Origin of the sequence: Rhodoblastus acidophilus (assembly GCF_009720655.1) — a bacterium.
GTDB classification, from domain to species: domain Bacteria; phylum Pseudomonadota; class Alphaproteobacteria; order Rhizobiales; family Beijerinckiaceae; genus Rhodoblastus; species Rhodoblastus acidophilus_A.
The window spans coordinates 1-56,824 of record NZ_WNKS01000020.1; the positions used below are offsets into that span (position 1 = coordinate 1).

Sequence of the window (56,824 nt, forward strand, 5' to 3'; positions counted from 1 at the left end):
TGAAATACGCCAATTCCGGCGGCGTGCGCCTGGGCGGCCTGGTCTGCAACGAGCGCAAGACCGACAAGGAATACGAGCTGGCGGAATCGCTGGCGGGCAAGTTGGGCAGCCGGCTCATCCACTTCGTGCCGCGCGACAATATCGTCCAGCACGCCGAGCTGCGCCGCATGACGGTGGTGGAATACGCCCCCGACTCCAAGCAGGCCGGCGAATATCGCACGCTGGCCAACAAGGTGCACAACAACGCCGGCAACGGCACCATCCCGACCCCGATCACCATGGACGAGCTCGAAGACCTGTTGATGGAACACGGCATCATGCCGACCATCGACGAGACCATCGTCGGCAAGAAGGCCGTCGAAGCTTGATGCATGACGGCCCGGACTCCTGGAGTTCGGGCCGCAGGTTTGGGAGCGCCGCCATGTCAGTTGAATCCGCAGTCGCCTATATCCAGCGCATGCGCTCGGACGAGGATTTTCGCAAGAAAATGAACGACCTCTCCGAGGACGAGGCCGCCAGCTGGGCCGCCATCAACGAGTCCGGCTACGAATTTTCGATGTCGGAATTCAAGAAGGCTCAGGAAAAGATCTACGAGGAGCACGGCATTACGCCGATGTGAAACGTGGTTCGCTGAAATGCAAAGAGGGCGCGCTTTGTCGCGCCCTTTTTTCGCGCCATGACGCTACAGCAGGCTCTTTCTCTGGAGCGGCGAGCCAGCTAAGCTCCCGCCGCGCCAGCGCACTACCGCGACGCGCTGCCCTCCAGGAGGCGTCGATGTCCCTCATCAAAATGCTCGTTTCGTTCGCGCCCTGGATCGCCTTTCTGATTCTCGCCAGAGGGGATCTTTTGCAGATCAAGATCGCCTTGCTGGTCGCCTTCGTCGTCAATGTGGGCATGGCGGTGACCAAGCTGCATCGCGGCGCGCTGATGTGGGCGGGCAACGTGTTTTTCCTGGTCGCTCTGGTCGCGGTCGGCTGGTTCGAGAATCTCTGGGTGCTTCGAAATCTCGGCGTTCTCGCCAATGGCGCGCTGGCGGCCGGCGTTCTCGGCGGTCTGCTGGCGGGCAAGCCTTTCACGCTCGAATACGCCAAGCAGAGCGTCGATCCAGGCCGATGGAGCGACCCGGTTTTCGTGCGGACCAACACGATCCTGACGGGCGTTTGGGGGGCGACCTTCGTCGTCAACGCCGCGCTCGCCTGGGCGAAGACGAGGCATGAGCTGCTGCCCGATGACGCCTTCGAGGTCCTGAATTATGCGGGACTGATCGGCGCGGCGCTGTTCACCCGCTGGTACGCCGCCTTCATGCACCGCAAGGCCGACGCCGCGCGGCGTCCGAGTTGAGCGGACGCGCCGCGGCAAACAAGGCCGCGCTTGCCGCCCGTTCGCCAGCCGCAAATGGGTCTCTTCAGCTCCGGTAGCGCAGCACGGCCTGGCGTTTGTCGGAAAAGAACTGCGCGATCCGGCCGCCAAGTTCGCTGTCGATCGGCACACCGTATTTCGCCGCCGCTCGCGTCAATTGCTCGGCGTCCACGCCCTGCAGCGAAGCCAGGCCGGCATTGGCGAGCGCGAACACCCGACGTTGCAGCGCCGGGTCGCTGTGCGCCGCGATCCACGTGGTGCGGATTTTTCCGGGCGCATAATTGTCCGGCGCCGAAAAATTGCCCTGCATGGCCTGAATCGCGCCAGCCATGGCGATGTCCGCCAGCAGGAGATTGAAAAACTGTTGGTCGGTCAGATCCATGTCAATCTCCTGCGGCGCCGCGCCGATAGGTCTTGTAATTGATGTTGTACTTTTCCATGCGCAGGCCGAGGATGCGGCGGGTCAGGCCCAGATCCTTGGCGGCCTCCGTGGTATTGCCATTGTGGCTCTTCAGAGCCTCCACGATCATCTCGTATTCGACCGCCTGGATCTTCGCCTCCAGCCCGCAGCCGAAACTGGTTCCGGTTTCGGCGGAGGTTTGCAGCGAGGGCGGCAGGTTGTAGCCATGGATCACGCCGTCGTCGGCGAGGATCACCGCGCGCTCGATCACATTTTCCAGTTCGCGCACATTTCCTGGCCAGTGATAGGCCATCAGCATGTTGAGCGCGGGCGTGGAAATGCGCTTGACCTCCTTGCCCATCTCCTGCGCGCTTTTCGTCACGAAATGATCCGCGAGCAGGATCACGTCGCTGGCGCGCTCGCGCAGCGGCGGAATGGTGATGGGGAAGACATTCAGGCGATAATAAAGGTCCTCGCGGAACAGATTTTTCGAGATCATGTCCGGCAGGTCGCGATTGGTGGCGGCGATGATGCGCAGATCGACCCGCACGGGCTTGGACCCGCCGACGCGCTCAAAAGTTCGTTGCTGGAGGACTCGCAAAAGCTTGGCTTGCAGCGGCAGGCTCAATTCGCCGACTTCGTCGAGAAAGATCGTGCCGCCGTCGGCCATTTCGAAGCGGCCTTTGCGCTGGGCGACGGCGCCGGTGAACGAACCCTTTTCGTGGCCGAACAGCTCGCTTTCGACGATGCTTTCCGGCAGCGCCGCGCAGTTGAAGACTATGAAGGGGCCGTCGGCGCTCGGGCTGTTGTAGTGGATCGCGCTCGCCACCAATTCCTTGCCAACGCCGCTTTCGCCCAGCACCAGCACGGTCGCCTTGGTCGCGGAAACCTTTTCGATGAGCTGATAGATGTCTTGCATCGGCTTGGAATTGCCGATGATGTTTTCCGGCTTGTATTTTGTCTTCAGCGCGTTTTGCAGGCGGCGGTTTTCGTTTTCGAGCCGCACCTTTTCCACGTTTTCGAGCATGTAGAGTTCGACGGCGGGCGCGATCATCGATCCGAGCGTCGCCACCAACTCCATGTCCTGCTTCATCAGCGTTCGATTGTGATAGACCCGCTCCGCCGATATGGCGCCCAGCACCTTTTTCGCATGGGTGATCGGCACGCAGAAGAACGAGGCGTTCAATCCCGCGCCGTCGCTGTGCGCCCTGGTGCGGTCGAGGAAACGCTGGTCGTCGCAGATGTGCGGGACCATGATGGCCTCGCCGGATTCCACGACCTCGCCGGTGATGCCTTCGCCGGGCGCATAGACGCCGCGCGACCTCTCGATGTCGCTGAGACCAAAACTGCGGTGAATGGAAATGGTCTCGGACTTGCGGTCATAGAGCGTGACCGCGCCGCGAGTGATCTTCAGCCGCTTGCGCATGATCCCGAGAATGATGTCGAGCGAATGCTCGAGATCTTCGCTCTCAGCAATAACCTGACTGACTTTGTAGAGCGTCGGCAAGACGTTGATGCGGCACTCACCTGTAAAACAATGCGAGAAATCTTCCAAATCCTCATCCATGGCGGTGGATACGGACTCTCTCTTTCCCATGCAATGTCCAATCTCGTGAAGGCGTTGCGCCGCGCGGGCCTGAGCCCGCGCATCATCGCTTGGCCCGTCGTCGGCTGGTGTCGTTCGGTTGACTTGGCAGCAAGTTTGGCGCCACAGCGGAATCGACGCAACATATTGTGGGATCACATTTACGTTGCGAAGTGCTCACGGAATGCGGATAAAGCGCGCGGAAAAAGTTGTCAATGTAATCTTGTTACATAGCGGTACAAATGGCGAGCGGGGCGCCAATTTTTGTACCGGCGCGTTGACCGCAGGGGGCTTCCGCCCCCCCGCCTTCGGGCGCAACAAGCTGAAATGACGACTGTTTTCCCGAGGGCGCCGAACTGGCCCGGCCCTTGCTGAACCCTTGGCGACCACATTTACCGGAGGATCGCATGAAGCCCGAGGATATCGCGGCATTGCTGAACGAGCCGGCCTGCGCCCACAACAAGGAGAGCAAGTCCGGCTGCGCCAAGCCGGCGCCCGGCGCGACGCAAGGCGGCTGCTGCTTCGACGGCGCCCGCAACGCGCTGCTTCCGATCGCCGATGTCGCCCACATCGTGCACGGCCCGATCGGCTGCGCCGGCTCCTCCTGGGACAATCGCGGCACGCGCTCCTCCGGCCCCGACATTTTTCGAACTGGCATGACCACTGATCTCACCGACATGGATGTGATCATGGGGCATGGCGAGAAGCGTCTGTACCAGTCGATCAAGCAAGCGGTGGAGACGTACAAGCCGGCCGCCGTCTTCGTCTACAACACCTGCGTTCCCGCCTTGCAAGGCGATGACATCGAAGCAGTCGCGAAACGCGCGCAGCAAAAGTTTGGCGTCGCCGTGATTCCGGTCGATTGCGCCGGCTTTTATGGCAACAAGAATCTCGGCAACCGCGTCGCCGGCGACGCCGCCACCAGATACATCATCGGAACGCGCGAACCCGAGGCGCCCGCGTATGAAATTCCGGGCGTCACCCGCCATGACGTCAATCTCGTTGGCGAGTGGAACGTCGGCGGCGAGTTCTGGAACGTGTCTCCGCTGTTCGACGAACTCGGCCTGCGCGTGCTGTGCAGCTTTTCCGGCGACAGCCGCTTCGCCGAAGTCCAGACCATGCATCGCGCGCAAGCCAATATGGTGGTCTGCTCCAAGGCGATGCTGGCGGTCGCGCGCAAGCTGGAACAGGATTATCAAATCCCATGGTTCGAGGGCTCTTTCTATGGCATGCGCGACACCTCCGAAGCGTTTCGCAATTTCGCCCGCCTTCTGAATGATCCCGACCTGACCGAACGCGTCGAAAAGCTCATCGCGAGAGAAGAGGCGCGGGTCGAGGCGGCGCTGGCCCCCTTGCGCGATAAGCTGCGCGGCAAGCGTGTGCTGATCTTTACCGGCGGCTACAAGAGCTGGTCGGTGGTCTCGGCCATGCAGGACCTCGGCATGATCGTGGTCGCCACCGGCACGGAAAAATCCACCGAGGAAGACAAGGCGCGCATAAGGGAGCTGATGGGCGACGACGCCCGGATGATCTCCGACAACGACCAGCTCGCCCTGATTGACGTTTTTCACGACACCAAAGCCGAAATTCTCATCGCGGGCGATCGCTACATCTATCCGACGCTGAAATCGCGCATTCCCTTCCTCGACATCGACCACGTCAGGCGCATCGGCTACGCCGGCTATGACGGTCTGATCGAACTCGCCAGGAATCTCGACCACGCCGCCCACTCGCCTGTTTGGGCGCAGGTGCGCTCCGAGCCGGCCTGGGCGACAGCCGGCGCTCGTCCCCGTCCGCGCGCGGTGGCTTGAGAAATGGCGGAAATCCTCACCCCCACCAAGGCGCTCAGCGTCAATCCGCTGAAAGCGAGCCAGCCCATCGGGGCGTCGCTGGCCTTTCTCGGCATCGCCGAATGCATGCCGCTCGAACATGGCGCGCGCGGCTGCACGTCGTTCAACAAACTCTACTTCATGCGCCACTTCAACGAGCCCATCGCCTTGCAGACCACGGCGATGGACCAGACGACGACGGTGCTCGGCGCCGACGACAATGTGGTCGAGGCGCTCGCCACCATTTGCGCGAAAAACGCGCCAAAAGTGATCGGCCTCGTCACCACCGGCCTGTCGGAAATGCAAGGCGCGGACGTGCCGCGCACCGTGCAAGAGTTCCGGAAAAAGCATCCGGAGTTCGCCCATGTGGCGGTCGTGCCGGTCAGCGCCAGCGACACGCTCGGCTGCCTTGAAACAGGCTTTGCCGCGGCCGTCGAAGCCATTGTCCGCGCCATGGTTCCGCACCGTCCCACAAGTCGGAAACATCCGCGCCAGGTCAATGTGCTGGCGTCCTCCGCCTTGAGCCCCGGCGATCTGGAGGAACTGCGCGCCTGGATCGAGGCTTTTGGCCTCACGCCGATCCTGCTGCCCGATCTCGGCGGTTCGCTCGACGGCCATCTCATCGAACAGGGTTTTTCCACTCTCACCTATGGCGGCGTCAGCCGCGAGGAAATCGAGGGCATGGCGGACTCAGCCGCCACGCTGGTCATCGGCCGCTCGATGGCCCGCGCCGCCGATGCGCTTCAGGCGCAGACCGGAACGCCCGATTTTCGCTTCGACCAGTTGATCGGCTTGCCGGCGTGCGACGCTTTTACGCAAATCCTGTCGGACATTTCCGGCCGTCCCGTCCCAGAAATTTTTGGGCGCAAGCGGGCGCAACTCACCGACGCCATGGTCGATTGCCAGTTCCAGTTTGGCGGCGCCAAAGTCGGGATCGCCGCCGACAGCGATCTATTGGCCGCGCTGGTCGATTTTTTCCACGGGATGGGCGCGCATGTCGTCGCCGCCGTCGCCTCGGCGCGCGCGGCGCGGCTCGCCGAACTGCCGATCGAGGACGTGGTGGTCGGCGACCTCGAAGATTTCGAGATTTTGACCCGCGCGCGCGAGGCCGATCTGATCGTCACCAATTCCCACGGCGCCGAAGTCGCGCGTCGCACCGGCGCCGTGCTCTTGCGCGCGGGATTCCCGATCTACGACAGCTACGGCGCCCATGCGGACCCGTGGATCGGCTATGGCGGAACCCGCAGGCTGATCTTCGCCGCCGCAAACCTTTTGGCCTCGCATTACCAGGAACTGCGGCCCTACGTTTCCAAATACAAGCAGGCGGCGCAAACATGCTGAAGATCGCTTTCGCCTCCACCGACCAGGAAAAGGTCGACATGCATTTCGGCGGCGCCGAGCGCCTGGTGATCTACGATGTGTCGCCCGGCCGCGCGGACCTGTTCGGCGTCATGGAATTCGTCAAGGCCGAGCAGGTCGGCGAGGCCGGCCGCGCCGGCATGACCGAGACGGTGCAGGACAAGGTGATCCCGAAGCTGGAATTCGTCGATGGCTGCGCCGCCGTCTATGCGGCGTCCATCGGCTCGAATTCCGTGCGTCGGCTGATGAAGGCCGGCATTCAGCCGATCGTTGTCGATGAGGGTCATGACATCGTCGATCTGCTCAACGAGGTGAGTCTCGCTTTGGTCTATGGCGGCCTGCCCTGGGTGGACAAGGCCAAGAAGAAAGCCGAGGCGCAGCAGGCGGACACGCCAAAAGCTCCCGTCGGGGAGAGCCGCAGACTCATCGCCTCCGTGGAAGAATTGGACTGACGCCATGCGCCTCGCCTTTTCCAATCTCACCTTGCCGGCCTTCGATCATCTGACCTACCTGCCGGATATCCGCGCCTTCGGCGTCGAGGGCGTCGAAATCGCGCCCGACCACACGTTTCGGCGTCCGCATTTCGGCAAGGATTTTTGCGCCCGTGAGGTCGCCACCTATGGGCAGGCGGCGCGTCTCGCCGGCCTTGAAATCGTCGGCCTGCACGCGCTTCTTGGCGGGCGGCCGGAACTCGACATGTTCGGCGACGCCGACATCCGCCATCACACCATCAGACATCTGGTCCACCTGTCGGAAATCTGCCGCGACCTCGGCGGGCGCACGCTGATCCTGGACTCCCGCTGGGCGCGCGGGATGCCGCGCAAGGAAGCCTTTTTGCAGGGCCGCGCCTTCCTGGAAAAACTGCTGCCGCAGATCGAGGGCCACGGCACGGTGCTGTGCTTCGCGCCGCTCGCCCCGGATGAAGGCGACTTCTGCCGGCTGGCGCCCGAACTGTTCATGCTGGCCAGCGCCATCGACCACCCTTCCCTCGGCCTGCACGTTTCGACCGCCGCCCTCGCCGCCAACAACGAGACCGGCCACAAGAATTTCGCCGCGCGGCGCGGGCGGCTCGACCATGTGCATATCGATGAACCCGGCCTTGTGGCGCTTGGGGCCTCCGGCACTGTCGATCACGCCGACGTGCGCCGTCACCTCAGCGCGATCTCCTACACCGGCTGGTGCTCGGTGGTGCAGCGCCTGCGGCCGGGCCTGTCGCCGACCGATCTCGTGTTCCGTTCGGTGCGCGGGTTCAAGGCCATGTACCGCCAGGATTTCCGCAACAGGAGGACATTCCATGTCTGACGACGAAATTCTCAACGTCATCGCGCAATGCATCGACGAGGCGCGTCCAGGAATCCAGTCCGACGGCGGCGACATCGAGCTTCTGGGGGTGAAGGGCCAGCGCGTCGAGATCAAGCTCACGGGCAAATGCCTCACCTGCGGGTTGGCGGGTCAAACCCTTGGCGCGATCCGAAAGACGATCATGCAGCGGACCGACCGTCCGCTCATGGTCGTTCCGGTGATGGCGTAATCCCGATGAACGCGCACGCCCGCCTCGCCGCCTGCGACACGTTCGATCCCGCTTTGGCGGTCATCGAAAAGATCGCCGCGACACTCGCGGGATCGGGTGGGGCGCTGGAATCGCTGCGGCGGGTGATGGCCTTGCTTGCCGAGATCGGCCTGACCGACGCCGGCGTGGCCTGGATCGGGGGAGCATGTCTGCACGGAGTCGCCGGGCGCGCGGCCGACGCGCCGCCCCAGGCGATGACCTCCAGGCTGAAGACATTTTTGGCGAAAGGCGAGGCCGGCGTGCTGCGCAAGGAGAAATCGCCGACCCTCGGCGCGCCCGTCCGCATGGGCGACGCGACGGTCGGACTGCTGGTGGCGCGCGTCGCCGGCCGCGCGGCCGGTGAAGCCGACCTCAGGCGCCTGGCGCTGGTCGCCAATCTGCTTGGCCCGACCCTGGCGGTGGCGCGCGAAGGCGACGGCGTCGTCACCGCCCCTGACGCCAAGACGATCATTGGCGAGAGTCCCGCGCTGCGCGCCGCGCTCGACGAGGCGCGCCGTGTGGCGCCCACCGACCTGCCTGTCTTGCTGCGTGGCGAGAGCGGCGTGGGCAAGGAGGTTTTCGCCCAGTTCATCCACGATCACTCGCCACGCGTGCAAAACCCCTTCGTCAAGGTGAATTGCGCGGCGCTTCCGGAGCCTCTGCTGGAAAGCGAGCTGTTCGGTCATGAGCGCGGCGCCTTCACCGGCGCCGACAGCCGACGCGAGGGGCGGTTCGCGCTCGCCGACGGCGGGACCATCCTGCTTGACGAGATCGGCGACATTTCCCCAGCCTTCCAGGGCAAGCTGCTGCGCGTGATTCAGGAGGGCGAGTTCGAGCGCGTTGGGGGCGCCCGCACATTGCGCGTCAATGTGCGCGTGATCACCGCCACCCATCGCGACCTCGAATTTTTGGTGCGCGCGAAAAAATTCCGGGCCGATCTCTACTACCGGCTCTGCGCCGCGCCGGTGCGTCTGCCGGCGCTGCGCGAGCGCCGCGAGGACATTCCCGCGCTGGCCAGGCATATTCTGGCGCGCTTCAACGCCGAGAACGGCCGCGCGCTTGCGCTCAATCCCCGCGCGGAAGCCATGATCGGCACATGCGCCTATCCCGGCAACATCCGCGAACTCGACAATTGCCTGCGCGGCGCCGCCGCGCTCACCATCGGCGCGGAGATTTGCGAAAGCGATTTCGCCTGCCGCCAGGGCCGTTGTTTTTCCGCCCGCCTGCGCCGCGCGCGCATCGCGCAGGGTCAGCCAATCGCGTCGTGAGGAGAAGACCATGATTTCGCCAAACCCGATTCCCTCCGGCGGCTGCTCGGCCTCCGCCTGCGGCTCCTCCGCCGCGCCGGAAGACATGGCGCCCGAAGTTTGGGCCAAGGTGAAGAACCATCCCTGCTATTCCGAAGAGGCGCATCATTATTTCGCCCGCATGCATGTGGCGGTGGCGCCGGCCTGCAACATCCAGTGCAACTACTGCAACCGCAAATATGACTGCGCCAACGAGAGCCGGCCGGGCGTCGTCTCCGAGCGCCTGACCCCGGAACAGGGCGCGCGAAAGGTTTTGGCGGTGGCGGCGAGCGTGCCGCAGCTTTCGGTGCTGGGCATCGCCGGGCCGGGCGACGCGCTCTACGACTGGAAGAAGACCAAGGCGACGTTTGACGCGGTGGTGAAAGATCTGCCGGACATCAAACTGTGCATCTCCACCAACGGGCTCGCGCTGCCCGACCATGTCGACGAGATCGTCGCCATGAACATCGACCATGTCACCATCACCATCAACATGATCGATCCCGAAATCGGCGCGAAAATCTATCCGTGGATTTTCTTCCGGCACAAGCGCCTCACGGGTTTGGAGGCGGCGCGCGTTCTGCATGAGCGCCAGATGCTCGGCCTCGACATGCTGGTGGCCCGTGGCGTTCTGGTGAAGGTCAATTCGGTCCTCATTCCCGGCGTCAACGACGCGCACCTGATCGAGGTGAACCGCGAGGTAAAGAAGCGCGGCGCTTTCCTTCACAATGTCATGCCGCTGATTTCCGATCCGGCGCATGGCACGCATTTCGGCCTGACGGGCCAGCGCGGCCCGACCGCCGAAGAGCTCAAAAAAGTCCAGGACGCCTGCGAAGGCGGCGCCAAGCTGATGCGCCACTGCCGCCAGTGTCGCGCCGACGCAGTGGGCATGCTGGGCGAGGATCGCGGCCAGGAGTTCACGCTGGACAAACTGCCGGAGACGATTGAAGTCGATTTCTCCAGGCGCGAGGCCTATCGCCGTCAGATCGAGGCCAAGCGCGAACTGGCCGCCTTCGCCCGCATGGAGGTCAAGCCGGCGGCGGACGCCAAACCCGGCCGCGTCTTGACGGTGGCCGTCGCCACCAAGGGCGACAACGTCATCAACCAGCATTTTGGCCACGCCAAAGAGTTCCTGATCTACCGGGCCGATGGCGCCGGCGTGAAATTCCTGGGCGCGCGAAAAATCGAGGACCAGTACTGCCAGGGCGGGCTCGGCGAAGAGTCTTCGCTGTCGCGCATCATCGCGCTGATCAAGGATTGCGACGTGATGCTGTGCGCCAAGATCGGCGGCTGCCCGAAGGCTGAGTTGACGGCGGCGGGCATCGAGCCCAGCGACGACTGCGCCCATGAATTCATCGCGCCGTCCATTGCCGCGCTCTACGCCAAGCGCAGCGCCGACACGCCGGCCGATGCGTAACCCCAAAACCGAAGGAGAGAAAAATGGCTTATAAAATCGTCGCATCCCAGTGCTCCGCCTGCGGCGCCTGCGAATTCGAATGCCCCAACGCCGCCATCGCCATGAAGGGCGACAGTTTTGTCATCGCCGCCGCCAAATGCACGGAATGCGAGGGCGAGGAACCGCGCTGCATCGGCGTCTGCCCGGTCGAGAAGACCATCATCAAGGCGTGAGAGGACCCATATGCTGATCCTGACCCGTCCCGCCATCGCGGCCATCGAAGCCTCGCTGATCGAGAACGACAAGCGCGGCCAGGGCGTGCGCATCACGGCGGAAGCCGGCTGCTCCGGCCCGAAATATTCCATGTGCATTGAACCGGAGTCCGCCGCGAACGACACGGTGGTGGAAATCCGCGACGTGCGCGTGTTCATGGACCAGGATTCGGCGACGATCCTCGCCGGCGCCACCGTGGACTATTCCGAAGACCCGGACAATTTCGGCTTCAATTTCGCGCTGGCGCTGCCGACCGAGGAACAGGCCTCCAACTGCACCTCCAAGCCGGCGGGCTCCTGCTCCTGCGCCAAACCGTCCTGATCAGACGAAACGGGCGCGCTGTCTCGGAACGCGCGCCCGGCTCGTACCTGAACATCGCATGCATTGGCGCGACACTTCGGCTCGCGCGGCAATCCGCCCTTCGCCTTCAGGATTTCCGCGCGATTTCGTTTTCGCGGATCGCGAAGCGATTTTGCGGAAACCATATGCCAGGCGCTGATTGGTCAGCCTTCCATTGGTCCCTTTGCGCAACAGGCCAAAGCTAACAACCATCCGGTGGCGGCATGGTTTTCGGCCGCCGGCGGTCGCGCCCGATCAGCGGCGCCGAAATCAATCCCGAGATTTGTCTTGTTTTGATCTCAATCAAGGCGCATAGATTGTCTCGTTGATTTGGCCGATATGGCTTCGCGGTGTCAGAGACCCGCCATCTTCCTTCAAATTCACGAGAGTCGGCGCTTGCGCCCTCACAGGCTGCGCTTGGCTCCTCAAGAGTTGGAATGATCTCCGACGCCGACCACGGATGTACTGGCGGCTCGGAGGCTTTCCGGCTCGGGTGCGGCGACTGGGCGAAGCACCCCGATTCATCTTCTCGCCGGCCAGGATCACGGCCTGCCACAAGCCACAAACGCGTCGCCGTCTCCTGATCGCCTTCTTTGACCGGGCGTCGTCAAATCGCGCCCTTGGCTGGCCCGCGTCACATCCATGGCTCGCAATCGGTCTGCAAGGACCGATCCATCGCACGCGCCGATCAATCCGGCCACGAACTCAATTCCGAACACGAAAACAAAAGGACAAACCATCATGATCACGCCACACATTTATCGGCGCAACACCCCCGTGGCCAGCCATCTCGGCGCGCCGCATCGCTTCACGGTGGGGCAAGCCGTCCGGCTGAAGGGCGGTTTCGCGCAGCGGGCGCAGGCGCCTGGCGTCTATCACATCACCCGCACGCTCCCGCCGCTGGGAGAATCGCCGCAATATCGCATCCGCAGCGATGGCGAGAGCCATGAGCGGCTGGCGTCGCAGAACGAGCTCGAAGCGGTGACCGGCACAGGCGGGGATCTCATGGAAAGAACATTCCGTCATGGCTGAGGAACAGAAACGCGGCAATTGCGAGATCAAGAAACCGACCCAGCCCTTCGGCAACCACATCGGGCTCTGGGCGTTCAAGGACGTGACCCGCGCCAGCGGAAAAGCGCCAACCCGCGCGAATGCGCCAGCGCCGCAAATCGGGCGAACGCCGTCATGCCTTCGACCATCACGGGCCTTTGGAAAGGACATCGCCATGAACGCCGTCAACGAAGAAAGCGCACTCAGACAAGACGCATACGCGATCAGCGGATGGGAGCGCGAGGGCGGCGCGGATGCGCACGACGGCATCGACTGCGATTATGGCCGCAGGATCGAGAGCGACCGATCCTGGACGGTCTATCATGTGTTCTCCGGCGCGCCGGCGCGCATTGACGACCGTTTCATGCTAGAGCATTTTCAAGCGAAGTGGATGCCGGTTCGCGTGAAGAAAATTCATCAAAACAAGAATCTAGAGCTTTTTCATGTTTCCATGAAACGTGAAAAAGCTCTAGGCCTTTCCTGTCAGGAAGCGACGCACAGCATGGTGTCGACCAACCGGTCCAATGTCGTGCGCCGGAAACAGCGCGGCAAGCGGCTGGCGTCGACGGCCAGGCAGGAGCAACAGTCATGACTCTGGCTTTTCTCAATCCCAGCCGCAATTTCGACGAGGCCCGAAACGCCGTGAGTTTCATCGGCCACGATGGCATGTTCGAGATACGCTTTTTCGTCGAGGTCGCGGCGCTCGCAAGCCGCCAGCCGCGAGGGACGGAGATGTCGGAAGCGGAATGCCTTTCGGCCTTCGACTCGATGCGCTCCTCCATCCAGAACGCCGCGCGCGCGGCCTATTCCAGGCGTCGCAGCAACCTGAACACCCTGAGCGTCACGGATTTTCGGTAAGGCGGCGACGATGCTGATACGCTACGGCTACGAAATCACCCTGACGTGCGCGCAACCGACGCCGCTGGTGTGCCTGCTGTCGGTGCATGAGGATCGCAGGGGCGATATTCGCGATCCCGAAAAGACCTTCACGACGCCGATCACGCCGGTGTCGACGTATCGAGACCTCTACGGCAATCGCTGCCTGCGCTTGGTCGCGCCGCCGGGCGACCTGATGATCTGGGGCGACGCCACGCTCGAGGATGACGGCCGGCCGGACCCGATCTTCCCGGACGCCCGTGAAACGCCCGTGCAGGACCTGCCGGTCGAGTGTCTCATCTTTCTCATGGGCAGCCGTTATTGCGAGACGGATCGCCTCAGCCAGATCGCCTGGGACACATTCGGGAAGATCGCGCCCGGCTGGGGCCGCGTGCAGGCGGTCTGCGACTTCGTCAACGCTCACATCCATTTCGACTACATGCAGGCGCGCGCGACCCGCTCCGCGTGGGAGGTCTTTCACGAGCGTGTCGGGGTGTGCCGCGACTTCGCGCATCTGGCGGTGACGTTCTGCCGCTGCCTGAATATCCCAGCGCGCTATGTGAACGGCCATCTGGGCGACATCGGCGTTCCCGACGGGGGCCCCATGGATTTCAGCGCATGGATGGAGGTTTATCTCGACGGCGCCTGGCACACGTTCGATCCGCGCCTCAATGTCCCGAGGATCGGCAGGATCGTCGTCGCGCGCGGGCGCGACGCCGCCGATGTCCCGCTCATCAACTCGTTCGGGCCTCATGTGCTGAAATCCTTCCGGGTCTGGACATACGAACTGCCCTTGGCGGCGGCGGAGTGCTTTCCCCCGCAGCAGTCCCTGCAAGATAAAGGAGTTTTTTGACCGAGCGCCTTTCCCGACTGCCCAGGGCGCCCATGGATCGGCTGACCCGTCCTTTCATGCGTTTCCTTCGTATCGAGGCCATGGCGGGCGCCGTCCTGTTGCTCAGCACCCTGATGGCGTTGGCGCTTGCGAACTCTCCCTGGTCGGCGTCCTTCCTCGCCCTGTGGGATGTTGACGCCGGCGTCAATCTTGGCGACATCGCGATTTCCCGGTCGGTGAAACACTGGATCAACGACGGGCTGATGACGGTGTTCTTTTTCGTCATCGCTCTTGAACTGAAGCGCGAACTCGCGCTGGGCGAACTGCGCGATCCCAGAGCAGCCGCATTGCCGATCGCCGCGGCGATCGGCGGCATGGTCGCGCCCATCGGCCTGTTCCTGCTGATTGCGGGCGGCGGCCCCGGCGCCAGCGGCTGGGGCGTCGTGATGTCAACGGACACGGCCTTTGTTGTCGGCTGTCTGGCCGTGCTCGGTTCGCGCATTCCGCAGACCCTGCGGTTGTTCCTGCTCTCGCTCGCAATCTTCGACGATGTCGGCGCCATACTGGTCGTGGCCGTCAGCTACGGCGACGCCTTTGACTGGATCGCGCTTGGCGCGGCGGGGCTGGGCTTGGCTTGCGTGGTCGGGATATCGCGACTGGGCGTACGCAGCATGCCGGTCTATTTCGCTTTGGGCGGCGGCGTCTGGCTCGCGCTCGACGTGTCGGGACTCCATCCGACCCTGACCGGCGTGCTCCTCGGACTGATGACCCCGACGCGAAGCTGGGTGAGCGACAACCGTTTGCACGCCATTCTGGACAAGATTGTCGCTTATCCGCCCGGCGATCACTGGAGCGGAGACACAGCCGCGCGCGAAGACCTGCATCGGGCGGGCGTGGCGACGCGCGAGGCGCTGTCCCCCGTCGAGCGCCTTGAAATGGCGCTCCACCCATGGGTCGCCTTCGCAATTCTGCCTCTCTTCGCCTTTGCCAACGCCGGCGTCCCCATTGCCGGCGCAAAATTCGATCCGGCGCTGACGACGGCGATCTTCGCGGCCTTCGTGGTCGGCAAGCCTGCCGGCGTGGTTTTGTTCAGCGTCCTTGCCGTGAAATCGCGGCTCGCCATCCAGCCGGGCGAGTTGTCGTGGGGCCTGCTGGCGGCGGGAGGATTGCTCACCGGCATCGGCTTTACGATGGCCCTGTTCATTTCCGATCTTGCGTTCGACGCCGAGCTTCTCAATTCGGTCAAGCTCGGGGTGCTCTGCGCTTCGGCGGTCTCGGCCGTCCTGGGCCTCCTGATGCTGGCCCGGCTCTAGAGCTTTTTCACGTTTCATGGAAACATGAAAAAGCTCTAGATTTTTGTTTTGACGCATTTTCTTCACGCGAACCGGCATCCACTTCGCTTGAAAATGCTCTCATCCGCGCGCCCGGAAGATCCGGGCAAGGTTGCCCAGCTATAGCCGAAACAAATCGAACGCGGTCGACGCCCGCTCCCATCGAGCAAGCACACGGGAATAAGTAATGGAAAACGTCAAACTTGAACCGCAGGACGCGGAATCACACTGGATCGGTCGCGTTTCAAAGCGGGCGTTCCTGCGTATCGAGGTTTCGACCTATCTGATCCTGGGATTGCTGCTCGCGAGCGTCGCGATCCTCGGGACGGTCGGAGCCGTTTTCTCGCTCGCGAAAGCCGCGCACGAATTCGGCTCCCCGGCGTGGCTGGTCGTGACGATCGACCGGATCTTGCTGGTCCTGATGGTCATCGAAATTCTTCACACCGTGCGTGTTTCCTTCAACGAAGGCGCGCTGGTTTGCGAGCCATTCCTGATCGTCGGGCTGATCGCATCCATCCGACGCGTTCTCGTCATCACGCTGGAATCATCGCAAGCGCAGGAGGCCGGAAAAACGACGCCGGACTTACATGATCTATTCAATTCATCGATGATCGAGCTGTGCGTGCTGGGCGGATTGATTCTCGTGATGGTCTTTTCGATCTACCTCTTGCGCGGCAGCAAGCGACCGATGGCTGATCGGCCGAGCCCCTGACGCTTTTGCGCGCCAGCGTTGACAAGGCGGCATCGCGGCTGACAGGCCGTTCGCGGCGGCGACGGGTCGGATGATACTCAGCCCCCCGCCTCGCCATCCATGCTAAGCAAACATTCGTTGGTCGCCCAACGAATGTTTGCTTAGGCTCCTTTGTTTTCGCCGGATTTTCATCCGAAAACCGGTGGCCACTTTTCGGAAATCCTGCTTAGGATGCAAAAGTCCCGAAATCGCGGGCGAACGTCGCGGAAGTCCTCGCATGCAAAAACGCGCTCCGCTGCTCGGCGAAAACCCCGCTTCCGCCATCGCGCGCCGACCGGGAGCGGAAGCGTTTCTCGTCGTCGCGATCGGCGCGTCGGCGGGAGGGCTCGACGCATGCCGGAAATTTCTGGGTGGGCTGCCGGCCCATTCCGGCATGGCTTTCATTCTGGTCCAGCATCTCGATCCGACACACGCCAGCATGCTGGTGGAGCTTCTGGCCGGACACACCTCGCTCGAAGTTTGCGAGGCGACGGATGGCGCGCCCGTCGAGCCTGAGCATCTTTATGTCATTCCCCCCGGCGTTTCCCTTTCGGTCTCGGGCGGCGCGCTGCATGTGTCGCAGCCCGAGGCGCGGCATGGGGCGCGGCTGCCGTTTGATGTCCTGCTGCAATCGCTGGCGGAGGATTTTTGTGAAAACGCGGTTTGCGTCGTGCTTTCGGGCACTGGCGCGGACGGCAGTCGCGGCGTGAAGGCCATCAAGGAGAAGGGCGGGCTGGTGCTCGCTCAAGATCCCGACGAAGCCGAATTTGACGGCATGCCGCGCAACGCCATCGCCACCGGCGCCGTGGATCATGTGGCGCCGGCGGCGAAATTGCCCGAGGCCATTCTCGGATTCTTCCGGGGCATGCGCAGCCATGCCGCCCGGACAGAGCGCGATGCCGAGGACTGGCTGGCGCCCATCGTCGATCTGCTCCGCGTGAAGGCGGAGCATGATTTCCACCTTTACAAGCCCGGCACGCTGCGCCGCCGAATCGCGCGCCGCATGGCGCTCGCCGATTGCGATGCGCCGCATTATCTGCAAAGGCTGCAAGACGATCCCAAGGAAGTCGCTCTACTCGCCAAAGATCTTCTCATCAACGTCACCTGTTTTTTTCGCGATCCGAAAGTGTTCGGCTTTCTCGGCGAAGACGTTCTGCCCGGCCTGATCCGCGATCATCCGGCGGAGACGCCCTTGCGCATCTGGGTCGCGGGATGCAGCACCGGCGAGGAAGCCTATTCGCTGGCGATCCTGTTTCGTGAGGCGATGGAAGCCGCGGGCAAAACGATCAAGCTGAAGGTTCTCGCCTCCGACATCGATGCCGACGCCGTGGCGCAGGCGCGCGAAGGCCTGTACCCCGCGTCCATCGACGCCGAGGTCTCGCCGGACAGGCTCGCGCGTTTTTTCGTCAAGGAGGAGCACGGATACAGGGTGGTTCCCGATCTGCGCGACAATGTCATCTTTACCGTGCAGGATCTGCTGACCGACCCGCCGTTTTCCAGACTGGATTTCGTCTCCTGCCGCAATCTCTTGATCTATCTCGGGCAAGAAGCGCAGGCGAAGGTCCTGGACCTGTTCCATTTCGCCCTGCGCGAAGGAGGAATCCTGCTGCTCGGCGGCGCCGAGACGGTAGGGGAAACCCATGGCCGATTCAGCGCGATTTCCAGGACCGACCGCGTTTTCAAGCATATGATGCGCGGCCGTCCCGGCGATTTCGCCTTTCCCGGCGGCGCCGGCGCCCGCATTCCGGCGCGCCAGGAGCAGGGATCGACCTCGCGGCGGAAAAGTCTCGCCGATCTCTGCCAGCGCCTGTTGCTGGAAACGCTTGCGCCCGCCGCGGTGTTGATCAACCGCAACAATGAATGCCTGTATTCGACAGGGCCCACGGACCTTTACCTGACGATCGCGCCGGGACAGGCGACGCATGATTTGCTGTCCATGGCGCGCAAGGGCCTGGGCGGCCGGTTGCGCTCGGTGATCCAGCGCGCCTTCGAGACGAATGCGCCGGCCTCGGTCAGCGTCAGTTGGCTTGACCATAAGGAGCGGCCGCCCTGCCGCATTTCCGTGCGGCCGGTGGTCAGCGACGGCGAGCCATTGGCTCTGGTCTGCTTTGCCGAGGACGCGCGGGCGGAGCGGCGACACAGTCGAGCAGCCGGCCAAGCCGACGATTCGCTGGCCGCTGAACTTGAAGCGACGCGGGCCGAATTGCAGCAAGCCCTTCGCGATCTGGAGGTTGCGGGCGAGGAGCACAAGGCGATCCACGAAGAGGCCTTGTCGGTGAACGAGGAGTTCCAGTCCGCCAACGAGGAATTGCTCACCTCGAAGGAGGAGTTGCAGTCTCTCAACGAAGAATTGACCGCGCTCAACAACCAGCTTCAAGAGACGCTCGACCGGCAGCGCACCACCTCCGACGATTTGCAGAACGTGCTCTACAGCACCGATGTCGCGACGCTCTTCCTCGACGACAGCCTCAACATCCGCTTTTTCACCCCGGCGACCCGCGCCTTGTTCAACGTCATCGCCAGCGATGTCGGCCGTCCCCTGGCGGATCTCGCCTCGCGCGGCGCGGATGAAGCGCTTCTGTCGGACGCGCGCCTCGTGCTGGCCAGGCATCTGCCGGTCCAGCGCGAGATCGAGACGCCCGACGGCCACGGGTTCATGCGGCGCATTCTGCCTTACCGGACGCAAGCCGGCGGCGTCGAAGGCGTGGTCATCACTTTCGTCGACGTGACCGAGCGCAACAGCATAAGAGACGCGCTGGAGGCCGCCAAGCTTAGGGCCGAAGCCGCCGACAAGGCCAAGTCGCGTTTCCTGGCCGCCGCCAGCCACGATCTGCGCCAGCCCTTGCAAACGCTGGCGCTGCTCAATGGCCTGCTGGATCGCGCCGTCGTCGGCGAACGGGAACGCGCCTTCGTCGCGCGTATCGGACAAACCCTGACGGCAATGACCGGAATGCTCAATGCGCTGCTCGACATCAACCAGATCGAAGCTGGCGCGGTGCGCGCGGAAATGGCGGCGTTTCCGGTCCAGGTCCTGCTGACGAAATTGCGCGATGAATTCGTCTATCCAGCACGGGAGAAGCATCTCGACCTGCGCATGGTCGAATGCAGCCTGTCGATCGCGAGCGATCCGCGCCTGCTCGAACAGATGCTGCGCAACCTGCTGGCCAATGCGCTGAAATACACCCGGGAAGGCAAGGTCCTGCTCGGGTGTCGCCGTCGGGGGCAGAGCTTGAGCCTGGAGGTCTGGGACACCGGCATCGGCATCCCCGAGGCCGAGATCAATGCGATTTTCGAGGAATATCATCAGATCGGCAATGAGGCCCGCGAGCGCGCGCGGGGGCTCGGCCTCGGCCTGTCGATCGTCCGGCGCCTCGGGACCCTGCTCGGCCATCGCGTGCGCGCGCGCTCGCGTCATGGCAATGGTTCGGTGTTTTCAATTGAGGTGGCGCTGGCGCCGAACGCGCCGCCAGCCAAGGCGACGGTCGCGCGGCGCGGGGACATGGCGGAACCCGATGAAAAAGCGCCGCGCAAGGGCGACATCCTGATCGTCGACGACGACCCGGAGGTGCGGGAGCTTCTGGCGCTGTTCCTGAAACAGGACGGCCATCGCACGGCCTGCGCCTTCGACGGCGGCGCGGCGATGCAGATCATCGAACGCGAGGCTTTCCGGCCCAATCTCATTCTCGCGGATTTCAACCTGCCGAATGGAATGAACGGCGTCGAAGTCGTCGCCGCCATAAGGGGGAAGCTGCATCGCTATGTCGCGGCGGTGATCCTGACCGGCGACATTACGACTGAAACCTTGCGGGCTGTCAAAAAAGCCGACTGCACGCTGCTCAACAAACCCGTGAAACTGGACGAACTGGCGCTCGCGGTGCGGCGGGCGCTTGCGCGGGCCGCGCTGGGCGGCGGCGCGGATCAGCCGCATACACCTTAGCCGCCGGCGGTTTTCGTGGTCGAAGACGCTCCCTCGCGGCTCCTCTTTAAGAATTTCCCTTTATTTCAGTATAGAGTTTCACGTTTCATGGAAACATGAAAAAGCCATAGAGTCTTGTTTTAACGCATTTTCTTCACGCGAACCGGCATCCACTTCGCTTGAAAATGCTCTAATGAACAGGCCAGCCCCGTCGCGAGACGGCGCTGGCGGGCATTGGCCTCGGTGGCGCTTAGTCGAGCAGGCCGTGGAGGGCGATGGCCACAAGCCGAAGTCTTGTACAATCGCTCGTTCGGCTCGGATATTCAGGGACAAAGCATCGCGTGTCTCTGGATGGAGAACGTCCCGGGCGGCTTTTCCCCCTCGCTTCACGCCGGGCCATCCCGAACAAGCGCGGCCAGCGGCGAAACGGAAGAAGCGCGTCGCCGTGGCGATGCTTCCGCCGGCCCGGTCATACGATTTCCGAACGATCAGTTCGGAAATCGTATTCCACTCGCGCGGCAATCCGCCCTTTGCCTGGAGGATTTCCGCGCGATTTCGTTTTCGCGGATCGCGAAGCGATCTTGCGGAAACCGTATCATGAGTATTTTCCGATCCTGTCGGCGCGGAGCAAGATCCGCCACCCTTGCGCGTTCCAGATGCGCGGCTCGACTGGCGCATCCATCTCGCCCAAGCGACGACGCAGAGCGCCGCGCGCGCGCCTGTTTGCCTACCCCACTCGGCGGTTTGGCCGCGCCTCTGGAGCATCGGGTATGTCAAAAGCGACGCCCACGGACATCGCTGCGACGCCGCTCATGTGACCGAGGCCCTCTGCGCCTGGTTGACGATCAGCGCGCGAAAGGCGTCGCGTCCGTGGGAAGAGGTTTTAGAGCGTTTTCAAGCGAAGTGGATGCCGGTTCGCGTGAAGAAAACGCGTGAAAACAGAAACCTGGAGCGCTTTCACGTTTCCATGAAACGTGAAAGCGCTCCAGGTTTTCGCCAGCGGCCTTTCGGCTGCGCAGAGAATAGGACGATCAAATGGAACAGGCCATCATTCATGGAGGCGTTGTTCGCAGACTGTGGCCGGCAGACCTCCCGGCGCTGCGTGACCATCTGTTGCGCCTGGACGCGCAGAGCCGTTACGACCGCTTCGCCACGGCGGTCAATGACGACTTTCTGATCCGCTACGCCGAGCGCTGTTTCGGCATCGACGATTTGATATACGGCTATTACGTGGATGGCGTCTTGCGTGGCGCGGGTGAATTGCGCTCCGTCAGCGACAAAATCTTCGGCGGCTTGGTGGAGGCGGCCTTCTCCGTCGAGAAGGAGTGGCGTCGTCGCGGCGTGGGCGCCGAGTTGATGTCGCGCATCGTGCGAGCGGCGCGCAACCGCCGCGCCGAGACGATCTACATGACCTGTCTCGCCCAGAACGTGGCGATGCAGGGGCTGGCGCGCAAGTTCTCCGCCGATCTGTGTTTCGAAGCCGACGAGCAAACCGGCAGACTGGTGGCGCGCTCCCCAAACGCCGCCTCGGTCTGGGGCGAGTTCGCCGACAACGCCACCAGCTTTGCAACGGCCATGCTGGACTTGCAGACCCGCGTGTTCTCAATGCAGCCGCGTGGCATGTATGAAGCGCAGCGCAATCGGTGAGCTTGAAGCAAAGGTGATGGCGTGCGCGGAAGAGGCATGCAAGCGCTTGCGTTCACACGGATGTGCCGACGACGGCGCCAATGCCTGCGGTCATGGCCATGGCCAGCGCGCCCCAGAACGTGACGCGCGCCGCGCCCACAAGCACATTCGCGCCGCCGGCGCGCGCCGCCAGCGCGCCCATCCCCACGAGCGAAAGCAGGGATGCGCCGGCCACGAAGGCGACCATTTGGTCGCCGGGCGCCAGAGTGGCGACGACAAGCGGAATCGCCGCCCCGGCGGCAAAGGCCGCGGCGGACGCGAAGGCCGCCTGAAGCGGCCGCGCCATGAGCGTTTCTGAAATGCCGAGCTCATCGCGCGCATGTGCGCCAAGGGCGTCATGCGCCATGAGCTGCGCGGCCACCGTCTCGGCGAGCGCGGGATCGAGACCACGGCCGACATAAATTGCGGCGAGCTCCGCGTGTTCGCCCTTGCCATTTGTGCTGAGCTCCTCCCGTTCGCGCGCGAGGCTGGCCTGCTCCGCGTCGGCCTGCGAATGCACGGATACATATTCCCCCGCGGCCATCGACATGGCCCCGGCGACCAGCCCGGCGACTCCCGCGACCAGGATCGCGCTGCGCGTCCCATGCGCGGCGGCCACGCCCAGAACCAGGCTTGCGGTCGAGAGCAGCCCATCGTTCGCGCCCAGAACCGAAGCGCGCAGCCAGCTGATGTTTCCCGACAGATGGTGTTCTCTGTGCAGTGCGCGCATTGTCTGGATCCCGTTGTTGGTCAAGGATTGAAACCAATCATGCAGGACACGGGACCAGCCGATCAAGCTTGGAGATCATCGACCGTGATTTACGGTGTCGCCGCCGCGGCCAGCGCCGATGCGTCGGGGGCCGCCGTCGCCACGCGCGCCCCAAGTTAAGCGATTGGCATGCCTATCCGCAAAAGGCTCCTCGCCGGCCCGAGCGAACGGAGCCACTCTCGAAAAAGAAAGAGGGCGGCGCTTGCAACGCGTGGCAAATCCTCCGGAGGTTTTCGGCTGAAATCCGACTGTCGCCCCGCTCATAATTGCGCATCTCGAAAATCGTCACGCCAATCGTCTCGGCGAGCGCCTCCAGCCTTACGCGCGACACCAGGCGAAGCCTTCGCACCCTGGCGCCGACATGAGCGTCGATGGGATTTGGAGCGGGCGTTGATGTTTGAATGCCAAACAGCCCCGTCACTATCTGAGCCATGTCTCAATCCTCGATTGAACCGGCGCTGATGCGCCCAGGCCAAGGTGCCTCCTTCTCAAGCGCTGAAGCAGGATCGGAATCTACCTATGATACGATTTCCGAACGATCAGTTCGGAAATCGTATTCCACTCGCGCGGCAATCCGCCCTTTGACTTTAGGATTTCCGCGCGATTTCGTTTTCGCGGATCGCGAAGCGATCTTGCGGAAACCATATGGTACGGTTTCCGAACTGATCGTTCGCAAATCGTTTGACCCGCCGGTGCGCCGCATATGCTCAACCGAACGCGCGCTGGCCGGCGCGCGGGCGTGAACGCGCGGCCATTCTGCGATAGAACAACACCTTCACCATTTCGACGAGCGCCAGATAGGCGAGCGTCGCGCCGGCGAGATAGACGAAGAACAGCGGCGGCGGCGCCACGAAGCCGAACCATGCGCCGATGGGCGAGAGTGGCAGCGCGATCGCGACAGCGACGACCCCGAGCGCCATGGCGACAAGAAAACCGTTCGGCCGGCTCCTGAAAAACAGGCGTCGCGTGCGGATGGCGAAGACGACCAGAACCTGGGTCGCCATGGATTCGATGAACCAGCCGGTCTGAAACAGCGCCGCGCCTGCGCCAAAAAACGCCACCAGAGCGTAAAAAGTGAGAAAATCGAAGACAGAGCTGACTGGCCCGAACACCAGCATGAAGCGCTCTATGAAAGCGACGTCCCATTTGACCGGCAGGGCGACGGATTCCGGGTCGACTCCGTCGAAGGGGATCGCAGTTTCCGAGACGTCGTAGAGCAGATTGTTGAGGAGAACCTGGATCGGCAGCATCGGCAGGAAGGGCAGGAACAAGGCGGCGCCCGCCATGCTGAACATGTTGCCAAAGTTCGAGCTTGACCCCATCAGCACATATTTGGAGACGTTTTGCACCGTCTCGCGTCCGCCGAAAACCGCTTCGCGCACCACCGAAAGATCGTGTTCGAGCAGGATCAGATCGGCGGAGGCGCGCGCGACATCGGCGGCCCCATCGACGGATATGCCGACATCGGCCGCATGCAGCGCCGGCGCGTCGTTGATGCCGTCGCCCATGTAGCCGACGACATGACCCAACCGCTTCAGCGCCATCAGAATGCGCAATTTCTGCTGCGGGTTGACCCGGCAAAACAGATTGATCCGCGCCAATTGGCCGATCAGCGCCTCTTCCGAAAGGTGAGTCAGGGCGTCGCCGGTCAGCACGCCCGTCACGGGAACGCCGATTTCCTGGAAGACGTGACGCGCCACCCTTTCATTGTCGCCGGTCAGAACTTTGACCGCGACGCCGGCGGCGGCGAGCGCCTGGATCGTGGCCCCGGCGCTGGCCTTGGGCGGATCGAGGAAGACGGCGAAACCGACAAAGACCAGATTGCTCTCGTCCGCGACCGCGATGCTTTGGTCGTCGCTGGCGATCGCATGGCCGGCGACGCCAAGCGCCCGCAAACCCTGCGCGCCCAAATCGTCGAGCGTGGCCTGGAAGACGCGGCGCGTCTCCGGGTCGAGCGGCAATTCCGCGCCGTTTTCCGCCTCGTATTTCGCTGAAAGCCCCAGCAGATCCTCGGGCGCCCCCTTGACGATGAGACGCCGCTTGCCCTCGCGCTCGACCAGAACCGAGACGCGCCGCCGCTCGAAATCGAATGGAACTTCATCGATCTTGGTCCATCCCGCCAAATCGAACGGATGGGCGGCGAGAATGGCCTCATCCAGCGGGCTCTTCATGCCGGTTTCGAAAGCGCTGTTGATGTAAGCATGGGCGAAGGCGGAAGCGCTCTCGGCGCCGCGACCGTCAATGGCGCGCACCAGCTTGATCGAGGCTTCGGTCAGCGTGCCCGTTTTGTCGGTGCACAGCACGTCCATGGCGCCGAGATCGTGAATGGCGGAGAGGCGCTTGACGATCACTTTCCGCTTGGACAAGCCCATCGCCGAGCGCGCCATCGTGACGGTGACGATCATCGGCAGCAATTCGGGCGTCAGGCCGACGGCGAGCGCCAGGGCGAACATCAGCGATTCCAGCACGGGCCGATGGAACGAGATGTTCACGACCAGCACGAAGAACACCATCAGGATGGTCAGGCGCATGATCAGCATGCCGAAGCGGGCGACGCCGACAGCGAAGGCGGTGGCCGGCGGCTTTTCGGCGAGGCTGGTCGCGAGATGGCCGAGCGCGGTGCGCGATCCCGTGCGGCAGACGAGGATCGTGGCCGTGCCGCTGATGACGGAGGTTCCGGCGAAAACCGCGTTCGACGCCCCGGCGGGATTTTCCGCGCCGGTGGCTGAATCGGCAGCGTGCTTTTCCGCCGGATAGGGCTCGCCGGTCAGCAGCGCCTGGTTGATGAACAGATCGCGGCTTTCGAGCAGCCGCGCATCCGCCGGAACGAGATCGCCGGCGATCAGTTCGACGATGTCGCCGGGGACCAGTTTGTCGATTGCGATGGAAACGGTTTTGCCATCGCGCCGAACGCTCGCCTGAACCGCCACCGAGCGGCGCAGCGCCTCCACCGCATTCTGAGCGCGGGCCTCCTGAACGAAATCAAGCGTCATGCTCGCCATGACGATGGACGCGACGATGACGAAGCTGGCGATATCCCCTGTCGCCGCTGACAAGCCGCTCGCCACCAGCAGGATGATCACCAATGGATTGCGGAAACGGGACAGGAATTGCAGCCAAAGCGGCGTGCGCTTGACCGTGGCGGCGTCGTTGGGTCCGTGGATCGCCAGCCGGGCCTTGGCCTCCGCCCCGGCAAGGCCGGAGGGTGTCGTCGCCAAATGCGCGAGCAGGCGGGCGGCCGGCTCCCGCCATACCTGCTCAGCGCTGATTTCGCCTGTTTCGGAAGCCTGGTCGCCGTCGCGAGCTTTGCGCATGATGTTCACCGCGTCCCTCCCACAGGGCGGATTGACGATGAGCCGTCCGCCGCCGGCCGCAATTCTCATCCTGCTCAATCGACGATGAGCACGATGCGGCGGCTCTGCGGATCGACAATCACGGTCCGGTCGTTGACGATCGCATATTTGTAACCCCGCGCATCAAAATCCGGGGGAATTTCGTAAAAGGTCACGCCTTGATCCGGGAGGACCGCGCCAATGTCGACCTGCCGGTCATAAACGTAGGAGTCATGGCGTTGTTTGGCGACATAGTCATGAAATCGCTGGCGCCGGTCACCGCCGAAACGGCCGGCGAGGCCTCCGACGATTGCGCCGCCGACGATCGCGCCGATCGGTCCGGCCACTTGATACATCTGGCGAAACCCTCCATCGGCGCCGCGCACAGCCCCCTGTGCGACCGCAGCGCCTGAGAGAATGAAAAAGACGATCGTGGCGACGGCGGCCGTGTTGATGCGCATGAGAATGTTCCTGATGGAACCTCGCGCACAATGGCTTCGAACCTGGTTGCGCCCATCGACGCAAGGCGTCAGCGCATTGCGACGCCTCCCGCCGGACTTTCTTTTCGGGGACATCCGAAGCCTCAAATGTTTCAGGGGCAGGGTCGACACACCGCATGTCGGCCAATGACCTCCGCGCACGGGTGACGCGGCTCTTGATCGCGCCGATCGCGCACAGCCTCGGATTTCCGCGACCTGGGGGTCTGCGTGTCCGGCCGCAACGACCAGCAGCAGCGCCTCGCGTCGAATAAATCGCCTTGCGCCAAGATATTGGGCGTGCGGACGGCGATCGGCGCCGAACACCCTGAAGCCCGTCTTGGAGGGAAAGACTAGGAGGTTTTCCAGGCCCTTTACAGGATCGGACTCTACTCATGCGGGCGCATCCCCGCGAATGCCAACCGGCCCGGCGCAGACGACCCAAAAAGGCCTCCGGCGCGACCGGCGCGCGTGCACAAGGACCAGTGGACCGTCACCCCTCCCACGCCGGCGCCATCGTCTTCGGGCGCGAAAGCGGCTTGGGCTCGATGCTGCTTGCCGCCTTGCCGCGATCAGCTCGCCCGTTCAACATGCGACGGGGTTGCGCCAAACGTGGGAGATTGCGTCCGATCCAGCCGATCAGGCTGAGATTCCCACCGCCAACGCGATGGCCCGAATCAGATCGCTGTCGAAATAGGGCTTCTGCAAGATGATCGCCTCCGGCTTCAGCATCCGCAACGACCGCGCATCTCCGGTGATGAAAAAATGAGGAACAGGACCGGCGCGCGTGATGGCGTCGACGGCATTGACGCCGCTGCCCTCGACCAGTTGCGCGTCGACGATCATCAAATCGGGTTTCGCAAACGCCGCCGACGCAATGGCTGCGCTCTCGCTGGCCTCGACGGCGACGATCTCGTGGCCAAGGACTTCGATCAGTTCAGCCAGGGCGGACGCAAGGACGTTGTCGTCTTCCATGATCATCACGCGAAGCTTTTTCATTCTGGTTCATCCATCGCGTGACGCGCTCTGGCGGCGCTGTTTCCATATTTATAACGCATTTTCGCGCCTGCCGGAGGCTCGGAATTCAGAGGGCTTTCAATCAGTCATTTGTCGGTTTTGGAGCAAAGATGATAGTAACAGAGACGTCCTGATTGCGCAGGCGAAATCCGGATATCATTTCGCATGCGGAAAACCGTCTCCAAGCCGGCCAGAACCTCTCGTCCGAACGCCAGCAGCGCATCCCCGACGGCTGCGCCGCCTTTTCCCGTCGTGGCGATCGGCGCTTCCGCCGGAGGGCTCGACGCCTGCAAGGCGCTGGCGGACGCCTTGCCCGGGAACAGCGGACTGGCCGTGATTCTGGTCCAGCACCTCGATCCGACCCATGACAGCATGCTCGTCGATCTGCTCGCCGGACACACAGCGATGAAGGTCTGCGAGGCGACGGAGGGCATGACCCTCGCTCCGGACCATTTTTATGTGATTCCGCCGGGCGTTTCGCTCGCGGTCGAGGATGGCGCGCTAAAACTGTCGCAACCGCGCGAGCGGCATGGCGCCCGCCTGCCTTTCGATTTCCTGCTGCAATCGCTCGCCGACGACATGGGCGCGCGCGCCATTTGCGTGGTGCTCTCGGGCGCGGGCGGCGACGGCAGCGCCGGGCTCAAGGCGATCAAGGCCGCCGGCGGCCTGGTCATCGCGCAAGATCCGGATGAGGCCGGCGTCGATGGCATGCCGCGCAGCGCCATCGAGACCGGAATGGTCGATCTGGTGCTTCCAGCGGCTGAAATTCCCCGGGCGATCCTGAACTTCGACCCGCGGACGCCGCCGCCCGCCCAACCCTGGCTGGCGCAAATTCTCGAATTGCTGCGCAGCAAGACCGCCCACGACTTCACGCTCTACAAGCGGGGCACGTTGCAGCGCCGCATCGGGCGGCGGATGGCGCTGCACGGCGACGACATGAGCGCCTATCTGGAAAGGCTGCGCGACGATCCGCGGGAGCTGGATCTGCTCGCCAAGGACCTGATGATCAATGTCACCGGTTTCTTCCGCGATGCCAAAGTGTTCGATTTTCTTGGCGCGGAAGTGATTCCCGAACTTGTCAGCCGGCATCCGGCGGACCAGCCCCTGCGCATCTGGGTCGCCGGATGCAGCACCGGCGAAGAAGCCTATGCCCTCGCCATTCTGTTCCACGAGGCCATCGCGGCGACGGGCCGTCCCATCAAGCTTCAGGTCTTCGCCTCCGACATCGACGCCGACGCCGTGGCTCAGGCCCGCGAGGGCCTGTATCCGCTCGCCATCGCGGCCGATGTCACGGCCGAGCGGCTGGCGCGCCATTTCCTCAAGGAACAAGGCGGGTTCAGGGTCGCCGCCGATCTGCGCGCCAGCGTGCTGTTCACCGTGCAGGACCTTCTGGCGGATCCGCCCTTTTCGCGACTGGATTTCATCTCCTGCCGCAATGTTCTGATCTATATGGGCGCTGAGGCGCAGGCCAAGGTCATGGACATCGTCCATTTCGCCCTGCGCGAAGGCGGCGTGCTGCTGCTGGGCGGCTCCGAATCCGTCGGCGAGAAGCGGGAACGCTTCACCGCCATCTCCCGAACGGATCGCATCTTTCGCCATGTGATGCGCGGCGGACCCGGTGATTTCGGCTTTTGGGGCGGCGACGGCTTGCGCGCGCCGGCGCGCCCGGCGCCGCTAAGCTCGCCCGCGCGCGAAACGGTTCTGGCCGATCTGAGCCGGCGGCTTGTGCTTGACCATGAGGCGCCGGCTTCGGTCTTGATCAATCGCAAGCACGAACAGCTGTTTTCGCTGGGGCCGACCGATCGCTATCTGGCGGTCCCATCCGGCGCGCCAACCCAAGATCTCCTGGCCATGGCGCGGCCGGGCCTGAGCGCCAAGCTCCGGTCGATCATCATGCAGGTATTCCATGACAAGGCGCCGGTCCGGGTCGGCGGCTGCCGCATCGCGCGCGATGGCGCGCGGCTCGCTTTCGCCATTTCGGCGCGATACGTCGTTTGCGATGGCGAGGAGCTGGCGCTGATCAGTTTCATCGAAGAAACGCCGGCTCCGGCGCGCAATGCCCCCGGCGCGGCGGGAGACGCCTCGCGGGTCGCGGAACTGGAACAGGAGCTGGAGTCAACCCGGAGCGAGTTGAAGGACGCCATTCGAGAGCTGGCGATCGCCGGCGAGGAGCAAAACGCGATCAATGAGGAGGCGCTTTCGGTCAATGAGGAGCTCCAGTCCGCCAATGAGGAACTGCTGACCTCCAAGGAAGAGCTGCAATCGCTGAACGAGGAGCTGACCGCGCTCAACAGCCAGCTTCAGGAAACGCTCGACCGCCAGCGCACGACAGCCGACGATTTGCAGAATGTGCTCTACAGCACCGATGTCGCCACCATCTTTCTTGACGTCGCGCTTCGGATTCGCTTTTTCACGCCATCGACACGATTGCTGTTCAGCATCATTCCCGGCGACGTCGGGCGCCCCCTGGCCAATCTCGCGCCCCTGGTGGCGGACGCCGCGCTGCTGTCGGATGCGCGGACCGTGCTCGCCGAACACCTGCCCATCGAACACGAAATCGAAGCGGACAGCGGCGCCTGTTACATGCGCCGCATCCTGCCCTATCGCACCCAGCAGAATGGCGTGGAGGGCGTGGTCATCACCTATGTCGACATCACCGATCGGAAAAAAGTCAGCGACGCGCTCGAGTCGGCGCGCCGCAAGGCTGAAGCCGCCGATTTGGCGAAATCGCGTTTTCTCGCCGCCGCCAGCCACGACTTGCGCCAGCCGTTGCAGGCGCTGGCCCTGCTTCACGGTTTGCTGGCGCGCGTCGCGGAAGGGGAACGCGCGCAAAACCTGGTGGCGAGGATTGGCGATACGCTCGGCGCCATGAGCGGGATTCTCAATGCGCTCCTGGACATCAACCAGATCGAGGCCGGCGTTGTGCATCCGCAACGCGTCGGTTTCGCGGTCAACGATCTGCTGGTCAAGTTGCGCGACGAGTTCGTCTATCAGGCTCAGGCGAAAAAGCTGGCCCTGCGCATGGTTCCCTGCGGTCTGAGGATCCAGAGCGATCCACGCCTGCTGGAACAGATGGTCCGCAATCTGCTGGCCAATGCGCTGAAATACACGCCAAGGGGCGAGATCTTGCTCGGCTGCCGCCGTCGCGAGGGGCTTTTGCGCATCGAGGTCTGGGACACCGGCCTGGGCATTCCCGATGCCGAAATCCAGGCGATTTTCGACGAATATCATCAGGTCGGCAATGAGGCGCGCGAACGCAGCCGCGGGCTTGGACTGGGGCTGTCGATCGTGCGGCGGATCGGCGCCCTGCTCGGCCATCGCGTGATGGTGCGCTCGCGCGAGGGCGCCGGCTCGGTTTTCTCCATCGAGGTCCCGCTCGTCGCCGGCGCCGTCGGCGGGGCGGCTCCAACGCCCGCCCGCGCCAGCGGCGTCGAGGACGGCGCGAAAACGCCCCGCAAGGGCGCCGTGCTGATCGTCGAGGACGATCCCGATTTGCTCGAATTGCTGGTGGCTTCGCTGCGGGAGGAGGGCCATGGCGTGGCGTTCGCCGCTGACGGCCCCGAGGCCTTGAAACTGGTCCAGCTTGGCGATTTCCGTCCTGACTTGATCCTCGCGGATTTCAATCTGCCAAACGGCGCGAACGGTCTTGCGCTCGTCACCGCGCTGCGAGACGGATTGCATCGCTTCGTTCCCGCGATCATCCTCACCGGCGACATCTCGGCAAAAACGCTGGGCGCCGTGCGCGAAGCCGGCTGCGCGCTGCTCAACAAGCCGGTCAAGCTGGCGGAGGTTTCGCAGGCCATTGAGCGCGGGCTGGCTGGGGAGCCCCCGTAATTTTCATCGTCGACGACGACGCGCATCCGCGCGCCGTCTTTCGCGGCATCGCGCTGAAATCATGAAACGCACGGGCGCCAAATCGCTTCCGGCGCTGGCGCGGCCCGTGGCGGGAAAGTCCCTGTCGCGGGATCGTGAGTAGATTCCGAGTCTGCCGCCAGACGCTTTTCCGTTCACTCTGCAAGGTGAAATAAGGAACGGCGACGCCGCGCGCCCCTGACTCTCAGGACTTCCGGCGCAAGGAGCATTCATCATGGGCGAACTTATCCCGTTCAGGCGCCGCGCGCCGCTGCCTTCAACCGTCTCCATCATTCACGAGCTTCGCCTCGGACAGCGCAAGGAGGAAGCCAAGCGCGGCGGCAAGCCGATGAACGGCGCCGCCAAGCCTGAAGTTCAGTCCGTGGATTGCGAAACGCTCGTTCCGCCCAAGGCGGCGCCGGTTCCCCCGACATGAAGTTCATAAAATATCCGCCCGGTCCACGCCGCCTTTGGTGATCCCGGCGGCGCTTGCCGTGTTGGCCGTGCTGGATTGGATGTTCCGAACGCATCCGCGCGGGAAGCGCAGAAATCACGCACGGTCGAAAATATAAAAGAGAACTCAGCTTGTAAATATACAAACAAATCCTATCTTAAATAAGTCGGATGCTGGTTTCTTGGCGTATTTCTGCGGAAAAACGCCAAGCGCGCCTCATAAATATCATGCCAAAACGTGCAATTTCGACTGCCGGCGACGTCGGCAAGCCTTTTGGCTTGTGCAGAAAGGGAGTTTCCATGTCTCAGGGAACCGTGAAATGGTTTAATCCGCAAAAAGGCTTCGGTTTCATTGCGCTGGATGGCGGCGGTCAGGACGCCTTTGTCCATGCCAGCGCGGTCGAACGGGCTGGCATCGGCGAGTTGCGCGAGGGCGACAAGGTCACCTTCGAACTCGTCGCGGATCGCGGCGGCAAGATGTCGGCCGAAAAGCTCGCAATCGTGAACTGACCTTCGCGCCGGAAGGGGTCCCGCGCCTCAAGGTTTCGGGGTTTTTCTTTTCCATCAGGCGCGCCGCGCAAGGCGCGCGACAGGAGTGACGCATGGCCCAGGAACGCAAACGCGGCAATCGCGAAGCCAAGAAGCCGAAGGCGGCCAAGCCGGCGGCCGCTCCCAACCCGCCGAAAATGCCGCTGGGCCAGCTGGCCCCGATCAAAATGCCGAAGCCGGCGCGGTGACGACCAGGAAGAACGAGCAAGACCATGGCTTTCAAGACAAAGGCGTTGCGCTATCTCGGACGGCTGTCCGGACGCGGCGACATCATTCACAACGGCAAGAAACTGGCGCCGGCGACCTTCGATTTCGACGGCTATCACCGCGCGGCGGCGGGCGTTTCGGGGTGCGGCGAGATCCGCCTGCGCGCCGATGCGCTGAAAGGTCTGTTCGGCCGCCGCGACCTGCAAATGCTGACCGAGCAGGGGCAGGTCTTCGACATCGTCTTTTCGGACAAAGTGTTGGCCGACGAAAGTTGCGTCGCCCACATCGATTTGACCGGCATGCTCGATCCGGCCGATTGGCATGGTCGTGGCTGAACGTGAGCCAACCCGGAAACGGAACAGAGCGCGACAAGCCTTTCCGCCACTGGGACGCGAGTTCGAGCCGTTTCTCTATGCCGTGCTCTACGAGGACGGCCATGGCATGCCGCTGACCATGGTGTCGGTGATCGCGCGCTCCGGCGCCGATCCGTGGAAAGAAGCGGCGCGCATCGCAAAAATGCCGAAATCCCTGGCGCTCGACGTCCTGGTGGGTCTCATGCCGGACCGCAGCGACGCAACCGCCATCGCCGACCGCATGCTCGCGCTGCTTCAGCCCGCGCGGCAGTATTCGGTCGCCGCCATGGTCGGCGGCGCTCAGGCGAAGCCGCACTGGAGCCCGCTCGTTCCAGCCATCCTCATCTTGCTGCTCGTTTTGACTCTGGTTTCCGTTTTCCGGAAGGCGCCGCATACCGATGCGGGCGCATTTGAACGGCCGGCGGCGCCTGTCGCTGAACGGCCGGCGGCGCCTGTCGCTGAGAAGGCCGATCCGTAATCGCCATCGCCCCTCCTCAAGGCGCGTCCCGGCGCCAGAAGGATGCGGGTCACCCCACCCCAACGAACATGCCCCTTGCCGCCGCGCCTCAAGACGCCACGGCGTCGCGCGCGCGTGAGGGCGCACCTTTCCACCGACTTCGGATTCGAGGCTCTTCTTGACGTTTTTCAACCTTTTCGCGCGCGCGCCGTCGGCCTGGGACAATCCCGAACCCGTTCGCGAAGAACTGTTCAGCGCCGAGCGCCTCGAAGACCATGCGCGCAGTCTCGCCGCCGCGCAGAAGGTGACGCCCAAGCCGGTCAAGGCGCCTCCGCTCGCCGCCCGTCTGGCGCAAAACGGCGCCGTCCTGCTCGCCGCCTACAAGACGCTGCTGCAAGGGACCGACGAGGGCCGCGCGATCACGCCGGCGGCCGAGTGGCTGATCGACAATTATCATCTCATCGAAAAGCAGATCCGCGCGATCCAGTCGGACCTGCCCGCCGGCTATTATCGGCAGTTGCCAAAACTCAGCTCCGGTCCCTTCGCCGGCTATCCGCGCGTGTTCGGCATGGCCTGGGCCTTTGTCGCGCACACCGACAGCCGTTTCGACTCAAGCATGCTGGTCGGCTATGTGCGCGCCTATCAGCAGGCGCAGCCGCTGACGATCGGCGAGCTCTGGGCGGTGTCGATCACGCTTCGCCTGGTGATGATCGAAAACCTGCGCCGCCTCGCCGAGGAGATCGTCAACGGCCGCGCGGCGCGGCATCTGGCGGACGATCTCGCCGATCGCCTGCTGGGCGCCTCGGGCCGGAAGGCGGAGCCGGCGAAAATCGTGCTCGCCGACCATGAAAACGATGCGCGCTCGCCAAGCTTCGCCGTCCAGCTCATCCATCGGCTGCGCGACCAGGACCCGAAGGTCACGCCGGCGCTCGATTGGCTATACCAGCGCCTCGCCGCGCAACAGACCGGCGCCGACGATCTGGTGCGCGAGGCGCATCGGCGCCAGGGCGCGACCAGCGTCACCGTGCGCAACATCATCACCAGCCTGCGCCTGATCTCGGATGTCGACTGGCAGGACCTGTTCGAGGAGGTCAGCCTGGTCGATACGGCGCTTGGCGCCGACCCCGCTTACAAGGCCATGGATTTCCCGACGCGCAATCTCTACCGCGCCGCCATCGAGGATTTGGCGCGCGGCTCGGAGGGCGACGAACTCGACATCGCCCACAAGGCCGTCGCGGCGGCCAGGCGCTGTCACGATTTCACGCCCGCGCAAGCGGACGCGCGGAAAAGCGACGCCGGCTATCATCTCATCGGCGGGGGCCGCCCGGCGTTCGAGGCCGCCATCGGCTATCACCCGCGCAAGCAGAAGTGGCGGGTGCGGCTGCATCGGGCGAACGGCATCGGCTTTTACGCGGGCGCCATCGCCACCGTCGCCCTCATCCTGCTCGCCGCGCCGCTTTTCGCCCTCGCCGCCATGGGCTTTGGCGGCGGCGCCCTCTGGATTCTCGGTGGTCTCGGCGTCATCCCCGCCATTGACGCCGGCGTCGCGCTGGTCAATCGCGCGGTCGGATTCGGCTTTCACGCCAACCTGTTGCCGGCGCTGGAGCTGGCCGATGGCGTCCCACCCCATTTGCGCACCCTCGTCGCCGTGCCGACGTTGCTGACCAGCGCGCGATCCATCGAAGAGCAGATCGAGAGGCTGGAAATCCACCATCTCGCCAGCCCCGAGGGCGACCTGCATTTCGCGCTGCTGTCCGACTGGCTCGACGCGGGCGCCAAACACGTCGAGGGCGACGACGCCCTGCTGGCTGTCGCCATCGCGGGCATTGCCCGGCTGAACGCGCGCTACGGCCCCGCGCCCGGCGGCCCGCGCTTCCTGCTGCTGCATCGCCACCGCGTCTGGAACGAAAGCCAGTCGCGCTGGATCGGCTGGGAGCGCAAGCGCGGCAAGCTGCACGAACTCAACCGCTTCTTGCGCGGCGCCGATGACACCGGCTTTGTCGTTCTCGACGGCGTCCCGCTCGCGCCGCCGTTGAACACCAGCTATGTGGTGACGCTCGACGGCGACACCCGCCTGCCCCGAGAAACCGTGCGCCGCCTGATCGGCAAAATGGCGCATCCGCTCAACCGGCCGCGTTTCGACGCCGCCGCCGGTCGCATCGTCGAAGGCTATGGCGTGCTGCAACCGCGCGTGACCCCGTCGCTGCCGGTCGGCCTCGAAGGCTCGCTGTTCCAGCGCATCTTTTCCAGCCTGAGCGGCATCGACCCCTACGCCTCCGCCGTTTCCGACGTCTATCAGGACATGTTCGGCGAAGGCTCCTACGCCGGCAAGGGGATTTACGACATCGACGCCTTCGAGGCGGCGCTGGCCGGACGCGCGCCCGACTCGATGCTGCTGAGCCACGATCTGTTCGAGGGCGTGTTCGCCCGCGCCGGTCTCGCCTCCGATGTCGAGGTCGTCGAGGAATATCCGTCGCGCTATGATGTCGGGGCCTTGCGCCACCATCGCTGGGCGCGCGGCGACTGGCAATTGCTGCCATGGATTTTTGGGCGCGGACCGCGCGCGCCCGGCGCGCCGAAATCCGCGTCCCGCGTGCCGGCGGTCGGGCGCTGGAAAATGCTCGACAACTTGCGCCGCACGCTCTCGGCGCCGCTGGCGGTCGTCGCCTTGCTCGCGGGCTTCCTGCTGCCGTTTCCGGCTTGCGTGGTCTGGACGCTGTTCGTCGTCGCGACCATCGCCCTGCCCTCGATGATTCCGGTGATCGCCGCCGTCCCGCCGCTGCGGCCGGGCGTCACGCTCTCAAGCCATTTTCGCGCGCTCGGCGGCGATTTGAAGCTCGCGCTGATTCTGTCCGCGCTCACCATCATCTTCCTGGCCGATCAGGCGTGGCTAATGGGCGACGCCATCTTCCGCACGCTGTATCGCCTGCTCGTCAGCCGCAAGAACCTGCTTGAGTGGACTCCCGCCGCGCAGGCGTCGCAGGCGCGCCGGCTCGACCTCGCCGGCTTCTACCGGCGCATGTTCGGCGCATCGATTTTCGGCGCGCTCGCCCTGATCGCCGGGCTGGTCGCAGGCGGCTTCAATGCGCTGCTGGCGGGCGGTTTCGCGGCGCTCTGGCTGGCCTCGCCGGCCATAGCGCTCTGGGTCAGCCTGCCGCCGCGCCTCGCCGCCCGCGAAAACCCCCTGGCGGACGACGACGCCCGCGCCTTGCGCCTCACGGCGCGCCGCACCTGGCGCTTTTTCGAAACCTTCGTCACCGCCGCCGATCACCATCTGCCGCCCGACAATTTTCAGGAGGACCCGACCGCGCTGGCGCGCCGGACCTCGCCGACCAATATGGGGCTCTATCTGCTGGCGGCGGCCAGCGCGCACGATTTCGGCTGGATCGGCCTCGACGAGACCGTCGAGCGTCTTGAGGCGACGCTTTCGACCATGAGCGGCATGGAGCGGTTTCGCGGCCATTTCTACAATTGGTTCGACACCGGCGACCTGCGTCCGCTCGATCCCAAATATGTCTCATCCGTCGATAGCGGCAATCTCGCCGGGCACCTGATCGCGCTGGCCAACGCTTGCCGCGAATGGCGCGCGGCCCAGGCGGACGGGGCGCGCATGCTCGCCGGCGTCGGCGACGCGCTCGCCCTGACGCGCCAGGAGGCGGCGCGCCTGCGCGATGGCCCCAAGACCCAGACGGTCACATGGCGCCAGCTCGACACCGCTTTGGCGGAACTCGCCGGCGCCGTGCAGGAAAACCTTGGCCAGCAGGACGATTTCGCCACGCGCCTGCTGAACCTCGCCCTGCAAGCCGCGACCATGGCCGACATGGCCAAGGCGCTGGCCAGCGAGCGCGGCGACGCTGACGGCGCGGACATGCTGTTCTGGGCGCAGGCCAGCGTCAACGCCATCGCCGCCCATCGCGCCGATTTGTCGCGCGGCGCCGAGGCGCTGGCGGCGCTGTGCGCGCGGCTGGACAAGCTGGAGCATGTTTCGCGCGCGATGGCGCTCGACATGGACTTCGGCTTCCTGATCGACAAGCAGCGCAACCTGCTGTCGATCGGCTGTGTCGCGCCGGAAGGCGCGCTCGACGCCAATTGCTACGACCTCCTGGCCTCGGAAGCGCGGCTGGCGAGCTTTTTCGCCATCGCCAAGGGCGATGTTCCCGCCCGCCACTGGTTCCACCTGGGACGCGTCGCCACCCCGGTCGCCCATGGCGCCGCGCTGATCTCCTGGTCGGGATCGATGTTCGAATATCTGATGCCCTCGCTGGTGATGCGGGCGCCGGCGGGAAGCCTGCTGGACAACACCAACCGTCTGGTCGTGGGCCGGCAGATCGCCTTCGCCCAAAAACTTGGCCTGCCCTGGGGCGTTTCGGAATCCGCCTATAACGCGCGCGATCTGGAACTGACCTATCAATATTCCAATTTCGGCATTCCCGGCCTCGGGCTGAAGCGCGGCCTCGCTTACAATTCCGTGGTGGCGCCCTATGCGACGGGGCTGGCGGCCATGGTCGATCCGCACGCGGCGCGCGCCAATCTGGATCGCCTCGCCCAAATCGGCGCGCGCGGCCGCTACGGCTTTTACGAGGCGCTGGATTACACGCCCACGCGCGTGCCGAAGGGGCAGGATTGCGCGATCGTCCGCGCCTTCATGGCCCATCATCAGGGCATGACGATTGTGGCGATCGCCAATGCCGTGCTCGACGCGAAAATGCGGACCCGCTTTCACAGCGAGCCGATGGTGCAGGCGACCGAACTTCTGTTGCAGGAGCGCATGCCGCGCGATGTCGCCGTCACCCATCCCTGGGCCTCGGAAATGAAATCGCCCCTCAGGAAAGGGCGCGATGTCGAGCCGCTGGGCGGCCGGCGATTCGTCTCGCCGCATCAGGACAATCCGGCGACGCATCTCCTGTCCAACGGATGTTTCTCGACCATGCTGACCGCCGCCGGCTCGGGCTACAGCCGCTGGGGCAAACTCGCCTTGACCCGCTGGCGCGAGGACCCGACCAGCGACGATTTCGGCTCCTACATCTTCCTACGCGACGTGCGCACCGAGGCGGTGTGGTCGGCGGCGTTCCAGCCGATCGGCGAGGAGCCCGACTCCTATCATGTCGCCTTCAACGAGGATCGCGCCGAATTCACCCGCCGCGACGGCGCGCTGACCACCACGCTCGATGTGGTCGTGTCCTCCGAGGGCGATTCCGAAGTGCGGCGCGTCAGCGTCACCAATAGCGGCCCCCGCATGCGCGAGATCGAAATCACCTCCTATGCCGAGCTGGCCCTGGCGCCGCAGGCCGCCGATATCGCCCATCCCGCTTTTTCAAAACTGTTCGTCGAGACCGAGTTCTTGGCCGATGTCGGCGCGCTCGTCGCCACCCGGCGCCGGCGCGCGCCCGACGAGCCCGAAGTCTGGGTCGGCCAGCTCGCCGTCGTCGATGGCGAAAGCTTTGGCGAGACGGAATTCGAAACCGACCGCGCCCGCTTTCTCGGACGCGGGCAAGGAATCCGAACGCCCATCGCCATGATCGACGGGCGCAGGCTGTCAAACAGCGTCGGCGCCGTGCTCGACCCGATCTTCGCGCTGCGCCGTCGCGTCCGCATCGCGCCCGGCGGGGTGGCGCGCATTTCGTTCTGGACCATGGCGGCCTCGACCCGCGAAACGCTGCTCGACATCGTCGACAAACACCGCGACGCCGCCGCCTTTTCACGCGCGACGACGCTGGCCTGGACGCAGGCGCAGGTGCAATTGCACCATCTCGGCGTCACCGCTGGCGAAGCCAGCCTGTTCCAGCGCCTCGCCAGTCCGGTGATCTACGCCAATGCGACCCTGCGACCGCCCTCCCCCACGATCCTCGCCGGCTCCGGCGCGCAATCCGGCCTGTGGGCGCAAGGGATTTCCGGCGACCTGCCCATCGTGCTGCTGCGCATCAACGATTCCGACGATCTCGATGTCGCCCGCGAATTGCTGCAAGCGCATGAATATTGGCGGATGAAGCGGCTCGCCGTCGATCTGGTCATCCTCAACGAGCGCCAGTCCTCCTATGTACAGGACCTTCAGATCGCGCTGGAAACCCTGATCCGCGCCCGCCATATGCGGCCCCGTCTGCCCGGCGAGGACTCCGGCGGCGCCGCCTTCGTGCTGCGCAGCGATCTCATTCCGACGGAAACGTCCGCCCTGCTGGCGTCCATCGCGCGCGTTGTGATCGTGGCGCAGCGCGGCGGTCTGCTGGAACAGCTCGAACGGATCATCGAGACCGCCAGGCCGTCCAGCGTGAGAGCGAAACGCCGGATCGAACGCGCCCCGCGGCCAGCCTCGCCGCTCGCCGAAACACTCGAATTCTTCAACGGACTCGGCGGTTTCGCCCGAGATGGCCAAGACTATGTCACCGTCCTGGGACCGGGACAGGCGACGCCCGCGCCCTGGATCAACGTCGTCGCCAACGAGAGTTTCGGGTTCCAGGCGGCTACCGAGGGCGGCGGCTACACCTGGTCGGTGAACAGCCGGGAGAACCAGCTCACGCCCTGGTCGAACGATCCGGTGTCCGACCGCTCCGGCGAAGCGTTTTTCCTGCGCGACGACGATTCCGGCGATTTCTGGAGCCCGACAGCGCTGCCCATCCGCCTGGAGGAGGCGACTTATGTCGCCCGCTTCGGTCGCGGCTTCTGCCGGTTCGAACACACCAGTCACGACATTGAGTCCGACCTGCTGCAATTCGCGCCCGTCGAAGGCGCGATCAAGATTTCGCGCCTGAAACTGCGCAACCTCAGCGGTCGTGCGCGTCATCTCAGCGTCACCGCCTTTGTCGAATGGGCGCTCGGCCCGTCGCGCTCGGCTGGCCTGCCGTTCGTGACGACTTCGCTCGATTCCACCGGCGCGATTTTTGCCCGGAACCGCTGGGTCGCGGGTTTCGGCGCGCGCGTCGCCTTCGCCGATCTTGGCGGGCGCCAGACTGACTGGACCGGCGACCGTCGCGAATTCATCGGCCGCAACGGGACGCTGCGCCAACCGGCGGCGGTGGCCAGCGGCGCCAGCCTGTCCAAAACTCTGGGCGCCGGCCTCGATCCCTGCGCGGCGCTGCGCTCCAGCGTCACGCTCGCGCCCGGCGCCAGCGTCGAAATCATCTTCCTGCTCGGCCAGGGCGAGGATTCGCAGGAGGCGCGTCACCTCGTCGAATCTTTCCGCGCCGCCGATCTCGATGCGGTTTTCGCGGAGGTGAGCCAGCATTGGGACGCGCTTCTTGGCGCCGTCACCGTCAAGACGCCGGACCGCGCCATGGACATCATGCTCAACGGCTGGCTGCTCTACCAAACCGTCGCCTGCCGCCTTTGGGCGCGCGCGGCCTTCTATCAGGCCAGCGGCGCCTATGGTTTTCGCGACCAGTTGCAGGACGTGCTGGCGCTGGCGGCCTCGCATCCGGCCATGACCCGCGCCCAGATTCTTCGCGCGGCCTCGCGGCAGTTTGCCGAGGGCGACGTGCAGCATTGGTGGCTGCCGCATTCGGGCCAGGGGGTGCGCACCCGCATTTCCGACGACCGGGCGTGGCTGGCGTTCGCCATCGGCCACTATGTCCAGGTCAGCGGCGACGCCGCCATTCTCGACGAAAATCTCCCCTTTCTGGAAGGACGGCGGCTGGAGCCCTCCGAGCATGACAGCTTTTTCACGCCGTCAACCAGCGACGAGACCGCCAGCCTTTATGAACACGGCGCCCGCGCGCTGGAAAACAGTCTTGATCTCGGCGTTCACGGCCTGCCGCTGATCGGCGGCGGCGACTGGAACGACGGCATGAACCGCGTCGGCGCCGGCGGCGCCGGAGAGAGCATCTGGCTGGGCTGGCTGCTTTTCGCCGCCTTGAACCGTTTCGCCCCGCTCGCCGAAGCCCGCGGCGAATTTTTGCGCGCGGAGACCTGGCGCGCGCATGCGGGGGTGCTGAAAACCGCGCTCGAACGCGAAGGCTGGGACGGCGACTGGTACCGGCGCGGCTTCTTCGACGACGGAACGCCGCTCGGCTCAAGCCAAAGCGAGGAATGCCGCATCGATTGCATCGCGCAATCCTGGGCCGTTCTGTCCGGCGCCGCGTCGCCCGAGCGGGCGGCGCAGGCGATGGCTTCGGTCGAGCGCGAACTGATCCGCCCGCAGGACGGACTGGCGCCGCTGTTCGCCCCGCCGTTCGACAAGACCGCGCTCGATCCCGGCTACATCAAAGGCTACCCGCCGGGCATCCGCGAGAATGGCGGCCAGTACACCCACGCCGCGCTGTGGTCGGTGATGGCCTTCGCCGAACTTGGCCAGGGCGACAAGGCGGCAAACCTGTTCGCCATGCTCAACCCGATCAATCACGCCCGCACCCGCGCGGACGCGCATCGCTACAAGGTCGAGCCCTATGTCGTCGCCGCCGACATCTACGCCAACGCGCCGCATGTCGGACGCGGCGGCTGGACCTGGTACACCGGCTCCGCCGCCTGGATGCAGCGCGCCGGCCTGGAAAGCATTTTGGGGATCAGGCTGGAGGGCGACACGCTCCGCGTAAATCCCTGCATACCGAAAGGCTGGACGGGCTTCGATGTGTCGCTGCGGCGCGGCGCTTCGCGCTACGACATCCGCGTCGAGAATCCCTCCGGAGTCGAACGGGGCGTCATTTCAGTGTCTGTCGATGGCGACGATAGTCAGTTGACGCCGCTCATCTTGCCGCTTGTCGACGACGGACGCGCACGGCAGGTGATCGTTCGCATGGGTTTGGTGGAGACCAAAGCCATAGATATGGATGTCGATCTGCTTCTAAGGCCCTGATCTTGAGGGGACGGCGCGCACGGAAACCACTGGGATCATCAAGCTCAGCGTAGAACAGGGGCCTTCGAGGCCCAACACCACGTGTTCATGCGCGGCTTTGTCGCATTTTGGAAAAAAACGCCGCGCTGTTTCAAGGCGCGGCGTCGATTCCATTCAGTGCGCTGATTTCAGAGCCCGTTCGGTGAACTCCCGTTCACCGAACGGGCTCTAGTTTTTTATTTCTACGCGTTTTCTTCACGCGAACCGGCATCCACTTCGCTCGAAAACGCACTAGTGCGCGGTTTTCATCCACACGTTCAGGAACGAATCGTCCTTGTGCTTCTCGCAATATTTGACGGCGACTTCCGTGTTGCGCTTGGCGTAAATGGATTGGAAGATGTTGAGGTTCTTGGAGGCGCTGTAATAGCCGCCCACCCAGGAGCCGATCAGGATCTGTCTCTCAGGGTCAGCGTCCAGGAACTGCCGGCAGGTGATCTGGTCCATCTGGAGCACGACCTGCGCCGAGGCGGGCCTTCCGGCGAAAGCCGCGAGAAGCGCGACGGCGACAAAAAGGTTGCGGTTCATTCGATATCTCCGAATCCGTTGAATGAATCAGTTGGCGCCGCCGGTTGCGGCTTGCAGGCCGCCCATGACCGAATCCTTCAGGTTCGCTGCGCACCATTTCTTCACACTGGCGACATTGCGGGCGTAGGCTTCGAGATCGACCGTCGTGTAGCCCTTCTTCTGGTTGAACCAACCGCTCATCCACGCGGAGAAGACCTTTTCACCCTCCGGCGACATCGCCAGATAATCGGCGCAGGTGAGCCTGCCCATGTCGATATCGACCTGCGCGTGGCTCAACGTCGGCGCAATCATCGTCGCCAACGCCAGTGACATTGCGAGTTTCTTCATAAAAAAGCTCCCTTGGTTCAAAGTTTCTGAGCGGACACAATCGCTCATTACATGAGGATGGAAATCGTCGAACGAACCCACCGCTCAATAGGTCATCTGCATTAGATCCTGGACAAAACCATTCAGGCGCGCCGGCTTTTCCGCATCGCTCATTCCGGTCATATGGCTCACGACCGGGCAGAACGCGGTAACAATATAATTCACCAGCTCGGCATTTTCGACACCTGGATAACGCGCGCGCAAATCCGCCTCGACCAGCGGAACCGTCCTGCTCGCATCGCCGCGCGCCAGCAATGCGCCAACGATGGCCATCTGGGTTGGCGTTTCCTTGAGAACGCCGTTGCGGGAGAGCTTCTGCGGCAGGGGGCATTCCAAAGCGTTGGCCTGGGGGGCAATTCCTATGCATGCCGCAATCACGCATGGCGCCGCTGATAATGCGAGCCGGCGGAAGCGACCGTTGAATTGAGAGATGATCATATTCCTCTCCTTTTGCCCATCGTCTTTTTCACGTCAACCACAGTTCGCAGATGCGCATCAAAAGGTGAACGGATAAAGCCAGTTCAACCATGAACGCGCTCGGAGCGATATTTTCCGCAAGGCTTCGTCCATTTCGAGGGCCGTTTCACGCCGCCTGCGTTTTTTGTGGGCTCCGTGAGCTCGCCATTGCCCCGCGCCCGGCATGCGCGCCAGTCCGGCGTCCCGCTCACGGACTTGGCGCGGCGGTCCGAACAAGCGATGCGTCGGCGAGCCGTCGCGATAAAGCTCGCAGCTTGACCTTGGGCGGGCATGGAAACATGAAAAAGCTCTAAATTCTTGTTTTGATGAATTTTTTCACGCGAACCGGCATCGACTTCGCTTGAAAATACCCCAGTCGACAAAACGAATAGATCAACGGGCGGACGCAGTGTAAATCATGCAGGCGTCGGGCGAAGCTTCCGCAGGTCAAGAACCTAACCCGCGCAACCAAGACACCATTAATCATTCGCTTGAATTCAAAACAATAGCGATACAGTTCTTAGGAAATTTTAGCGCGGCCAATCTATTCTTTGTCAGTTTCCTCCTGACGGGAATGCAACTCCACCCGCTTCATCATCCCCCGATGAAGCGGTTTTTTTTCGTGCCCGGCCAGCAGCGCGACAAGAAACAAAAAAGCCCGATCGACCAAAGAAAGACGAACGGGCTCAAGATAGAATTATTTGTTGGCTGTGCCGCCAACGTTTGTGAAGAATACATGACGCGCAAATCCTGTCTTTGCGTTGCGTCAATGTGGCGGATCAGCGCGCTTCAGTCTCATGCGCGCGCCGACTGCCTCAGTTCGTCCGTTTTGCTTGCGATCGAGTCATCGCGGGCGATGCCTGAAAACGTCACCACGAGGAAGCGGCGCGCCGGCATCGGTTCCAGCTTCACCCGTGGATCGGCCGGCGCGGGCAAGGTCTGCATTGTCCAGGACTTCGGCATGATGAAGCACACAATCCCCGAGTCGTTCCAAACTCGGGTCGTTGTGTTCTAAAATCCCGTGTCTGCGGCGCAGACACGGGATGACGCTGCGTTTGCGCCCCAATTTCGGGCATGCGCGCCCAGCGGTGGAATCGCCGGGCGCTACCACGCTCAGGCTCGCGAGCCGAAGGCCTCCAGCGCGGCGTGAAGCTCGGCATGTGCAAGCGCATGTTGCGCGAGCGGGATTCCCTGCGAGATGGCGTCCCATGCCTGCCGTATGCTTGCCGCGCCGCCACGTGGTCCCATCGGATGTCCGAAAACGCCGCGTCCCGGCACAAAGCCGAAGTCCACGCCGCCAACCTTCCGGTAGACGCCTTCCAGGGTGCCCGCCCAATCGCTGCCGCCGGGCACGGGCAGGCAGGGTTTTATGTGCCCCATGGGCTCCAGGCACGCGCGGACGCAGTCCAGAACCTCGTGCTCGGGCATCATCATGCGGCTGCCGAAGCCCGGCATGATCACCGTGTCGAACCCTGCCAGCCGCTGCAGCCGGGTCAGCACCCGGGAATGAATCCCGTAGCCCGAAAGCCGGCTGAATGCGGCAATGAAGGGGAAATGCGCGATCAGTGGAACCGTGGCGTGCTTGCGCAGCATCCGAACGCCGCTCAATCCAACGGGCATCGCGTTGATGAGGAGCGCATTCGCGCCTTTCGCGACCGCGAGATCGTGGAGGTCGGCAAGCCGGTCCACCTCATCGGTGATATTGGCCAGATAGATCTTCGGAACGCCCGTTTCACGCTCCGCCCGGAGGCGCGCTTCGCCCAACGCCGCGGCGCGCTCACTGAGCGGGCTGTAGTCGATGTCGGCCAGCATCTCATCGTCCTTGGCGATGTCGAGGCCGCCAAGCCAGCTTTGATACCCAAGCTCCGCGAAAGGTTTTGGGGGAAGCCCGATGTTCGGCTTGATGACGCCGAAAAAGATGGGTCGACCGAAAGCTTGCAGCCGCTCGCGCAAACCGGCGACGCCGAACCTCGGCCCCTCGAAATGAGCGAGGTAGGAGTCGGGAAAGCGGATGTCCTGCAGCCGGATCAGGGGAATGCCGGGCGAGAAGAAAACGCCCTCGCCGCAGACGGCGGACAGCAGATTGGGGATGCGCGGCCCGAAATTGCCATGCGGGTGGGCGATGGTGACGCGCACCGCGTGCACTGGCCCCTGGACCGCGCATTCTACGGGGATGCTGAACCCGGAAGGGCGCGGCTCGGACTCCAATTCGAGCACCTTGGCCGCGAATCGTGGGCGAAAATCTTCGTCCACGCCGACGCGACGCCATTGCGCCGTGGATTGCTCGCTGCACAGATGTGCGGCGGCTTCGCGCGGGTCGCCGGCGCATTCGAAGGTGAAATCAAGCTCGATATAGTCTTCGGGATTGAGATCGCCCCGCTTGGCGTAAAAACCCGCAATATCGTCCGGCGTCATGGATCAAGCTTCTCCCATGATTTGAAGTTCAAGCCCGCGACGTTCCCTCGGGCCGTCAAGTTCAACAAAAAAGATGGCCTGCCAGCTGCCGAGCACCAACTCGCCGTCCGCAACCGCAATGCTCTCGGATGAATTCATGAGAAGCCCGAGGACGTGGGAGTGGGCGTTGTCGCGTCCGTCGACGGCGACGAGATTGTGCAGCCAGTCCCCATCGCGGGGCACACATCGCTTCAGCCAGGTCACCATGTCCTTTTGCAGCTGCGGCTCGCGTTCGTTCACGTTGACCCGCGCCGTCGTATGGAGGGAGGTCACGGTGAGCAGCCCCTCGCGAATACCGGTCGTCTTCAGCCAATCGCGGACCTGTCCGGTCATATCGAGGATCTGGATCGGCTCGACGGTCTCGAGCTCGATCCGCGTTCTTAGGATTTTCATGGGGTCACCTGGGGGCGGGAAGCGCGCGGGATGCTTTTATATCGCAAGCTTTTGATAGGCAAACGCCAAAGGCTTCGCGCAGGTTTGAACGCTCTCTGCTGAAAGTCATTGCAAGCATAGATTTGAGTCCGCCGAAAGCGGCGGCGCGGCGGTCCTGTGGGGTCGTGTCGGTTCGATTGCACTTCAGGATAGTGTAGGCGAAGCTGCGCAACCTGGCGAAAACGCCAGGGTTCTTTCGGATTTCGTCGCATTGCGCCGGTTCTTGTCGACGCGCTTCTTGTCGAGTTCGGCCAGCAATATCCGCACGGCCGCGATTTCATTGGATTTCTCATCGATCTCGAAATGCGCGAGCGCCAGCGCCGTATCGACCGCGAACGCGATGACGCAGGTCTCGGCTCCACCGGGCGCGCCGTTAAGGTTGGCGCTGTGTTCGCGAAAGGCCTTTTCCACATTCGTGGCGTCGAGGCCCGGCAAAATGCAGCGGATGGCCGTATGCGCCGGAGCCCTCTTCCACTTGATCTTGAAGGCTTTGTTCAGCGCCTGTCGAGGCGCCTTGAAGGACGTCTGGACGCCCCGAGACGAATGGGCTCCGCTGACGATGACGAAAATGGAAAACAGCGACACGTGCGGCAACTGGTAAAGGTTGCCCTCCGCGCGACGCGGGTCGGAGATTGTGGCGAGTATCGCGAGCAACGGTCGCAGAGACTTGATGGCGACCTCCGATTGATTCGGTCGCCACATGGAGATTCGGACTTTTTCGCTCGGCGGAATCGCCCGGCGGCTGCGACGACGTTGGATGTCGCGGCGAGGCCGAGGATGGCCAGAGCCGTGGAGGCTAAGACGTTCATGTGTCCGACGTCCTGACAGCGAGGAGGCAAGGCGCAATCGGCTCGCTCTCTTCGTCGAATTGTTACGGCGCGTTGTCGCCGTCCGGCGCTGGCTGCAACGCCGCTTTGACGACGCGGGCCTTCAGCCGGGGCGTGGCGAAATCGAGAAAGGCGCGCAATTTGAGCGGCAGCAGCCTTTCGCCTGAGTGAACGAGGTTGACCGGCAGGGGCGCGGGCTCACAGTCCTCCAACACCACCGTTAACGCGCCGGTGCGGATCGCCGCTTCCGCCTGATAACTCAACACACGGGTGACGCCGACGCCGGCGATGGCCGCGTCAATGGCGGCTTCCGCCGTATTGACCACCAGCCGGGGGCGCGGCGTGATCGTGGTCGACTTGAACTTCCACAGGCCCGCCACGCTCAGGGTCTGAAAGGCGACGCAGGCGTGTCGCTCAAGTTCGGCCAGATCGCGCGGAACGCCCTGTTCGGCGAGATAGGCGGGGCTGGCGCAGACGATATGGCGGATGCTCCCCAGCCTGGTCGCAAACAACCCGCTGTCGGGCAGCGCGCCGATGCGCAGCGCCAGATCGATATGCTCCTCAAACAGATCGACCATACTGTCAGCAAAGATCACCTTGATGTCGATTTCGGGATAGGCGCGCAGAAATTCCACCACCACCGGCAGCAGATGCAGGCGACCGAACACAATGGGCGCGCTGATGATCAGATCGCCCTTGGGCGTGCGGAATTCGCCGGAGGCGACGCGCTCGGCCTCCTCGACATCGTCCAGGATGCGGCGACAGGCGGCGATATAGGCGAGTCCGGCGTCGGTCGGCGTGAACTGGCGGCTGGAGCGGTTGAACAGCCGCGTTCCCAGATGCGCCTCAAGCTCGGAAACCTTGCGGCTGACGGTGGCGAGGGGAACGTTGAGCTTGCGCCCCGCCGCCGAAAGACTGCCGGTTTCGACAACGGTCAGCAGGATCGACATGGCTTCGAGACGATCCATCGTCTTTCCGATTTTTGAGAGGATACCTCCCGATACTGGCACCTATTTCGCTGAATTGGAAGGGGTTAGCTTCTGGTCATCGGCCTCCCCGGACCGACCCAACCCGATCAGGAGCTTCGCCCATGTCCCGCCTTCACACGCCAGCCGCCATTGCCGACGCCCCCGCCGCGTCTCGGCCCTTGCTGGAAGCCGTCAACAAGCAGCTCGGCTTCGCGCCAAACCTGTTCCGGCTCGTTTCCAACAGCCCGGCGGCGCTCGAGGGTTATCTCGGCCTCTCCGGCGCCCTCGCCAAGGGGACGCTGCCCGCCCAGACCCGCGAGCGCATCGCCCTTGCCGTAGCCGAAGCCAATAGCTGCGCCTATTGCCTCTCGGCCCATAGCTATCTGGCAAAGAACCTCGCGAGGCTCGATGAGTCAGAGATCGCCGCCAATCGCCTTGGCCATTCCAACGATCCCAAAGCCGACGCCGCCGTCGCCTTCGCGGTCAAGGTGGTTCGCGAGCGCGGCCATGTGCATGAGGACGCCCTGCGCGCCGTAAAACTCGCCGGCTATGACGACGCCCAGGTGATCGAAATCGTCCTGCATGTCGGGCTGAACACCTGGACCAATTACATCAATACCGTCGCCGCGACGGAGATCGACTTTCCGGTCGTCACCGTCGGCAAGGCCGCCTGAACCCATAAGGGCCGGCAGTCCGCCGCGCCCAAACCGCACACCAAGGAGCAGATCATGAAAATCACTCACTTCGCCTCAGTCGCCCTGACCGTCGCCGCGCTTGCCTCCTCCGGCGTCAATGCCGACACCGTCCATCGTCCCCACCACGCCGGCGCTGGAATGGCGCGCCACATGTCCGCGCGGACGATGGCCCCGACCAGCTTCCAAGGCCTGTATCAGGGCGGCGGCGCGTCCAACGATTGCGAGGGATCGAGGGTCTTCGGATTTTGCAACGTTCGCTGAACTACCAGGGGCCGCGCCTCTCGCCAACTCGGCGAGAGGCGTCCCGCGCGAAGCCGCCGAGGACGATGATCTCTCCCTGTCATCGTCCTCGGCGATACCGCATTCTCTCGAAAGGCATTCTCATGACCCGCCCGCCGCTGCCGCCCTTCGATCTCGCCACCGCCACGCAAAAAGTCCGGCTCGCCGAGGACGCCCGGAACGCGCGCGATCCCGCGCGTGTCGCGCCGGCCTATGCGCTCGACAGCCGCTGGCGAAATCGCGTGGAGTTTCTGCAAGGACGCGACGCGATCGAGGCGTTCCTGACCCGCAAATGGGAAAAAGAACAGGATTATCGCCTGATCAAGGAAATCTGGGGTTTCGAGGCAACCGCATCGCCGTGCGCTTCGCCTATGAATGGCGTGATGGCGAGGGAGCCTGGTTCCGCGCCTATGGCAATGAAAATTGGGAATTTGACGAGAACGGGCTGATGCGCCGTCGCATCGCCAGCATCAACGATGCGCCGCTGGCCGAACAGGACCGGCTGTTCCATTGGCCACTGGGACGCCGACCCGACGATCATCCCTCGCTCAGCGAGCTCGACCTCTGAAGGTGCGACTATGGATACACCGCCCTCTTCCTGCGACATCGCCTTCACACCCTCGGTCAAGGCTGTGCAGGAGCGCAAGGGTTCGCGCCGGGCCTATGCTCATGTCGAGGCGGAGGGCGGCTGGCCGACCCGGATCACACCGGACCTGGCGGAGTTTATCGCCGCCCAGACCAGCGTGTTTCTCGCGACCGCCAACAGCGTCGGCCAGCCCTACATTCAGCATCGCGGGGGACCGCCGGGATTTTTGCGCGTGCTCGATGAGACGACGCTGGGCTTTGTCGATTTCGTCGGCAACCGGCAATTCATCACACTGGGCAATCTCGTCGAGAACGATCAGGCCCATCTGTTCCTGATCGACTACACCACCCGCCGCCGCATCAAAATCTGGGGCCGCGCCCGCGTGATCGAAAACGACGACGCCTTGATGGCGGCGCTCATGCCGCGCGACTATCGGGCGCGACCGTCACAGGCGATCCTCTTTACGGTCTCCGCCTGGGACGCCAATTGTCCTCAGCACATTCCGCAAAAAATCGACGCCGCCGATGTGGCTGCGGCGTTGGCGGAGCGCGACGCCCGCATCGCCGCGCTGGAAGCGGAACTTTCGGTCTTGCGCGGCGCGGCGTCGTGAATTGCGCGCACGGACTGTAACAAGGCTCAGTATGCCGACGTAGAAAATGCGATGGCTCAGCCAGCCCGCCTCAATGCAGGAGTCTCCCAAATGATTGCTCGCCGCTTGATCCTGAACGGCGCCTTCGCGCTCGCCGCCCTCGTCACGATGCCTCCGGCGCGCGCCGCCAATGTCGTCGCCTTCGACCAAGCCGCTTTTGAAACCGCCAAATCCGCCAACAAATCCGTTCTGGTCGAGGTCACCGCGCCATGGTGCCCGACCTGCAAGGCGCAGAAACAGGTGCTGGGAGAACTGTTCGCCAAGCCGGAATTTGCTAATCTCACCGTGTTCGAAGTCGATTTCGACAGTCGCAAGGACGTTTTGCGCACGCTGGACGTTCGTCAGCAAAGCACGCTGATCGCTTACAAGGGCAAGCAGGAGAAAGCGCGCTCCACCGGCGAAACCGGGCCGGCGGCTCTCGCCGCCTTGCTCGCCAAGACCCGCTGAGGCCGCGCGCGTGATTGCGACCATCGCCCTCGCCGCGCTGGCGGGAGCGCTGTCGATCCTCTCGCCCTGCGTGTTGCCGCTTATCCCCGTCGTGATTGGCGGCGCGGCGGCGCGACACCGACTCGGCCCGGCGGCGCTGGCGGCGGGTCTTGCGCTGTCCTTCGCCGGCATCGGCCTGTTGGTCGCCACCATTGGCTTTCAATTCGGCTTCGAGGGCGGTCTTTTCCGCGCCTTCGGCGCCGGTCTCATGGTCGTCCTCGGCCTCGTGCTGGCGCTGCCGGCGCTTCAGGCCCGCGCCGCGCTGGCGCTGGCGCCCGCGAGCAACTGGGTCGAGAACCGTTTCGGGCAATCGGCGTTTGTCGGCGCCTCCGGCCCGTTCGGAGTCGGACTGCTGCTCGGCGCGGTGTGGTCGCCATGCGTCGGCCCGACGCTCGGCGCGGCCTCGCTGCTCGCAGCGCGCGGGACCAATCTCGGCGAGGCCGCGCTGACCATGGCGGCGTTCGGCCTCGGCGCCGCCCTGCCGCTGCTCGCCCTCGGCATGCTCGCCCGCGCCAGCCTGTCGCATTGGCGGGACCGGCTGCTGACCACCGGCAAACGCGTCAAGCAGGGGATGGGCCTCGCCTTCGTTCTGATCGGCATCCTCATCTTGTCCGGACTCGACAAGGCGGTGGAGACGCGGCTCGTCGAGAGTTCGCCGCTGTGGCTGACAGCTTTGACATCAAGATTTTGATGTATGCCGCCGTCATGTTTTTCGTCGCAACGTCGAGAAAGCATTAGCCGTTGTCATGATTTACCTGTCTATTGACGGCGCGCGCCCCGCTTGGCGTCTTGATTGAAATTTGATTGGACCCTTGCCATGATCGTTTTATGCGGTTTCGGCGTCAGCAATTACTACAACAAGCTCAAGCTCTTACTGTTGGAAAAGGGCGTCCCTTTCAAGGAAAAGCTGGTCTATCCCTGGCAGCGCGAAGGCTTTCAGAACGCATCGCCGCTGGGCCGAATACCCTTCATCGAGACCGCGCAGGGCGGCCTGTCGGAGACGCAGGCCATTCTCGAATATCTTGAAGATGAATTTCGCGAAAAACCGCTCTACCCCGCCTCGCCCTTCGCCCGGGCGAAATGTCGGGAACTGTTGCAGCATCTCGAACTCAATGTCGAATGGGTGGTGCGACGCCTCTATCGCGAAGCGTTCTTTGGCGGCGTCGTTTCCGATGAAACCAAGAGCGAGGTGCGCGCCAAACTGGCGGCGGGCCTGCAGGCCTTGTCGCGGCTCGCCCGGTTCTCGCCCTTCATTTGCGGCGCCGACTTCACCGCCGCCGATTGCGCCGCATTTTTTCACCTTGATTTCGTCCGGCAGGCGAGCCTGAAAATTTACGGCGAGGACTTTTTGGCGGCGCATCTGCCTGGCGCCGCCGCCCATCTGACCCTTCTCGCCGAGCGTCCGCATGTCCGGGCGACGATGGCCGACCGCGCGGCGGCCTTGACCGCGTTCCTGGCTTTGAAAAGCGGGTACGCGGGATGATCGGGGCATCAAATTCCCGCATACCATTCATAGCCTCGGTCGGGCCAGAAGCCGCCCTTGCCGAGGCCAAGATGATCGAGCCGGTCGGTCAGTTCGATGCGCATCACGTATTTGGCCTGCTTGTAGCCGAGTTGCCGCTCGACCCGCAGCCGCAGCGGCGCGCCATGGCCGACCGAGAGCGCCTCGTCGTTGAGACGGTGGGCGAGAATGGTTTGGGGATGAAAGGCGTCGATGAGGTCGATGCTTTCGTAATATTGGCCGGTTCCATCGGCCGCGCGCTCATAAAAATCGGCGCAATGAAACACCGCGAAACGCGCTGTCGGCTGAAGCCCGGCGCGTCGCAAAAGGTCGGCCAGCGTCGGTCCCTGCCATTTGCCAATGGCGCTCCAGCCCTCGACGCAATCGTGACGGGTGATCTGGGTTCTCTGCGGCATGGCGCGCAGATCGGCCAGTGACAGATCGAGCGGTTTTGTCACCAGCCCGTCGATGCGCAGCCGCCAGTTGGCGAAACCGGACTCCTGCAAAGCGGCATATTCGGGGGTATCCGGCGCCTGCGTGCCATTGACCTTGAAGACCGGCGACAGATCGGCCTCGGAGAACTCGCGGGCGAGCGCGCTTCCGCCGCCTAGAAAACGCTGGATGCGATAGGTCAGGCTTTCGGCCGAGCCGAGCATATCAATGAACTTTGGCGCTTCCGAGAGTCGGTCACAGCCGCTGAGCAAACCGGCGCCGAGGCCGGCCACGCCCAGGCCGAGAAACTTGCGGCGGCCCAGCGGGCTATTTTTGGGGAGCAGAATGCGGCTCATGATCGTTTCCCTCTGAAATCGCAAGTTTGCCGGTGATCATGGCGCGCACGCCGTTGATCGGCCCCGCCAGCACGACCATCACGAGATGGACGACCACAAACAGCAGCAGCGCGCTGGCGGCGATGAAATGCACCGTGCGCGCGGACTGCCGGCCGCCGAACAGATCGACCAGCCAGGGCGCAATGGCGTCCATCCCCGGCGACATCGTGAGTCCCGTCAGGATCATGGTCGGCAGCAGGCCCACGATCACGCTGAGATAGGCCAGTTTTTGCAGCGGATTGTAATGCAGCGCCGCCTCGCCCTTGGGGAATTTCAGGCGCAGGTGATCGACGATGTCCTCCAAAATAGCGCGCGGGCGCAATTGGGCGCGCGTCGGCGCGAGGTCGCGCCTCAGATGTTTGTTGATGAGGCCGAACAGGTAATAGGCGGAGAGGTTAGCGACGAACAGCCAGGCGAAAAAGAAGTGCCAGCGCCGTCCGAGCGCGAGGCTGCGCCAGCCGGGAATGGTCGCCCATCGCGGAAAGGCGCGTTCGGTCAGGTCGCCATCGGCGCCGGGCACGAGGCCGAGCGCGCCGGTGGTGTCGAGGGTCGCAGAGCCGAGACGGACATAGCCGCGTTGCACTCCAACCGTGACGGTCTCCGCGCCGATTTCAAAAGCCGGGCGGTCGGCGTCGGCGCCGGATGCGCCCCAGTAGAGCGCGGGATGCGCGAGAAAAATCTGCAAGCCGCTCATCAGCAGCACCGTCACGCAAAGCGCGTTGAGCCAATGGGTGATGCGGGTCGCCAGAGCGTGGCGATGAACCTTTCGTCGGCCGGCAGGCGCCGGTAAATCAACTCCGGCCATCGGAAGGATCGTCATCGCATGGCTCCTCTTCTGGCTGCCGCCCGCCCGGCGTAAGGCCGGACAGGCTTGATCTGGATGACTTGATCTGGATTACTTGCCGCCCTTCATGGCGTCGGGCTTCATCGCATCGCCATGCATCGCGTCCGGCTTCATCGTGTCACCCTTCATCGCGCCGCCCTTCTTCGGCTCGGTCTTCATGGCGTCGCCGTGCATGGCGTCGGCCTTCATGCCGTCGGCGCCCATCTTGTCCTCGGCGGAGGCGGCGCCGGCGAAAGCGAACAGGGCAAGGAAAGCGAAAGCGGCGGCGCTGGTGGTCTTGACGTTCATGACTGTTGCTCCTGAAGTGAGGCGTAGGCGATTCCTGGCGGCCCGTCATGGGCCGCCAGCTTTCGAAACGTTTGAAAGAAGTTTTTCTTTCATCGATACTACGAAGCGCGGTGTGGTCTTGTTACGCGGCGCAACGAAATATTTCAGTTTGACGACAGGTTCGGCGAAGGCCGATGACGAAAGCTACCCGCTCCAATCATTCGCAGTCAGTCCTCGATATCGGGAGTTCCCCTCTCGATTTCCGGAAGGCGATTGCGCGCCTCGGCAATTCACGCGTTCATGGCTCGATGATCCAGTAGGTCTGGGCGCCCTTGGCGCGCGCCTCCAGACCGCGCGCCGCCGCCGCCGAGGCCTCGTTCAGGATCTGCTTGAAATCCTTCATGGCCTTGGCTTCGTCGAACAGATAGGAATGGCCGCTGAGGCGGGCGTCCACGGATTCCACGCCCTGCATCACCAGTGTGTTGGCGCCGCCGCTGCCGGCGCGCGGGGCTTTGTGATAGCTCTCGGAAATCAGGATGGCGTGATCGTACTCCGACGCGTAGAGCGTGCGGAAAGTCGCGATATCCCGAGCGCGCTGCGTTTGTTCGACAAAAATGTCCTGCGCGACATCGGGCGCGGCAAAGACGGCGGCGCCGATGCGCAGATTGGCGCGGTACTGGCCATACTCGCGCAGCGTTTGCAGCAGGATGCGATTGCCCATGCTGTGCGCGACGAAATCCAGTTGGATGTCCGGCGCGGCTTCGGCGAAAGCGCGCACGAAATCGGCGAAATGCGGTTGGCTCCAACCGCTGGAATCCTCGTCATAGGCGTAGCCGAACGCCGATCCCTCCGAGGGCCAGCTCCAGCCGACAATGGCGCCGGCATAGTCGAGATCGCGCCCCAGAGTCAGGATGCGGTTCGCGAAGAATTCGAACGATGTGTTGAAGCCGTGCAGGACGAACAGGATTTTCGAAACGCCGCTTACCCTGACCTTGTCGACGATCAGGCGGACGCAGGCCTGTTCGCCCTTGGTCAAGGTTTCGGGCGCCTCGGGCAGCGGCGGGTCGCCACGCGATTGGTCGGGTGCGCCGAGAAACCCGCAGGTCGGATCACCGGGCGCGAGCCGGCGTGAGCCAAACCGCATCGCATAGTCCAGCGTCTGCTCGTCATTGCGATCCGTCACGAAAAATACCGGGGAATGGGCGTGTTTGTGCGGGGGCGGCTGAATCACGGGAACGGCTTCGGGAGCCCGGTGGACCTCCGCCTCGGCCTTGCCCCACAAACGCATTTCGCCGTCAAGTCGCGAAGCATCGCCGCCTGCTGCGCGAGTCGCCAGCCGCATCTGCGCGGCGGAGTCCAGGACGGTCGGCTCAATGTTGGGATGCTTGCGGATCGCCTCCTCGCGCGCGGCAATTTCCGCCTCGGCCGCGATCGCCGCCGTCGCCAAGGCGCTCTTCCAGGCGTTCTTTTCCGCTTCGCTGCGGTCCCGCCAGTAGTTTGGCGCCGCCGCCAGAACGCCAGTCTGCGGCCAGGCTGTCGTCAGAAAAAGCTTGCCGTCGTAGCGGTCGGCGAAGGCTTGCGTGGCTCTGTCCAGCGAGGTCTCAAAGCCTCCGACCTTTCCGCCCATCGACGAACTCATGGCGTCATGGGGTGAAACACCGGCCATCGATGCGCCCAGCGACGACAACGACGTGAACCCGGGTGCGGCCGCGTTGGCGGCGAGCGTCAGAGTTTGCAGGTCCGCTTCCGTCCGAACGGGGGTCTTGGTCAGCAGATAGGTGACGCTGTGATTCCAAAGTTTTAGCGGAAAGAGCCCGGTGCGGCTGGCGTCGGCCATGGCGGCCTCACCCAGGAACGAGTTCTGCATCAGCGACACTTCCTTCGCCGATTTGAACAGGAAAGGCCGGGTCAGCAGCGACGCTTCGGGGCCTGCTTTTTCAAGTGCGTGCTGGTCTCTTTCGGCGAGCGTGAACACGCCGAGTTCAGCGGCGCCGGACATGACCGCAGCCAGGGCGCCGTTCGAGTCGTCCTTCGGCAGCGGAGCAATGATCACGCCGATTTCGGAAAGCGCCTTCGACGCGCGCAGCGATTTGAGAAAGGCGTCCTCGAGGTAGGATTTGGGGATGGCGATGCGGACATCGCCCGCGACAGCGCCAGAGGACAAGCAAAGCAGCGCGACAAGAAAGCTCTGACGAAGCATCGTTTTGGTCCTCACGTCATCGCCGGGCGTTGACGCCCGGTCCGGTCAACATGTTCGAGACAACCATCACGCCACGCCGCGGGGGCGTGACGCCGTATGAAGCGCGCGTCATCACGGCTCTCACGGCTCTCACGGCTCTCACGGCGTCGCGGGCTTGAACGCCAGCGCGACGCCGTTCATGCAATAGCGCAGGCCGGTCGGCTTCGGCCCGTCATCGAAGACATGGCCGAGATGACCGCCGCATCGCGCGCAATGGGCCGCGCTGCGAACCATGCCGAAACTGCGAGCTTTCTCTGTTCCCACGGCTTTGTCCAACGACGCCCAGAAGCTCGGCCATCCCGTCCCACTGTCGAATTTCGTGTCCGATGAGAAGAGGTCGCGCCCGCAGCCTGCGCAGGCGA

Annotated in this window: 52 protein-coding genes and 2 pseudogenes (1 of these 54 cut by a window edge); 35 read left to right on the top strand and 19 right to left on the bottom strand. The window is 63.8% G+C overall.

What is annotated here, in order from left to right; translation table 11 throughout:
* The 3 genes and pseudogenes from nifH to GJ654_RS16905 all read left to right on the top strand — a co-directional run.
* Positions 1-368 (top strand): annotated as a pseudogene (gene nifH / locus GJ654_RS16895) (nitrogenase reductase); the annotation flags it as partial.
* Positions 369-421: 53 nt separating this feature from the next.
* The gene (locus tag GJ654_RS16900) at positions 422-619 is read left to right on the top strand and encodes a Nif11-like leader peptide family natural product precursor (protein WP_155447357.1); all 198 of its coding nucleotides are present in this window, start codon (positions 422-424) and stop codon (positions 617-619) included.
* A gap of 155 nt (positions 620-774) precedes the next feature.
* Entirely contained in the window at positions 775-1,341 is a 567-nt protein-coding gene (locus GJ654_RS16905) for a hypothetical protein (protein WP_155447358.1), read from the top strand.
* 64 nt (positions 1,342-1,405) lie between these two features.
* Here the strand turns inward: GJ654_RS16905 and GJ654_RS16910 are convergent, their stop codons facing one another.
* Positions 1,406-1,741 carry a hypothetical protein gene (locus tag GJ654_RS16910; RefSeq protein WP_155447359.1) on the bottom strand — a complete coding sequence of 112 codons (336 nt, stop codon included), beginning with the start codon at positions 1,739-1,741 and terminating at the stop codon, positions 1,406-1,408.
* Position 1,742: 1 nt separating this feature from the next.
* The gene (locus GJ654_RS16915; protein ID WP_155447360.1) at positions 1,743-3,356 is read right to left on the bottom strand and encodes a sigma 54-interacting transcriptional regulator; all 1,614 of its coding nucleotides are present in this window, start codon (positions 3,354-3,356) and stop codon (positions 1,743-1,745) included.
* Positions 3,357-3,751: 395 nt separating this feature from the next.
* Here GJ654_RS16915 and nifE point away from each other — a divergent pair, with 395 nt between their 5' ends.
* The 17 genes from nifE (at position 3,752) to GJ654_RS17000 (ending at position 21,757) form a co-directional block, all read left to right on the top strand.
* On the top strand, positions 3,752-5,155 hold the full coding sequence (gene nifE, locus GJ654_RS16920; protein WP_155447361.1) for a nitrogenase iron-molybdenum cofactor biosynthesis protein NifE: 1,404 nt from the start codon (positions 3,752-3,754) through the stop codon (positions 5,153-5,155).
* A 3-nt stretch (positions 5,156-5,158) separates the two neighbouring features.
* Positions 5,159-6,514, top strand: a complete 1,356-nt coding sequence (gene nifN / locus GJ654_RS16925) for a nitrogenase iron-molybdenum cofactor biosynthesis protein NifN (protein ID WP_155447362.1) — start codon at positions 5,159-5,161, stop codon at positions 6,512-6,514.
* Positions 6,508-6,984, top strand: coding sequence for a NifB/NifX family molybdenum-iron cluster-binding protein (locus GJ654_RS16930; RefSeq protein WP_155447363.1), 477 nt, complete (start codon positions 6,508-6,510; stop codon positions 6,982-6,984). The genes nifN and GJ654_RS16930 overlap by 7 nt, the downstream gene beginning before the upstream one ends.
* A gap of 4 nt (positions 6,985-6,988) precedes the next feature.
* Complete coding sequence (locus GJ654_RS16935) at positions 6,989-7,834, top strand: sugar phosphate isomerase/epimerase family protein (RefSeq protein WP_196305598.1); 846 nt, start codon at positions 6,989-6,991, stop codon at positions 7,832-7,834.
* Positions 7,827-8,063: a NifU family protein gene (locus GJ654_RS20875; protein ID WP_196305599.1), complete on the top strand. Its 237-nt coding sequence runs from the start codon at positions 7,827-7,829 to the stop codon at positions 8,061-8,063. The genes GJ654_RS16935 and GJ654_RS20875 overlap by 8 nt, the downstream gene beginning before the upstream one ends.
* Positions 8,064-8,068: 5 nt before the next feature.
* A complete protein-coding gene (locus tag GJ654_RS16945; RefSeq protein WP_196305600.1) occupies positions 8,069-9,349 on the top strand; it encodes a sigma 54-interacting transcriptional regulator in 1,281 nt (426 codons plus the stop codon).
* Positions 9,350-9,359: 10 nt separating this feature from the next.
* Positions 9,360-10,784, top strand: coding sequence for a nitrogenase cofactor biosynthesis protein NifB (gene nifB / locus GJ654_RS16950; RefSeq protein WP_155447367.1), 1,425 nt, complete (start codon positions 9,360-9,362; stop codon positions 10,782-10,784).
* Positions 10,785-10,807: 23 nt separating this feature from the next.
* Positions 10,808-10,996, top strand: a complete 189-nt coding sequence (locus GJ654_RS16955) for a 4Fe-4S dicluster domain-containing protein (RefSeq protein ID WP_155447368.1) — start codon at positions 10,808-10,810, stop codon at positions 10,994-10,996.
* 10 nt (positions 10,997-11,006) lie between these two features.
* Positions 11,007-11,357, top strand: a complete 351-nt coding sequence (locus tag GJ654_RS16960; protein WP_155447369.1) for a HesB/IscA family protein — start codon at positions 11,007-11,009, stop codon at positions 11,355-11,357.
* A gap of 759 nt (positions 11,358-12,116) precedes the next feature.
* Positions 12,117-12,407, top strand: coding sequence for a hypothetical protein (locus GJ654_RS16965; protein ID WP_155447370.1), 291 nt, complete (start codon positions 12,117-12,119; stop codon positions 12,405-12,407).
* On the top strand, positions 12,400-13,017 hold the full coding sequence (locus tag GJ654_RS16970) for a hypothetical protein (RefSeq protein ID WP_155447371.1): 618 nt from the start codon (positions 12,400-12,402) through the stop codon (positions 13,015-13,017). Before GJ654_RS16965 ends, GJ654_RS16970 begins: the two co-directional genes overlap by 8 nt.
* Positions 13,014-13,283 carry a DUF1488 family protein gene (locus GJ654_RS16975; RefSeq protein WP_155447372.1) on the top strand — a complete coding sequence of 90 codons (270 nt, stop codon included), beginning with the start codon at positions 13,014-13,016 and terminating at the stop codon, positions 13,281-13,283. The genes GJ654_RS16970 and GJ654_RS16975 overlap by 4 nt, the downstream gene beginning before the upstream one ends.
* A 10-nt stretch (positions 13,284-13,293) precedes the next feature.
* Positions 13,294-14,154: a transglutaminase-like domain-containing protein gene (locus GJ654_RS16980; protein ID WP_155447373.1), complete on the top strand. Its 861-nt coding sequence runs from the start codon at positions 13,294-13,296 to the stop codon at positions 14,152-14,154.
* Complete coding sequence (nhaA, locus tag GJ654_RS16985; RefSeq protein ID WP_196305601.1) at positions 14,151-15,446, top strand: Na+/H+ antiporter NhaA; 1,296 nt, start codon at positions 14,151-14,153, stop codon at positions 15,444-15,446. The genes GJ654_RS16980 and nhaA overlap by 4 nt, the downstream gene beginning before the upstream one ends.
* A gap of 205 nt (positions 15,447-15,651) precedes the next feature.
* The gene (locus GJ654_RS16990; protein WP_155447375.1) at positions 15,652-16,176 is read left to right on the top strand and encodes a phosphate-starvation-inducible PsiE family protein; all 525 of its coding nucleotides are present in this window, start codon (positions 15,652-15,654) and stop codon (positions 16,174-16,176) included.
* 256 nt (positions 16,177-16,432) lie between these two features.
* On the top strand, positions 16,433-20,131 hold the full coding sequence (locus GJ654_RS16995; RefSeq protein WP_155447376.1) for a chemotaxis protein CheB: 3,699 nt from the start codon (positions 16,433-16,435) through the stop codon (positions 20,129-20,131).
* A gap of 1,014 nt (positions 20,132-21,145) precedes the next feature.
* On the top strand, positions 21,146-21,757 hold the full coding sequence (locus tag GJ654_RS17000; RefSeq protein ID WP_155447377.1) for a GNAT family N-acetyltransferase: 612 nt from the start codon (positions 21,146-21,148) through the stop codon (positions 21,755-21,757).
* Between the two features lie 52 nt (positions 21,758-21,809).
* Here GJ654_RS17000 and GJ654_RS17005 read toward each other — a convergent pair whose 3' ends face one another.
* The 5 genes from GJ654_RS17005 to GJ654_RS17025 form a co-directional block, all read right to left on the bottom strand.
* Positions 21,810-22,505, bottom strand: coding sequence for a VIT1/CCC1 transporter family protein (locus GJ654_RS17005; protein WP_155447378.1), 696 nt, complete (start codon positions 22,503-22,505; stop codon positions 21,810-21,812).
* A 172-nt stretch (positions 22,506-22,677) separates the two neighbouring features.
* The gene (locus GJ654_RS21705) at positions 22,678-22,977 is read right to left on the bottom strand and encodes a helix-turn-helix domain-containing protein (RefSeq protein WP_155447379.1); all 300 of its coding nucleotides are present in this window, start codon (positions 22,975-22,977) and stop codon (positions 22,678-22,680) included.
* A gap of 274 nt (positions 22,978-23,251) precedes the next feature.
* On the bottom strand, positions 23,252-25,858 hold the full coding sequence (gene mgtA, locus GJ654_RS17015; RefSeq protein ID WP_155447380.1) for a magnesium-translocating P-type ATPase: 2,607 nt from the start codon (positions 25,856-25,858) through the stop codon (positions 23,252-23,254).
* Between the two features lie 74 nt (positions 25,859-25,932).
* Entirely contained in the window at positions 25,933-26,337 is a 405-nt protein-coding gene (locus GJ654_RS17020) for a DUF1236 domain-containing protein (protein ID WP_155447381.1), read from the bottom strand.
* 654 nt (positions 26,338-26,991) lie between these two features.
* Positions 26,992-27,351 (bottom strand): response regulator, encoded by a 360-nt coding sequence (locus GJ654_RS17025; RefSeq protein ID WP_155447382.1) that lies wholly within the window; start codon positions 27,349-27,351, stop codon positions 26,992-26,994.
* Between the two features lie 183 nt (positions 27,352-27,534).
* Here GJ654_RS17025 and GJ654_RS17030 point away from each other — a divergent pair, with 183 nt between their 5' ends.
* The 7 genes from GJ654_RS17030 (at position 27,535) to GJ654_RS17055 (ending at position 42,022) form a co-directional block, all read left to right on the top strand.
* A complete protein-coding gene (locus GJ654_RS17030; protein ID WP_155447383.1) occupies positions 27,535-31,203 on the top strand; it encodes a chemotaxis protein CheB in 3,669 nt (1,222 codons plus the stop codon).
* Positions 31,204-31,456: 253 nt separating this feature from the next.
* Positions 31,457-31,657: a hypothetical protein gene (locus tag GJ654_RS17035; protein WP_155447384.1), complete on the top strand. Its 201-nt coding sequence runs from the start codon at positions 31,457-31,459 to the stop codon at positions 31,655-31,657.
* 317 nt (positions 31,658-31,974) lie between these two features.
* Positions 31,975-32,184 (top strand): cold-shock protein, encoded by a 210-nt coding sequence (locus tag GJ654_RS17040; protein ID WP_155447418.1) that lies wholly within the window; start codon positions 31,975-31,977, stop codon positions 32,182-32,184.
* Positions 32,185-32,276: 92 nt separating this feature from the next.
* A complete protein-coding gene (locus GJ654_RS21520; RefSeq protein WP_264586138.1) occupies positions 32,277-32,411 on the top strand; it encodes a hypothetical protein in 135 nt (44 codons plus the stop codon).
* Positions 32,412-32,435: 24 nt separating this feature from the next.
* The gene (locus GJ654_RS17045) at positions 32,436-32,765 is read left to right on the top strand and encodes a hypothetical protein (RefSeq protein ID WP_155447385.1); all 330 of its coding nucleotides are present in this window, start codon (positions 32,436-32,438) and stop codon (positions 32,763-32,765) included.
* Positions 32,758-33,261: a hypothetical protein gene (locus GJ654_RS17050; protein ID WP_155447386.1), complete on the top strand. Its 504-nt coding sequence runs from the start codon at positions 32,758-32,760 to the stop codon at positions 33,259-33,261. Before GJ654_RS17045 ends, GJ654_RS17050 begins: the two co-directional genes overlap by 8 nt.
* A gap of 157 nt (positions 33,262-33,418) precedes the next feature.
* Positions 33,419-42,022 (top strand): GH36-type glycosyl hydrolase domain-containing protein, encoded by an 8,604-nt coding sequence (locus GJ654_RS17055; protein ID WP_155447387.1) that lies wholly within the window; start codon positions 33,419-33,421, stop codon positions 42,020-42,022.
* A 270-nt stretch (positions 42,023-42,292) separates the two neighbouring features.
* Here the strand turns inward: GJ654_RS17055 and GJ654_RS17060 are convergent, their stop codons facing one another.
* The 3 genes from GJ654_RS17060 to GJ654_RS17070 all read right to left on the bottom strand — a co-directional run bounded on the left by GJ654_RS17060 (position 42,293) and on the right by GJ654_RS17070 (position 43,390).
* Positions 42,293-42,586, bottom strand: coding sequence for an HdeA/HdeB family chaperone (locus GJ654_RS17060; RefSeq protein ID WP_155447388.1), 294 nt, complete (start codon positions 42,584-42,586; stop codon positions 42,293-42,295).
* A gap of 27 nt (positions 42,587-42,613) precedes the next feature.
* Positions 42,614-42,913 (bottom strand): HdeA/HdeB family chaperone, encoded by a 300-nt coding sequence (locus tag GJ654_RS17065; RefSeq protein WP_155447389.1) that lies wholly within the window; start codon positions 42,911-42,913, stop codon positions 42,614-42,616.
* Between the two features lie 84 nt (positions 42,914-42,997).
* Positions 42,998-43,390 carry a hypothetical protein gene (locus GJ654_RS17070; protein WP_155447390.1) on the bottom strand — a complete coding sequence of 131 codons (393 nt, stop codon included), beginning with the start codon at positions 43,388-43,390 and terminating at the stop codon, positions 42,998-43,000.
* Between the two features lie 436 nt (positions 43,391-43,826).
* Here GJ654_RS17070 and GJ654_RS21710 point away from each other — a divergent pair, with 436 nt between their 5' ends.
* Complete coding sequence (locus GJ654_RS21710) at positions 43,827-44,423, top strand: hypothetical protein (protein WP_425540402.1); 597 nt, start codon at positions 43,827-43,829, stop codon at positions 44,421-44,423.
* Between the two features lie 98 nt (positions 44,424-44,521).
* On the opposite strand, the gene GJ654_RS17080 is transcribed toward GJ654_RS21710, so the two are convergent.
* The 4 genes from GJ654_RS17080 to GJ654_RS17095 form a co-directional block, all read right to left on the bottom strand.
* Positions 44,522-45,823 carry a RuBisCO large subunit C-terminal-like domain-containing protein gene (locus GJ654_RS17080; protein WP_155447392.1) on the bottom strand — a complete coding sequence of 434 codons (1,302 nt, stop codon included), beginning with the start codon at positions 45,821-45,823 and terminating at the stop codon, positions 44,522-44,524.
* A gap of 3 nt (positions 45,824-45,826) precedes the next feature.
* Positions 45,827-46,255: a secondary thiamine-phosphate synthase enzyme YjbQ gene (locus tag GJ654_RS17085; protein ID WP_155447393.1), complete on the bottom strand. Its 429-nt coding sequence runs from the start codon at positions 46,253-46,255 to the stop codon at positions 45,827-45,829.
* Between the two features lie 183 nt (positions 46,256-46,438).
* On the bottom strand, positions 46,439-47,140 hold the full coding sequence (locus tag GJ654_RS17090; RefSeq protein ID WP_155447394.1) for a transposase family protein: 702 nt from the start codon (positions 47,138-47,140) through the stop codon (positions 46,439-46,441).
* Between the two features lie 25 nt (positions 47,141-47,165).
* Positions 47,166-48,089 (bottom strand): LysR family transcriptional regulator, encoded by a 924-nt coding sequence (locus tag GJ654_RS17095; protein ID WP_155447395.1) that lies wholly within the window; start codon positions 48,087-48,089, stop codon positions 47,166-47,168.
* A 122-nt stretch (positions 48,090-48,211) separates the two neighbouring features.
* Between GJ654_RS17095 and GJ654_RS17100 the strand changes: the two genes are divergently transcribed.
* The 7 genes and pseudogenes from GJ654_RS17100 (at position 48,212) to GJ654_RS17130 (ending at position 52,267) form a co-directional block, all read left to right on the top strand.
* On the top strand, positions 48,212-48,763 hold the full coding sequence (locus GJ654_RS17100) for a carboxymuconolactone decarboxylase family protein (protein WP_155447396.1): 552 nt from the start codon (positions 48,212-48,214) through the stop codon (positions 48,761-48,763).
* Between the two features lie 54 nt (positions 48,764-48,817).
* Positions 48,818-49,045 carry a hypothetical protein gene (locus GJ654_RS17105; protein ID WP_155447397.1) on the top strand — a complete coding sequence of 76 codons (228 nt, stop codon included), beginning with the start codon at positions 48,818-48,820 and terminating at the stop codon, positions 49,043-49,045.
* Positions 49,046-49,167: 122 nt separating this feature from the next.
* Positions 49,168-49,631: pseudogene (locus GJ654_RS17110) on the top strand (DUF1348 family protein).
* Positions 49,632-49,641: 10 nt separating this feature from the next.
* On the top strand, positions 49,642-50,259 hold the full coding sequence (locus tag GJ654_RS17115; RefSeq protein ID WP_155447398.1) for a pyridoxamine 5'-phosphate oxidase family protein: 618 nt from the start codon (positions 49,642-49,644) through the stop codon (positions 50,257-50,259).
* 90 nt (positions 50,260-50,349) lie between these two features.
* On the top strand, positions 50,350-50,745 hold the full coding sequence (locus tag GJ654_RS17120) for a thioredoxin family protein (protein ID WP_155447399.1): 396 nt from the start codon (positions 50,350-50,352) through the stop codon (positions 50,743-50,745).
* Between the two features lie 10 nt (positions 50,746-50,755).
* Complete coding sequence (locus GJ654_RS17125) at positions 50,756-51,475, top strand: cytochrome c biogenesis CcdA family protein (protein WP_264586137.1); 720 nt, start codon at positions 50,756-50,758, stop codon at positions 51,473-51,475.
* A 126-nt stretch (positions 51,476-51,601) separates the two neighbouring features.
* Entirely contained in the window at positions 51,602-52,267 is a 666-nt protein-coding gene (locus GJ654_RS17130; RefSeq protein ID WP_155447400.1) for a glutathione S-transferase N-terminal domain-containing protein, read from the top strand.
* Between the two features lie 8 nt (positions 52,268-52,275).
* Here GJ654_RS17130 and GJ654_RS17135 read toward each other — a convergent pair whose 3' ends face one another.
* The 5 genes from GJ654_RS17135 to msrB all read right to left on the bottom strand — a co-directional run.
* Positions 52,276-53,073: a molybdopterin-dependent oxidoreductase gene (locus GJ654_RS17135; RefSeq protein ID WP_155447401.1), complete on the bottom strand. Its 798-nt coding sequence runs from the start codon at positions 53,071-53,073 to the stop codon at positions 52,276-52,278.
* Positions 53,045-53,917, bottom strand: a complete 873-nt coding sequence (locus tag GJ654_RS17140) for a cytochrome b/b6 domain-containing protein (RefSeq protein ID WP_155447420.1) — start codon at positions 53,915-53,917, stop codon at positions 53,045-53,047. The genes GJ654_RS17135 and GJ654_RS17140 overlap by 29 nt, the downstream gene beginning before the upstream one ends.
* Positions 53,918-54,007: 90 nt before the next feature.
* A complete protein-coding gene (locus tag GJ654_RS17145; protein ID WP_155447402.1) occupies positions 54,008-54,244 on the bottom strand; it encodes a pentapeptide MXKDX repeat protein in 237 nt (78 codons plus the stop codon).
* 277 nt (positions 54,245-54,521) lie between these two features.
* Positions 54,522-56,423 (bottom strand): alpha/beta hydrolase, encoded by a 1,902-nt coding sequence (locus GJ654_RS17150; RefSeq protein WP_155447403.1) that lies wholly within the window; start codon positions 56,421-56,423, stop codon positions 54,522-54,524.
* Between the two features lie 138 nt (positions 56,424-56,561).
* Positions 56,562-56,824: the 3' portion of a peptide-methionine (R)-S-oxide reductase MsrB gene (gene msrB, locus GJ654_RS17155; RefSeq protein WP_155447404.1), read on the bottom strand. Its footprint extends 223 nt past the window's final position; the window shows 263 of its 486 coding nt (coding positions 224-486); the start codon falls outside the window, past its right edge; the stop codon is at positions 56,562-56,564.

Excerpts from the sequence above, each read along its gene's own strand:
- GJ654_RS16980 (WP_155447373.1), top strand. The coding sequence starts at position 13,294 with ATGCTGATACGCTACGGCTACGAAATCACCCTGACGTGCGCGCAACCG.
- GJ654_RS17150 (WP_155447403.1), bottom strand. The coding sequence starts at position 56,423 with ATGCTTCGTCAGAGCTTTCTTGTCGCGCTGCTTTGCTTGTCCTCTGGC.
- nifB (WP_155447367.1), top strand. The coding sequence starts at position 9,360 with ATGATTTCGCCAAACCCGATTCCCTCCGGCGGCTGCTCGGCCTCCGCC.
- GJ654_RS16975 (WP_155447372.1), top strand. The coding sequence starts at position 13,014 with ATGACTCTGGCTTTTCTCAATCCCAGCCGCAATTTCGACGAGGCCCGA.
- GJ654_RS17065 (WP_155447389.1), bottom strand. The coding sequence starts at position 42,913 with ATGAAGAAACTCGCAATGTCACTGGCGTTGGCGACGATGATTGCGCCG.
- GJ654_RS16935 (WP_196305598.1), top strand. The coding sequence starts at position 6,989 with ATGCGCCTCGCCTTTTCCAATCTCACCTTGCCGGCCTTCGATCATCTG.
- GJ654_RS17140 (WP_155447420.1), bottom strand. The coding sequence starts at position 53,917 with ATGGCCGGAGTTGATTTACCGGCGCCTGCCGGCCGACGAAAGGTTCAT.
- nifN (WP_155447362.1), top strand. The coding sequence starts at position 5,159 with ATGGCGGAAATCCTCACCCCCACCAAGGCGCTCAGCGTCAATCCGCTG.
- GJ654_RS16995 (WP_155447376.1), top strand. The coding sequence starts at position 16,433 with ATGCAAAAACGCGCTCCGCTGCTCGGCGAAAACCCCGCTTCCGCCATC.
- GJ654_RS17085 (WP_155447393.1), bottom strand. The coding sequence starts at position 46,255 with ATGAAAATCCTAAGAACGCGGATCGAGCTCGAGACCGTCGAGCCGATC.
- GJ654_RS17120 (WP_155447399.1), top strand. The coding sequence starts at position 50,350 with ATGATTGCTCGCCGCTTGATCCTGAACGGCGCCTTCGCGCTCGCCGCC.
- GJ654_RS17035 (WP_155447384.1), top strand. The coding sequence starts at position 31,457 with ATGGGCGAACTTATCCCGTTCAGGCGCCGCGCGCCGCTGCCTTCAACC.
- GJ654_RS16930 (WP_155447363.1), top strand. The coding sequence starts at position 6,508 with ATGCTGAAGATCGCTTTCGCCTCCACCGACCAGGAAAAGGTCGACATG.
- GJ654_RS17145 (WP_155447402.1), bottom strand. The coding sequence starts at position 54,244 with ATGAACGTCAAGACCACCAGCGCCGCCGCTTTCGCTTTCCTTGCCCTG.
- GJ654_RS17040 (WP_155447418.1), top strand. The coding sequence starts at position 31,975 with ATGTCTCAGGGAACCGTGAAATGGTTTAATCCGCAAAAAGGCTTCGGT.
- GJ654_RS16905 (WP_155447358.1), top strand. The coding sequence starts at position 775 with ATGTCCCTCATCAAAATGCTCGTTTCGTTCGCGCCCTGGATCGCCTTT.
- GJ654_RS16960 (WP_155447369.1), top strand. The coding sequence starts at position 11,007 with ATGCTGATCCTGACCCGTCCCGCCATCGCGGCCATCGAAGCCTCGCTG.
- GJ654_RS21520 (WP_264586138.1), top strand. The coding sequence starts at position 32,277 with ATGGCCCAGGAACGCAAACGCGGCAATCGCGAAGCCAAGAAGCCGAAG.
- GJ654_RS17005 (WP_155447378.1), bottom strand. The coding sequence starts at position 22,505 with ATGCGCGCACTGCACAGAGAACACCATCTGTCGGGAAACATCAGCTGG.
- GJ654_RS17060 (WP_155447388.1), bottom strand. The coding sequence starts at position 42,586 with ATGAACCGCAACCTTTTTGTCGCCGTCGCGCTTCTCGCGGCTTTCGCC.
- GJ654_RS20875 (WP_196305599.1), top strand. The coding sequence starts at position 7,827 with ATGTCTGACGACGAAATTCTCAACGTCATCGCGCAATGCATCGACGAG.
- GJ654_RS16915 (WP_155447360.1), bottom strand. The coding sequence starts at position 3,356 with ATGGGAAAGAGAGAGTCCGTATCCACCGCCATGGATGAGGATTTGGAA.
- GJ654_RS17045 (WP_155447385.1), top strand. The coding sequence starts at position 32,436 with ATGGCTTTCAAGACAAAGGCGTTGCGCTATCTCGGACGGCTGTCCGGA.
- mgtA (WP_155447380.1), bottom strand. The coding sequence starts at position 25,858 with ATGCGCAAAGCTCGCGACGGCGACCAGGCTTCCGAAACAGGCGAAATC.
- GJ654_RS17095 (WP_155447395.1), bottom strand. The coding sequence starts at position 48,089 with ATGGATCGTCTCGAAGCCATGTCGATCCTGCTGACCGTTGTCGAAACC.
- GJ654_RS17025 (WP_155447382.1), bottom strand. The coding sequence starts at position 27,351 with ATGAAAAAGCTTCGCGTGATGATCATGGAAGACGACAACGTCCTTGCG.
- GJ654_RS21705 (WP_155447379.1), bottom strand. The coding sequence starts at position 22,977 with ATGGCTCAGATAGTGACGGGGCTGTTTGGCATTCAAACATCAACGCCC.
- GJ654_RS17030 (WP_155447383.1), top strand. The coding sequence starts at position 27,535 with ATGCGGAAAACCGTCTCCAAGCCGGCCAGAACCTCTCGTCCGAACGCC.
- GJ654_RS16970 (WP_155447371.1), top strand. The coding sequence starts at position 12,400 with ATGGCTGAGGAACAGAAACGCGGCAATTGCGAGATCAAGAAACCGACC.
- nifE (WP_155447361.1), top strand. The coding sequence starts at position 3,752 with ATGAAGCCCGAGGATATCGCGGCATTGCTGAACGAGCCGGCCTGCGCC.
- GJ654_RS16965 (WP_155447370.1), top strand. The coding sequence starts at position 12,117 with ATGATCACGCCACACATTTATCGGCGCAACACCCCCGTGGCCAGCCAT.
- GJ654_RS17000 (WP_155447377.1), top strand. The coding sequence starts at position 21,146 with ATGGAACAGGCCATCATTCATGGAGGCGTTGTTCGCAGACTGTGGCCG.
- GJ654_RS21710 (WP_425540402.1), top strand. The coding sequence starts at position 43,827 with ATGCAGGCGTCGGGCGAAGCTTCCGCAGGTCAAGAACCTAACCCGCGC.
- GJ654_RS17080 (WP_155447392.1), bottom strand. The coding sequence starts at position 45,823 with ATGACGCCGGACGATATTGCGGGTTTTTACGCCAAGCGGGGCGATCTC.
- GJ654_RS17020 (WP_155447381.1), bottom strand. The coding sequence starts at position 26,337 with ATGCGCATCAACACGGCCGCCGTCGCCACGATCGTCTTTTTCATTCTC.
- GJ654_RS17115 (WP_155447398.1), top strand. The coding sequence starts at position 49,642 with ATGGATACACCGCCCTCTTCCTGCGACATCGCCTTCACACCCTCGGTC.
- GJ654_RS16955 (WP_155447368.1), top strand. The coding sequence starts at position 10,808 with ATGGCTTATAAAATCGTCGCATCCCAGTGCTCCGCCTGCGGCGCCTGC.
- GJ654_RS17135 (WP_155447401.1), bottom strand. The coding sequence starts at position 53,073 with ATGAGCCGCATTCTGCTCCCCAAAAATAGCCCGCTGGGCCGCCGCAAG.
- GJ654_RS17105 (WP_155447397.1), top strand. The coding sequence starts at position 48,818 with ATGAAAATCACTCACTTCGCCTCAGTCGCCCTGACCGTCGCCGCGCTT.
- GJ654_RS16990 (WP_155447375.1), top strand. The coding sequence starts at position 15,652 with ATGGAAAACGTCAAACTTGAACCGCAGGACGCGGAATCACACTGGATC.
- GJ654_RS16945 (WP_196305600.1), top strand. The coding sequence starts at position 8,069 with ATGAACGCGCACGCCCGCCTCGCCGCCTGCGACACGTTCGATCCCGCT.
- GJ654_RS16900 (WP_155447357.1), top strand. The coding sequence starts at position 422 with ATGTCAGTTGAATCCGCAGTCGCCTATATCCAGCGCATGCGCTCGGAC.
- GJ654_RS17070 (WP_155447390.1), bottom strand. The coding sequence starts at position 43,390 with ATGATCATCTCTCAATTCAACGGTCGCTTCCGCCGGCTCGCATTATCA.
- GJ654_RS17130 (WP_155447400.1), top strand. The coding sequence starts at position 51,602 with ATGATCGTTTTATGCGGTTTCGGCGTCAGCAATTACTACAACAAGCTC.
- GJ654_RS17100 (WP_155447396.1), top strand. The coding sequence starts at position 48,212 with ATGTCCCGCCTTCACACGCCAGCCGCCATTGCCGACGCCCCCGCCGCG.
- GJ654_RS16910 (WP_155447359.1), bottom strand. The coding sequence starts at position 1,741 with ATGGATCTGACCGACCAACAGTTTTTCAATCTCCTGCTGGCGGACATC.